A 51,369-nucleotide genomic window follows, 5' to 3' on the forward strand; every position below is an offset into this window, starting at 1 on the left:
TCATGCTAAAAGATTTCTTAATCGCTAAAAAAAATCCATTTTTTTTTAAAACTGTGTAATATTCACACTGTGATATCGTTGTGAATAAGTCCTCTCACTTTTGAATCGAAACAAGACAAAAAACTTCCTGATTTAAGAAAATTTTTATCTAAAAATACCCTGAATCAACCTTTATTCAAACTCACTTAAAGTGCCTAAAATAGGGGTTTTGAGCGAATTTATCCCCTTTAAATATTAATTAAGCAACTGTTATAAAAAGTTATTCACATTTGAGAAGATTTTTTTTTCAATTTAAAGCACGTAATCTGCCAGTAATCAAAATGTAATCCCTTTGAAATCCATATTGTTTACTCTTTCAAAAATAAGATACACAAATAAGTGTTTCTGTTAGAAAGGGTATAAACGATGGTTAGTGCAGAATATATTTTACGCAAAGAACATCCGAAAGTATTTCAATATCCTTCACTTGTCAATAAAACGATTGTTGGATTAACGCGGTTACTTCTCCATGAAAAATCGATCAATCGTTTTATGGAACAGCATGAAGAAAAAAGCGGATTGGAATTTATCGATGCCGTTTTGAAATATTTAAATGTTTCATATAAAACGGTTCATCGTCAAATTGAAAATATTCCTACTATGGGTAAAGTAATAATTGTTGCCAATCATCCTTTGGGAGCCTTAGATGCTCTTTGTTTGATTCAGATGGTGTGTTCGGTACGTCAAGACAAAAAAGTAAAGATTGTCGCTAATCGTATGCTAGGAGAAATAACACAGCTCAAAGAGTTCATGATAGGGGTAGATAATTTTAATGATAAACTCTCAAAACATGCTCTGCGTCAAATCGATAATGCTCTGCAAGCGGAAGAAGCGGTAATCTTTTTCCCCTCAGGAGAAGTTTCACGTGCTGGACTATTTGGAGTTAAAGAGGGTTTATGGAAAGGTGGATTTGTAAAATTCTCCAAACGCAATTCTGCCCCGATCCTTCCTATTCATATCAAAGGTAAAAACAGTCCGCTCTTTTATGCCGTCTCATGGATTTATAAACCGTTAGGGGCTCTGTTGCTCAGTCATGAGATATTTGCAGCACGAAATCATGTATTTGATTTTACGATCGGAGAGATGGTAAGTGAAAAAGTAATAGGGGATTTTAACCTGAGTGAAAAACGTCATGCGAGATTGTTCCGTAAACACCTTTTACGCATCGCAAAAGGGAAAAAGGGGATATATCCTACCGAATGCTCTATTGCACATCCTGTATCACGTCAGGAGCTTCGAAGCGAACTTCGTCGTGGAGAGTTATTAGGACATACCAGTGACAACAAAGAAATATATCTTATAGAGCATGAGAATGCTCCGAATATCATCAATGAAATCGGACGACTTCGTGAATACTCATTTCGCAAAGTCGGAGAAGGGAGCGGTCATGCTCGTGATATCGATGCGTATGACCGTTATTATCATCATTTAGTGCTTTGGGATGATGAAGCTTTGGAAATCGCTGGAGCTTATCGTATCGGCGAATGTGAATGGATTCTCTCGTGGTTGGGTAAAGAGGGATTGTATATGAGCGATTTGTGCGATATGAACGATCAATTCGACTCTGTATTGGAAGATGCGATTGAGCTTGGGCGAAGTTTCGTGCAGCCGAAATATTGGGGAAGCCGTGCATTGGATTATCTCTGGCAAGGGATCGGTGCCTATCTCAGCCATAATCCTCAGGTTAAATATATGATGGGACCGGTGAGTATATCGGGGAGTTTTCCAAAACATGCTAAAGAGGCATTGGTCTATTTCTATACCCTTTATTTCGGGTCAGACAATACAATGGTAAGAGCAAAGTCCCCTTATTTTCTTTCGGATTATGTACGCTCAGAATTTGAAGAATTATTTGATGGGAATAATTACATTGAGGATTTTAAACGTCTTAAAGATTATCTCAAAGCCCTTGACGTCTCTGTCCCTACACTTTATAAACAATACAGTGAATTGTGTGAAGAAGGGGGAGTTCAGTTCATGGATTTTGGTATCGATGCAGATTTTAATAACTGTATTGACGGCTATATTCTCGTTGATATCCGTAAAATAAAAGAGTCAAAACGTCAAAGATATATCAGAGCGGTGGAATAAGTTCCATCGCCTCAAAACACTCCGCTACAAAGTCTTTCTCCGAAACAATATGATAATGCTCTTCTTCGTATGTGAATTCAAGCGAATGGGCGTGAAGCAATAGACGTGTTGAACTCCCAATACGTAGACGCTCTTCTTCTGACAACTCTTTATTTATAAACCGAATGACGTCTTCTTCTGAAGGGCCGTATACCGGATCACCGATGATCGGATGTTTCACGTGGAACAAATGGACCCGAATTTGATGGGTACGACCAGTGAGAGGAGATGCTTCTACGAGGGTCATATCGTGTTCAGGAAAGTACCGTATAGGTTTAATAAGGGTATGGGCAGGTTTGCCTTTTGGATCAACTTTAACGACCATACTGATTAAAAGATTCGGATGATCGATTCTAAATAAGGGTTCTCGTATGTCAAGATCGTGTTCGATATGACCTTTAACCATAGCAAGATAACGCTTCGTAATGGCACGGCTAGAGAATAACTTCTTTAAAACAGTTTCACTTGTTTTATTGCGAGAAACTAAAACCAATCCGCTTGTTTCTTGATCGATACGGTGTGTCGCGTTAGCATGATCACCAAACTGATATTTTATCTCATCATTTAGTGTATAAGGTGAACGTCGGCTGTGTGGATGTACGCTCAAACCGCTGGGTTTGTCAAAAATGGCAAAGTCGTTAGTTACAAACATCGGTTTGAATCCACGCGATAACGCTTCAAAACAGATGAACTCAATATCGCCCTCTATGTATCCGAATTGATCGTCCATAACAATACTGTTTTGCGTTAGTCGACCTCTTGCTATGAGTCGTTGACACTCACTTCGTGACAAACCTAACTCACTCATCAAAAAAGAGATAGCCGTTTGACGTATAGGTGAATGGAGTTTTTTGGTGATAAAAGGCATCGTATTTATTTTGCTTTCATGGCATCAAAACATTGTGTTATGAAGTCTTCTCTGGAAACGATATGATAGGGATTGTCTCCATACCTAAATTCGAGTGAATGGGCATGGAGCAAAAGGCGTGATGCACCCGTGTTTCTAAAGCGTTCTTCTAGAGACATTTCTCTATCTAGAAAACGGACGGCATCATTTATATCTTGATTGTATATAGGATCCCCAACGATCGGATGTTTCACGTGGAACAAATGGACACGTATTTGATGCTGTCGTCCGGTATAGGGTGAGGCTTCGACCAATGTGGTATCCGTCTCAGGAAAATACTGAAGCGGTGTAATAAAAGTACGTGAGGGTTTACCTTCGGGATGGACTCGCACAATCATTCGTACGATAGAACTCTCATCTTCACGACGCAACAGAGGTTCTTGAATATCAAGAGGCTCTCTCAGGTGCCCTTTGACCATAGCGAGATAGCGCTTGGTGATTTCACGGTCTTCAAACATCATTTTCAAAACACGCTCAGAGATTTTATTGCGTGCCGCTAAAACGAGTCCGCTTGTCTCTTGGTCGATACGATGGGCGATGTTAGCATCATGACCGAAGCGGTGTTTGATCTCATCATTGAGACTATAGGGAGTATGGCGATTTTGAGGGTGAACGAGAAGACCGCTGGGTTTGTCATAGACAGCAAATTCTTCAGCAACAAATGTCGGCTCGAGTCCCATCGATACCGGCTCGAAGCAGACAAAATCGAAATCTCCTTCGATAAATCCGGCGTTGTTAGACATGGCAACACCGTTTTGGAAAAGTCTCCCTTTGGAAATAAGACGCTGCGCTTCACTTTGCGCAATTCCTAATTCATGCATCAAAAACAGGAATGCTTTTTGACGAGTTGGAGCATGGAGCTTTTTGATGACAAAGGGCAATTTAATTCCTTTTTAGGGAGGGTTGGATAAACTCTATTTACATAATAAGATGCGCATTTTAGCATAGTAAGGAAGCAGATATGGTAGATCGTTACGCCAGAGAAGAGATGAAATCCAAATGGAGTATTCAGGCAAAATATCAAGCATGGCTCGATGTTGAAAAAGCGGTAGTTGTTGCGTGGAATAAATTGGGTCTTATTCCTGATGAAGATGCAGAGAAAATTGTTAAAAATGCAGGTTTCAGTGTTGAGCGTATTGATGAGATCGAAGCGATCACTCGCCACGACTTGATCGCATTCACAACGTCCGTTTCAGAAACGCTCGGAGAAGAGAGCCGTTGGTTCCATTACGGTATGACATCATCCGATACGGTTGATACTGCTGTCGCTCTTCAGATGCGCGATTCATTGGTACTTATTATCGAAGATGTCAAAATGGTAATGGAATCGATCAAAAAACGTGCGGAAGAGCACAAGATGACATTAATGGTTGGACGTTCACACGGTATTCACGGTGAGCCGATTACGTTTGGTTTGGTGTTAGCCGTTTGGTATGATGAAATGGCACGACATCTTACAAACTTAGAACAAACGATGGAAGTGATTTGTGTCGGTCAAGTATCCGGAGCGATGGGTAATTTTGCTCACGCGCCGTTAGAACTGGAAGAGTATGCATGTGAAGCGTTAGGACTCAAGCCGGCTCCTGCATCGAATCAGGTTATTCAACGTGACCGCTATGCCCGTCTTGCTTCGGCGTTGGCATTGTTGGCAAGTTCGGTTGAGAAATTTGCCGTGCAAGTTCGTCACTGGCAGCGTACCGAAGTATATGAATGTGAAGAGTTCTTTGCAAAAGGGCAAAAAGGCTCATCCGCAATGCCTCATAAACGCAATCCGATTCTGACAGAGAATATCACAGGGTTAGCACGTATGGTTCGTGCCTATGTTATACCTGCGATGGAAAACGTCGCGTTATGGCATGAGCGAGATATCTCTCACAGCTCTACCGAGCGTTTCTGGTTGCCGGACAGTTTTATCACATCTGATTTTATGCTTCACCGTCTTAACAGTGTTATTGCCAATCTCGTCGTTTATCCTGAAAATATGATGCGCAATCTTAATCTCACCGGGGGACTGGTTTTCTCACAACGTGTTTTACTCGAACTTCCACTCAAAGGGGTAAGTCGTGAAGATGCATACCGTATCGTTCAACGCAATGCGATGAAAGTATGGGAAGGATTACAGCAAGGAAACAGTGCTGTAAATGAAAAAGGGGAAAGTCTTTATCTGCAGTATCTATTGGCCGATGAAGAACTAAGAGAAAGTTTGAGCGAAGAAGCGATCCGTGAATGTTTCAATTTTGATTACTACACCAAAAATGTTGATCGAATATTTGCGAGAGTGTTCAAATAATTATCATAAAAATAGTTTCTTTCGGTATAAGAAACAATACAATATTGAGTGATTATAATACACCATATTGTCTGGCTCATCTGAGACAAAACAGCCAAAGAGATTCTCTTTTTGGTATTCAAAATAGACGGATTATTAAGGGAGAGAGATGCTAACTATAGTTAAACGAAACGGCCGCCGTGAACCGTTGGATATTACAAAAATTCAAAAATATACTTCTGCTGCTGTCAAAGGGCTGATAAACGTATCACAAAGCGAACTGGAAGTCGATGCGCAGATCCAGTTCCGTGACGGAATCAACAGTAATGAGATTCAGCATACTCTGATTAAAACAGCCGTTGATAAGATCGACATTGATTCGCCTAACTGGACGTTTGTAGCATCCCGTCTCTTTTTATACGATCTTTATCACCGCGTAAACGGATTTACCGGTTACGGCACATTAGAGAGTTATTTTGAACGCGGTGAAGCTGAAGGACGTATTCTCCTAGGGCTCAGAGATAAATTTGATTTGGCGGATTTGGATGCGTATATCGTTCCTGAACGCGATTTGGAATTTAATTACCTCGGCGTCAAAACTTTGTACGACCGTTATTTGATCAAAGATCGTCAAGGCGATCCGATCGAGCTTCCTCAGCATATGTTTATGGCCGTTGCGATGTTCCTGGCACAAAACGAAACCGACCGTCAGGGTTGGGCGAAAAAGTTTTATGACATGATGTCTAAATTCGAAGTGATGATGGCGACCCCTACTCTCTCCAACGCCCGCACCAATCGTCATCAGCTCAGCTCATGTTATATCGGTTCTGCACCGGATAATATCGAAGGGATTTTCGATGCCTACAAAGAGATGGCATTGCTCTCCAAATTCGGCGGAGGAATCGGCTGGGATTGGACACAGGTTCGTGCCATGGGTTCGTTCATCGACGGACATAAAAATGCCGCAGGCGGAACCGTACCGTTTTTGAAAATCACCAACGATATCGCGATTGCAGTCGATCAGCTCGGAACCCGCAAGGGGGCTATCGCCGTTTATCTCGAGCCGTGGCACATGGACGTCAAAGATTTCCTCGATGTGAAGAAAAACTCAGGTGAAGAACGCCGACGTGCGCATGATTTGTTCCCTGCCCTATGGATCAACGATATGTTTATGAAACGTGTTGTCGAAGACGGTATTTGGACGATGTTCGACCCGTTCGATGTGAAAGAACTCAGCGAGCTTTACGGCGATGCATTTGAGAAACGTTATCTCGAACTCGAGCAAGATCCTAATATTGTAAAAGAACACACGAAAGCAAAAGATCTTTGGAAAAAGATTTTGACGAGTTATTTTGAGACAGGAAGTCCGTTCCTGTGTTTCAAAGACAGTGCAAATCGTGCCAATCCGAATGACCATTACGGAATTATCCGCAGTTCGAACCTTTGTACCGAGATTTTCCAAAATACACAGCCGAACCATTATCTGATCAAAATCAAATACGAAGACGGTTCATTCGTGACATTCGAAGAAGATGAGATCGTAAAAGTCGACAGCGGAATCGAAAAACCGGCTAACAAAGTTACGGCACTCGATTCTCTCGGAGGACGCCCAATCTATATCGTGGAAAAAGAGAAAGTAGACGGCGCAACGGCGGTATGTAATCTCGCATCGGTCAACCTCTCACGCGTTCATACGAAAGAGGATATCGACCGTATCGTTCCGGTTGCGATCCGTGCTCTCGATAACGTTATCGATCTCAACTTCTACCCGTTGGAAAAAGTCAAACGGACGAATATGCGCAGCCGTGCAATCGGTTTGGGTGTTATGGGTGAAGCTCAAATGCTTGCCGAAAACAAAATCGTTTGGGGAAGCCAAGAACATTTTGACAAAGTCGATGAAGTGATGGAATCGGTGAGCTATAACGCGATTCTCGCTTCGAGCAACCTCGCTGTCGAAAAAGGAAAATATGCTGAGTACGAAGGGTCAAAATGGAGCCGCGGAATCCTCCCTATGGATCATGCGACCGCAGAAGTCCAAAACCTCGTGGATCGCGGCGGATTGTTCGCTCCGAATTACGAATGGGACGAGCTTCGTGAAACAATCAAAAAACAAGGGATGCGCAACGGCTATCTGATGGCGATCGCACCGACCTCTTCGATCTCGATCCTCACAGGGACGACTCAGACGATTGAGCCGATCTACAAACGCAAGTGGTTTGAAGAGAACCTCTCGGGTCTTATTCCGGTCGTTGCACCGAAACTCAGCCCTGATACATGGGGATACTATACTCCGGCGTACGATTTGGATCAAACGATCCTCGTCAAAGCGGCGGCAATCCGTCAAAAATGGATCGATCAGGGGCAAAGTCTCAATATCTTTATCACCCTTGATCGTGCCAGCGGTAAATATCTAAACGATATCTACATGCTCGCATGGAAACTGGGTCTCAAATCGACCTACTATCTCCGCTCTCAATCACCGGAGCAAAAACAAGATACAGCAGACCGCTCGATGGAGTGTGAAGGGTGCCAGTAAAGCCCCTGAGTGCTTTGACGCTCAAAAACCTGCTTGACCGTATCGATTTCGCCCGTCAGGGTGAAATCCGCTCCCTCACTCCACTCTCCCCTACTTCCATCGAAATCCGTTTCAGTGTTCAGGATATTGCACGCGGTTATGACTGGATCGATATACTGTTTCGAGTAGAGGGCGTGAACGACGCCAAACTCGTTAGTGACAATGTTCTGCGTGCGTTGGATATGTCTGAGGGGGTAACGGTGGAACTAACACCAAAGAGCGCTGCGTTAGCGATCGGCAGTTATGCTGGACGCTGTGATGAAGCACCGTGTTACATCATCGGAACCTCACTCGGATACGAAGAACTCCCTTTTAGCGGGTAATCACTGACGTTCGTGGTGAGCTTGTCGAACCATGAACTTTTACCCTTCGACAGGCTCAGGGCGAACGGAGTCAAGTAATCCATTCACACAACTCTCGATCATCGAATAAACGTGCTCAAACCCTTCAAAACCGTCAAAAAAGTATGGATCGGGGACATCTGCCCCCGCATGCCCGTAATCTCCCAATTTAACTAAGTTTGTACATCCCATCGTCTTGAGATCGTTATAGTTGCTTTGATCCAATGCGACGATCAGATCAAAGCAGCTGAAATCGGCTTTGGTTACCTGACGGGCACGGAGAGTAGAAATATCGATGCGGTGATTACGGGCAACGGTGATTGAGTGTTTGCAGGGAGGCTCTCCGGCATGCCAGTGGCTCGTTCCGGCAGAGTCGACTGTGATGCTGTGGCCACCCTCTTCTATCAATACGCGTGCGACTCCTTCAGCAATCGGCGAACGGCAGATATTTCCTAAACAGACAAAGAGAACGGATTTCACTTTTTCTCCAGCAAACATAAAAAGAATCCGTCGATCGTATCGGTAGGTAAAATACGGACACCGTTTTGGATCCGTTCGTCGAAAATCTCTTTTCCCCACCGTTTTAAAGGCTTTTGAATGTTATCGAAGGGTAAGGTCAGGGGTAACGTATTTAAATGCTCTCCATGACGCTCTAAGAGGTGCTGAAGAGGGCTTTCGTTCTCTTCGGGAGAAAATGAACAGGTACAATAGAGCAATTTTCCACCGGGTTTGAGGGCATCGAATGCGGAGAGGAGCAATCGGCGCTGGAGTTTTGAGGTCTCTTTGACTTTGTGAATGGTCCAAAACGACATCGATTTGGGTTCATGCGTTTTAAATCGCGCTTCCGAGGAACACGGTGCATCCAGGAGGATGCGGTCGAACATCTCGGGGCATTTTTTACCCACACTCCGTCCGTCGGTCATGTAGGTGTGAGCATTGGTAACCCCCTGGCTCTCCAGATTGTCGCGGAGACGGAAAAAGCGTTCGCGTGAGAGTTCTACCGCTGAGAGCCATCCGGTGTTTTCCATCATCCCTGCGAGCATCAGTGTTTTTCCTCCGGGTGCGGCGGCGAGATCGAGAACCGTCTCTTCGGGCTTTGGGGCGAGGATGAGCGGAGCGATCATGGAGGCGAGGTTCTGGATATAGAGCCTGCCGCCGTAAAACGGATCGCTCTGGGTGAGGCGGAGTTTGTCTTCGGGAGCGATGCGGTAGACTCCCTCCAGCCACCCTACCCGTTCAAACGATATACCTGCGGCATGCAGCTCCGCTTCGAGGGCTTCCGGAGTCGATTTGAGCGTATTGACCCGAAAGGTGACCTGTTTGGGAGAATCAAAAGTGCGGATAATGGCGTCAAACTGATCACGTGGAACAATCTGGGAGAGGCGCTCGACAAAAGCTTCAGGAAGGGTTGTCATCGTTTGCGTACCGCCATACGGACGACGGAAGCGATTCCGATATGCCCTCTTCCCTCGTTGAGTTCCGTTTCGGTTTCGCAGAGTTCGAGTATGTCACAAGGTGTCTGCTCTAAAAGTGTGCGTAATTCATCGGCAGTATAGAGAAGCGTTTCATCTTTGGGGCCGCCGGTTGTGCGCGGAAGCTGGTGAATGGAGAAAAACTCCCCCGCAAAAATGGCACCTGGTTTGAGATGGTCAATGACTTTTGAAAACACGTCACTGCGGAGCGGTTCAGCAAGGTGGAGAAAAGAACATAAAATCGCATCATAGTGTTCACCCGGCTCCCAGTCTTCCAAATCGGTGTGAATAAGGCTCAGGCTAAATCCAAGCGAGTGTGCCAAAGCTTCCGCTTTTGCCAAACCGATATCACTGGCATCGAGTGCGGTGACGGTATGACCCTTTGTCAACGCATAGGCGGCATTGCGCCCTTCTCCTTCGCCCAAAAAGAGGATGCTTTGTCCCTTCTCCAACGTGTCGATATGGGAGGCGACGTATTGATTCGGCTCTTTACCGTAAAAATACCCCTCTTTGGCAAAGCGTTCGTTCCAAAATTCGCGTTGATCACTCATCGTACCACTCCGTCTAGTACCGGAACAAAATCGCATACTTCGAGGGGATCTTCATGGATGACACCGCCTCGTTTCGTAAATCGGGTGATGACCTGCTCACGTCCTCGCTCCATCGGTGCCAAGAGGATCCCCCCTTCTCGCAGCTGATCAAAGAGTTTTTGTGGGATGACGCGTGCCGAAGCGGAGAATAAGATACGATCAAACGGGGCATACTGCTCCCAGCCGTTTTGTCCATCATCGGTTCGGGTGTGAATATTTCCTAAATGGAGGGTGCGAAAACGCTCTTTGGCTTCCAGCAGCAGCGATTCGATCCGCTCTATCGTAAAAACGCGGCGGAAAACTTTGGACAGCACTGCCGCCTGATAGCCGCTGCCGCATCCGATTTCGAGTACGCTGTCACATCCCTCTGGAGACAGATACTGCGTCATTTTTGCGACCGTCAGCGGCGAGGAGATGTATTGCTGTGCACCGATCGGGAGTGCATCCAGACGATAGGCATTGTGCCGCATGGCAATCGGGACAAACATTTCACGATTGGTATGGACGATTGCCTCTTTGATATTGGCGCGAAGAGGAAATTTTTTAGCGATCTCTTCGGCCATCCGGGAGGTTTTAATTATGGTGATTTTATCGATGCTCATTCGATTCCTACATTGAGATATCGGCGCATTGAGAGGACGGTGCGCTCTTCAAAATGCGAAGTTAAAAGTTCGGCTCCGTTGTTACGGATCTCCCCGCCGAAGGGGGTGATGATACCGCTCATGGCACTGGTATCCTCGTTGGACGCATCGGAGGCGATAACGTAGCATTGGTTCATTATCGCAAGTGCGTTGGTTAAAGTGGTGAAATGATCTGCTCGGAGTTTTCCCCATTGAGCAGGGATCACGATGATATCGCACCCTTCCATCCGCTGCCATAGTGTTTTAAACCGTAGCTCGAAACAGATGAGGATACCGATTGTAATCCCCTCAAATACAAAAGGGGTTATTGCACCCTCTTCTCCCGAAGTAAAATGTTCATGTTCGGCACCCAATGCAAAGAGTTTCACTTTGGCTTGACGGTGAAGAATCGTATCATCGTGAAGTGCATAGGCGACGTTGTAAAACTCATTCCCCTCTTTGGTAATCGCAGTGAGGATCAAAAGACGATTGGCTATACATTTACGCAGTTTTTCCAGTGCCACAGCGGTAAATGCCGCAGCTTCGTCAAAACGGTCATACGCAAAGCCGCTGAGAGCAACTTCCGGAGCAACGATAATGGCATCTTCGGGAGATTGATCGATCAGTGAGATGAGACGGTCGAGATTTTTTTCAAAACTCTTATCGGTCTCAAAACAAAGCGATACGATGGAGCGATTTTTAGAAGTCGTCAAAGCTGAGGCTTCCTTTGGAATAGTTCGTCACGGTTCCCTCAAAGAAGTTCGTTTTTTGGTCGTTGAATTTCGAGAAATCATCCACCCATTTGATCGGATTGGCAACGTTGTAGAGCGGTTTTAGCCCGACTGCGCTAAGGCGGTTGTCGGCGAGATACTGGATGTATTGTTCCACGATTTCGTTGGTAAGACCCAAAATCTGCCCTTGGGTGATGTATTGACCCCATGCGACTTCCAATGCGACCGCTTTGCGGAACATATCGTAGACCTCTTCGATGAGTGCTTCGGTGAACAGATCCGGACGTTCACGGCGCAAGGTATTGATAATGTTTTGGAACAAGACGAGATGGGTTACTTCGTCACGCTGGATAAAACGGATCATTTGGGCACTTCCGAGCATTTTTCCCGAACGTGCCAAGGTGTAGATGTAGGTAAATCCGCTGTAAAAGTAGATCCCCTCTAAAATTTGGTTTGCAAAACAGGCTTTGACAAAAGCGCTCTCGCTAGGGTCATTTGCAAGCTCGGTATAGCGCGCTGCGATCGAGTCATTTTTGGTTTTGAGCATCATGTCACGGCGCCAGAGGTCGTAAATCTCTTCAGAGTTTTGACTGATCGAGTCAACCATTACCGCGTAACTTTGGGAGTGAAGCGCCTCTTCGAAGCTTTGGCGTACCAAGATGAGGTTGATCTCCGGTGCCGTCACATACGGGTTGACGTTATCCATCAGGTTGTTGGTTTGGAGGCTGTCCATAAAAATAAGTTGTGAGAGCGCTTTGTCGTACGCGGTCTTTTCCATCTCGGTGAGGTATTTGTAGTCGACTGCATCACGGGTCATATCGACCTCTTTAGGGAACCATGTGTTGTTGAGCATCATCTCCCAGAGGTTATAGGCCCATTGGTATTTGATGTTGTTGAGCTCGAAAATACCGGTCGGATTACCACCGAAAATCTGTCGATCGTTTACATGTTCATTAGAGGCTGGATTGTAAATTTGTTTTCGCTTCATTACGGCTATCCCTGTGTGCAGATAAAGTAGATGATTATGTCGAAATATAGATTTAAGTATGATAAAATGAAAAGAGTTTTTCTATAGGGGTGACGAGATGAATAAAGGGATAATCTTCAAATCGTTGGCAGCCAGTGTGGCGATTTACAGTGCGGCAGGTTTTTTCGGGGTTCCGTATCTTCTCAAAAACGTAGTTCCCCAAAAGGTGGATGAAGCGACTCAAGGGGGAAAACTCTCCATAGAATCGGCATCTTTCAACCCGTTTACGTTTCATTTGAAACTTAAAAAGCTCTCCTTCAAAACACCACAAAATAGCGACTTTTTTGCCCTTAAGGCTTTTTCGATCAATCTCGACCCCACGGATTATTTGTGGCGCGGAGGTGTGGTCGTCAAAGATATCCGATTGAGCGAGCCTAAAATTACGATTCGCCGTGCTCAGAACGGAGATTTTAATTTCAAATGGCTTACTGAATTGGGTGGAGATGATAATAAAACGCAAGAGAAACCTTCCGAGCCTTTAGCACTTATCATCAAACATTTTGCCTTGGATGAGGGAACGCTGGATTATAACGATTATTCGGACGGAAAAGCCTATAGTGTCGGATTGGGGCCGATTGGATTCAACCTCGATAACATCGATCTGCGTCACCTGTCAAAAGCAAATGGGAAAATACGTATTTATGCAACGATCAATGAGGGGGGCTTTCTTGAACTGAAAAGTAAAGTCAATTCCCTCTCTCCTCTGACATTGGATGGAAGTGTAGCGTTTGATTCGGGAAAACTTTATACCCCGTGGCGCTATTTCAAAGAGAAGTTTCCGATCGAAGTGGCAGACGGGACAGCAAGCTTCGGATTTGATTACCGCTTTAACAGCAATGATATCAACGCGACCGAACTCTCGAATCTCCATTTTGAAATGGACAAATTGCGTGTGATCCCAAAAGGGGAAGATCGCAATCTCCTCACCCTCGCTTCGCTCAAAGTGACACATGGAAATGTCCAGCCTCTGCGAAAGATTTTTAATGCTGAGTCTCTTAGTGTAGGGGGAATCAATCTGGCTGCGCAACGATCTCACGAGGGGAAAATTGACTGGATAGAATATGTTGATCAGATCCAAAAAGCATTCCCTGAAGATGAAAATGAGACTAAAGTGCCGTGGCATTTCGCGTTGGGAAGTGTGAACGTCGAGAATGTAGGGCTGCAGTGGAACGACCTTGCACCGCGTGAACCGTACACGGCGAGTGTGAATAACTTTTCGCTTCACACCGGAGCGCTCAGCAGTGATGAAAATACTCCGCTGACACTTTCTTTGGGGACGGATGCTATACACGTTACACGCAAAAGTGACAATGTTCAGGCTTTCGGTATCGAGGGTATCGGAGTGGAAGGGATAGAGGTCAATCGCTTCGCGCATAGGGCAACAGTGAAGAGCGTTTCGATTTCCAAACCGACAGCATCTTTAAAACGGCTCAAAGACGGTTCTATCGATGTGACGCACTATCTTTATTCATCGCCACAGAAAGCCGAGTCCGAGCCTTCTGCTCCTTGGGATTATCAACTGGATGAAATTAGTCTTCATGACGGAGCCCTTGGATTTATCGATGAGGTTCCTCACAAAAACGTAGCGTTGAATTTTGATCAGTTGAACGGGGGTATTCGATATTTTAGCAGCGATGCGAAGGCTAAAAATGATATTTCCCTTTCGACAAGGGTGAATGAAAAAGGATTGTTGGAACTCAAAGGGGATTTGGTTCGTGCACCGCTTCGCAGTAACGGAACATTTGCACTCAAAGGGATCGATTTATCGATTTTTGATCCGTATCTCGAGCCTGCCAGTTATGCATCTTTACGCAGAGGGATGTTGGCGGTTACAGGAAATTATGACTTTACCCCGGCAAAAACGGCGGTTAAAGGGAAAGTAGCGCTTAGCGATTGGGTTGTGAACGATACGAGAGACGATAGTGTGCTGTTGGGGTGGCAGAATATCGGTGCAACCCCGTTTGTGTATGCCTATCCCGACAACCGGCTTAAAATCAATCAGTTGGCGATTGACGGGTTTTATACGAATGCTTTGATTGATTCGAAAAAAGTTTTGAACTATTCTACGTTGAGTAAAAAAAGTGCAAGTGATTCCAACACAACAAAATCTTCCGGGAACCCTTTTGGTCTCGATATTGTCAAATTGGTATTACGCGACAGTAGTGCCAATTTCAGCGATATGTCTTTGCCTCTGCCGTTTAAAACCTACATCCATGATTTGGAAGGTTCGGTACTGGGAATTTCGACGACTAAAGACGTAACGACGTTTGTAAAACTTCGCGGGGGGGTCGATCAGTATGGACTGGCAAAAATCGACGGACAGATCAATACTGCCGCCCCTAAAAAATATACCGATATCAAAGTGGCATTCGACAATCTTGAACTCAAAAGCTATACCCCGTATTCCCTCGAATTTTTGGGATATAAAATTGACGGCGGTAAACTCTTTTTAAATCTTGGATACAAAATTGATCAGGGACAAATGAACGGCGATAACAAGGTAGTTATCAAACAGATTGAACTGGGTGCTGAGAAAGAGGGGGGATCACCGTGGCCGATGCGCCTGGTCGTAGCATTGCTTGAAGACAGCGAAGGGATCATTGATGTTAATCTTCCTGTCGAAGGGGATGTGAATAAGCCTGACTTCAAATACGGCAGCGTCGTTTGGCAGGTCATTAAAAATCTATTTACCAAAGCGGTAACATCGCCGTTTCGTTTGTTGAGTTCTATGCTGGGGATTGAAAACGATAAGCTCTCTTCGATCGATTTTGAAGGGGGGTCATCCGTTCTTCAGCCTCCTCAGATCGAAAAACTCGATCAGATCGCCGCGATGCTAGAAAAACGTCCTAAACTGTCATTGAATATCTATGGTGGCTGGGATGCAGTTTCCGACACACATGCGCTAAAAGCAAAAAAACTGGTTCAAGCAGCACTCAAACGGAATAAAGATTTAAAAATTGATACCCCTCAGGCAATGAGCCTAGATCTTCTCGAAGATATGGCGGATGATTCTTTGGATTCCAAAGAACTTAAAGCAATTAAGAACAATTTGGAAGAAAAATATCCGGAAGAGGCGGCATTTGTTCGTCATTACAGTGATGTATTGATCGAGAAACTTATTGCGATTCAAACACTTGCACCGGAAGAGACACAGCTATTGGCGCATCAGCGTTCCGAAGGGATACGGGCATATCTTCTGAAAAATGCAGGTCTCGAAAAACGGCTGATAGTTAAAGGGGAAGAAGCTGCCAAATCATCTGCGTCAGGAGAGATTCCGACTCGGCTTGAGATCGTTGTCCCATAACGGTTAATATTTAGTTCAATCGGGCTTATTTTTAAATTTGTCCGATTCATCCTATAATGTCATAAAATAAATTTTATAGGAGAAGCTATGCCGTTTTCACCCGCAAAGCGTAAAGGTACCCTCAGCGGTATCCTGTTTGTCGCTATCTTTGCCGCTGCCGCAACGATGATCGCCGACATCGGTATTATTAAAAATCTTGGAATTTCACCGTTAGTAGTGGGGATTGTATTGGGGATCTTTTTTGCCAATACCCTGCATAACCGTATCCCTTCCGTTTGGGAAGGGGGGATTACCTTTTCCGGTAAGAAGATTCTCCGTTTTGCAATCGTGTTTTACGGTTTTCGGATTACATTTCAGCAAATCGAGCAAGTGGGAATAGAGGGATTTATGGTCTCTTTGATCATGCTTTCTACCACATTTATTCTCGGAACTTTTTTATCTCAAAAGTTTTTTAAACTTGATCGCGACACGTCAATGCTGACTGCCGCCGGTGCATCGGTATGCGGCGCGGCAGCAGTCTTGGCAACCGAGCCGGTACTAAAAAGTGAAGAGCACAAGGCTGCAATCGCTGTATCCATGGTCGTTCTTTTTGGAACCATCTCCATGTTTTTGTATCCTGTACTGTATGCTGCTATCATCGTTCCTGCCACAGGCTTTTTACATATGGACCCTTCAACGTTTGGAATGTATGTAGGCGGTACAATCCATGAAGTAGCTCAAGTTGTAGCTGTACCTGCATCTATTCCGGGTGCCGATCAATCAATGGCAAATACAGCGGTTATTGTTAAAATGACGCGTGTTATTTTGATCGCTCCGATGTTGATTGTATTGGGAATCTATCTCTCATATGCAGCTAAGAAAAGCGGAACAACCGGAGGCGGTGTTAAACTGGTGATCCCTTGGTTCGCCGTTTATTTTATCGGTATGGCCGGCGTTAATTCACTTATCCTGAATTTTACAGATGCACATGCGGGTGAAGCGATTGCAACAACAATCAGTTCTGCGATCGCAAATATCAATATGGTCGATACGTTCTTGCTAACGATGGCAATGACGGCTCTTGGAATGGGAACACGGTTCTCAAAATTCAAAGGGTTGGGATTGGCTCCTATTTATGCGGCAGGTTCCATGTTTATCTGGTTGGTAGTGGGCGGTTTCGTTATTACCCAATGGGTTGTAGCAACGTTTTAATTTCTTCCTCGGGGGAACCCCCCCCGCTTCATTTCAGGCTTTTAAACTCTATGGCAAATATTTTAAAAGCATAGAGATACTTCACGATCAGTTCAATTTTTTCAAATTCAGATATGACAACAGCGCAATGAACAATTGTATAAATTTTACACTTGTCACAGTGTTCATCTATGAATGTTACCGATTACAATATCATGAAAAAAATGAGTCTCATGAAAAATATCTGTATCGTAAAAACAGGTTCGACTTTTTCTGCAACACGCGCTGATTTTAATGATTTTGAAGATTGGATTATCAGCCGATTGGATCTGACACAATCCAGCCCATTCACGGTGAATGTACAAGCAGGGGAGTCTTTGCCCGATCTGAGAGCGTGTGACGGTATCATCCTGACTGGGTCTCACTCGATGGTGACAGATGAAGACGTATGGAGTCAAAAAACTGCTCAGTGGCTTAGAGACGTAGTGCATCAAAAAATTCCACTCTTGGCAATATGTTACGGGCATCAACTGCTCGCTAAATCTTTAGGCGGCGTATCGGATTATCATCCTAACGGTATGGAGATCGGTACGGTAGAAATCAAGCTCACTGAAGATATTCAAGATGATCCGCTGTTCTGTGAACTTCCTGATCGTTTATTTGCCCATACGATTCACTCTCAGACGGTATTGGAACTCCCTTGCTGTGCTGTAAAGCTTGCCTATAATTCACATGATGAAAATCATGCGTTCAGGATTGGAAAATGTGCTTGGGGCGTTCAATTTCATCCGGAGTTTACTAGAGCTATTATGAACGCTTATATTGAAGAAGTTGCGAAAACAGAGAAGTTTGACGTAGAACAAAAACAGAAATTGCTTGAGCAATTGCAAGAAACAGAGGAGTCCAATGCGCTTTTGAAAAAATTTGAGAGCCTAGTTGGACAATATTAACCATTCTCAATGAGAGCATTTAGAATTTTGCGTCAGTGATTCCGATTTAGTTTAGATAAATTATCTTTTTCGATAACTCAATGCTTCTAATAAATGTCCTTTCCTAATCTCTTCAGAGTCTTCGATATCGGCGATCGTCCGAGCTACTTTAAGAACTCGGCTTACTGCCCGAAATGATAATCCGAATCTTCCTATCGCCTGATCGATTACCTGCTGAGCTTCTGAATTTAATGGACAGTATTGTGCTATCTCAGCATCGCTTAGCGCACCGTTGAGTCGTTCTTGCCCCCGTTGTTTTTGACGTAAAAAGGCCTGACGTACGATCGTATGAAGATCGTGTGAAGTGACACTGGATTTATCTTCGGAACTGACAGCATGCATTTGCACATACAGGTCGATGCGATCCAAAAAAGGGTCCGAGAGACGTGATTTATATCGATTGATTTCCAAATCACTGCATCGACAGGCTACGGAAGTACTGAAGAGATTTCCGCAAGGGCAGGGGTTCATCGCCGCAACAAATAAAAAATTGGCATCATAGGTCACTTTTGTATTGACACGTGAGATGCGGATATGGCGATCTTCCAATGGCTCGCGTAATGCCTCAAGAACACTTTTGGAAAAGTGGGGAAGTTCGTCAAAGAACAGTATTCCCCCATGTGCCAATCCTACTTCACCAATTTGTGCTTTATGTGTGCCGCCACCGAAGATACTTGCCCCAGTACTGGAGTGATGCGGTGAGCGAAAAGGGCGTGAAGGGGTAAAGGTCGGCTCTTTGCCTTCCAATATCTCAAGTTTGGCACATTCGAGCATTTCATCGTTATGAAGAGGAGGCATGATATGAACCAACCGTTTGGCAATCATCGATTTACCCGATCCAGGGGAACCTTCCAAGAGAAGATTATGCATTCCGCATGCCGCGATCAAAGCAGAGCGCTTGGCGTGTTCCTGTCCTTTGATTTCACTAAAATCAAGGGGGTAATGCTGATGAAAATAATAGGTTTGATCATTATGGATGACGTGATTAAAATCAAAAGAGGAAACATGTGACTGGGATTTTGGAAGTTCTTCGGCACGTAACAGATTGAGCGTATCGGTAAGGGAGTTAACTCCGAAAAATTCAATTCCCGGTATTTTAGAGAGTTTAGGCAAGCTTATGTTGGGGACAATAGCGCGTGTAATTGCCCCTTGATTCGCCAAAGAGAGAATGATAGGGTAGAGTAGGGTATTTTCGGTAACATTCCCATCCAGCCCCAGTTCTCCAAATACGTACCAATCTTCTATATTCCCGTCATAGTTTTCTAATGCAATGAGTGCCGCGATAGGAAGGTCGAAATGGGAGCCTTCTTTGCGCAAATCGCTAGGAGCCAGATTAACAGTGAGCCGTTTTGGTGGAAATGTGAAACCGTTGCTCAAAAGGGCAGATTTAACCCGCTCTTTGGACTCGGTGATTGCGGTATTGGCCATACCGACAATGGTAAAGGCCGGAAGCCCTTTCGTAGCGGTAAATTGAACCTCCACGGTTTTAGCGTCTATTCCTTCGAATGTTGCGCATTGCAATTGTTTCATCCCTACTCCATTGTTTGTTAGAGCAATAGGATAGTGGGAATAAACGTGTAGGCCAGTTGTTCAGTATCTGTCTTACCTCTGAGCAATACAAGTCGTATTAAGAGGATTTTGCTTACTCAACTGTACTAATTCGCCCTTTTTCCTATCGCAATTTTGTTTGGCTTTTTCGAGCGCTATGTCTGCACTTGTTTTTCCACCGCCTATATTTTTTAATACAGCTACGGTACTGAAAAACATAAAGAGGAAGCAGGCTGAAATAATAGCCCCAACCAGATAGATGCTGTAGTATTTTTTATTGAGCAGGAGTTTCATCGTACACCTCCAAAATGAATTGTCGGTATATTGTAATGCCCTTAAAATAAATACTATTACTGTTTTTCAGAACGGATAAAAAATTTAAGCTTCTAAATATAACTGCATTTAACTGATAAAGTTATATTAAACGAGGTAATTGTATCAAAAGTAGGGTAGGAAAAAATAAATATTGCATATTGCAATATTTATGAAAAGGTTATTTTTTCTCTTTTTGAGCTTTTTTATACTCTTTTTCAAATTTTTTCCGGCGATAATAGGAGAGTTTTTCGATGAAAAGTTTCCCTTCCAAATGATCGATTTCGTGCTGGATTGCGATGGAAAGAAGGTCTGTCGCATGGAGTACACAAGGTTCACCATGTCGATCTTGGTAGTGGAGGGTAAGTGATTCGTATCGCTCAACATCCTCGTAGAAACCTGGGACACTTAAACACCCTTCTTGATATAAGACATTTCCTCTTGGAGTATGGATAACTGGGTTGATAATTTCGATGAGATTCTCTTTGTGCTGTTTTCCGTCTTCATCAGGTATACAGAGGATAATGGCACGAATAGGGTTCGCAACCTGTATCGAGGCTAATCCGATTCCGTTTGAACTCATCATGGTTTCATACATATCATCTAAAAAACGGTGCAGCAAGCCATCAAAATTGGTTACCTCAAGGGAACGGGTTTTAAGTTGTTTGTCTGGATAAGTAATAATTGGGAGAATCATAGTGACCTTACGAATTGCAGACCATGTAGCGGAGGGTAGGTTCCTTGTCTGCCGCTTCCATAGCGTTTAATGTGCATACGAGAGTTTGCTCAACTCCGACGGATGAATTAAGCTCAGCGACGCCGATGGCGATACGCAGTTGAATTTCCTGCTCAGCTAGGAAAAAGTTACTGGAGGCGACAAGGTCAAATAGACGCTCTGAAGCTCGCTTTGCACTCTCCAAATCGGTATGTTTGAGTACCATAGCAAATATACCTTCCCCGTAGTGGGCAACAACATCACTGCGTCGTGATGTTTTGAGAAGCAATCGGGCAACCGTTCGTACCATCAGCTGCTGTGCTTTTTCGCTTTGAATCGCATTGGCATCTTTGGAGAGACGTACGGTAATCAGTGAGCTTTTATGCTTGAATTCATCGATAAGATGACACTCTTGTTCGAGTCTCATAATAAGATAGCGTTTGTTATAAACTCCAAATTGGTTGTCAAAGATCGTCTCGTTTTCAACTTGCTTGACGATGCTCGCAGTCTCATCATAAATAGTCTTCATATGGGTAACCTGTTTTTTCAGGATACCGCTTAGTTTGCCGACATCATTCCCCAATGAGGCAAGTAAATCGTTTGCTCCGCTCAAAGAAGGGATATTTTTGATCTCTTCTTTTCGTTTGTCCAAAATTTTCTCCATAAGGGAGATGTTTTTGTACAAGGTAGCGCTGAGTTGAAGAATACTTTTGACTGAGGAAAATCCGCGTTTGAGAGTTTTTTCCAGCTCAATGCTTTTTTCATCTTCATTATTTTCTTCAAGCTCTAAGATTGCACCGATTTGACGGCGAAGACTTTCACTTTTTTCTTCCAAAATACGGTCGAAATAGAGTGAAAAATTATTAGGAGTAGGGGGGAGATTATCCGAGATAAGGGCGGTGAGGACCTCTTTTGCGAATATTTCAAGATCGCTGGTAGGATCACCTAAAGAATTGGCACTGATAAATCCCTCTTCGCCGCTTTGGCGTTGTGAGCGTTTAGGATCAGCGATCGTCGCCATCTTTTAGCCTTTACTTCTCTTCTTTTTCTTTTTGAACAAGTACTTCGTCGATGATACCATAAGTCACCGCTTCAGCAGCTGACATGAAGTTATCACGATCGGTATCTTTTTCAAGTTTCTTAACGCTTTGCCCGCAGTTTTTAGCCAAAATCTCGTTGAGCTCTGCTTTCATACGTAAAATTTCTTTCGCTTGAATCTCGATATCGGTTGCCTGGCCTTGTGCACCGCCGAGAGGTTGATGGATCATGATACGTGCATGAGGCAGGGCATAACGTTTTCCTTTTGCACCTGAGCTGAGCAAGAATGCACCCATGGATGCCGCTTGACCGATACAAATAGTACAGACATCCGGACGGATGTAGTTCATCGTATCATAGATTGCCATTCCCGAGGTGATAACACCACCGGGAGAGTTGATATAAAAATAGATATCTTTTTGTGGATCTTCCGCTTCCAAAAAGAGCAATTGTGCCACAATAGAAGAGGCAACAGGGTCGTTTACCTCTCCGCTGAGCATGATAATACGGTCTTTGAGAAGACGTGAATAGATATCATATGAGCGCTCTCCGCGCCCCGTTTTTTCAATGACGTAAGGGATATAGCTCATTATGCCTCTTTGATTTTATCGTTAAGCAATTTACTCAACACACGATCTTCGATCATCGCCATTTGAATGGCAGGAAGATACCCGGATTCTTGGTAGTGTTTGTAAACCGCAGCAGGATCTTGACCCATTTGCATTGCTTCGTAATAGATTGTTTGCATCAATTCTTGCTCGTTAACGATGATGTTTTCAGCTTTTGCCAAAGCATCAACAATGAAGGTTGCTTTAACCGCGCGGCATGCATCGTCGCGGAACGTTTCACGCATTGCTTTTACTTGTTCAGCATCGTTGCGGAGTTCTTCGAGTTGCGCTTCGCTTAAGTCGCGTGCTTTTTTATTGAGTGCCATATCCATCTCTTGTTCTACGATGAACTCCGGAAGATCAATAGTGTATGCAGATACAAATGTTTCCATCAAATTAGGTTTGAGTTCATCGTTGTAGAGGCTACTCATTGCTTCACTTTGAAGTTGTTCTTTCACTTTTTCTTTGAGCATATCAACGCTTGCATCGTCAAATCCAGGAAGCATTTTTTTCGCCAATTCGTCATCGATGACTACCGCTTCTTTGGTTTGGATCGCATTGATTTTTACTTTAAATTGAGCCGGTTTTCCCGCTAGTTTTGCTCCGCCGTAGTTTTCAGGGAACGTGACGTCGATGGTTTTTTCTTCATCTTTTTTCATACCGATAACTTGATCTTCAAATCCCGGGATAAATTGGCCGCTTCCGAGACGAAGAGCGAAGTTTTCAGCTTTCCCCCCCTCGAATGCTTCGCCGTCAACGAACCCTTCAAAATCAAGAAGGGCTGTGTCGCCGCTTACAAGCGCACGGTCTTCATCGACATTGACCAAAGGTGCTTGCGCTGATGCGAGTTCTTCGATACGCGCAGTGATAGCAGCGTCGTCGATAGCAGGTTTGGTTACATCCGGAACCATCGCTGCGTAGTCACCGAGTTCGATTGAAGGGCGGGTAGCAACGATAACTTCAACATCAATACCGTTGTCGTTTTTTTCAAATTTAGAAATTTGAGGTTCACCGATTAATGTATCAGAAGCGATTTTCATCTCTTCGAGAGCTGCGCTCAAAAGGTCGCGTAACGCTTGCGCTTCGGCATCTTGAACCAAACGCTCACCGTATTGCTTTTTCACCGCACTGACGGGGACTTTTCCTTTGCGGAAACCGGCAATTTTTACATCTTTAGAGAGTTGATTGGCGATTTTTTCGATGTTGCTATCGATGGTACCGCGAGTGATAGCCGCATTGATTTTTGCGTTGGCTGAGTCGATTTTATTGGTTGTAATTTGCATTGAATCCCTTTTGCTGTTATGTCACTATGTGATCAAATGGGGGCAATAATATCCAAAAAGGGTTAATTGTACGCTGAATTAAAATAAAAGCAAAGACATGATACAGTCCTATTAATAATATTCAGCATGAGAGAATCGATGTCAAACCCAAAAGATCAACAAAATTTTGAAGAAGCGGTCAAAACCATGATGCGCTATGTCGGAGAAGACGTAAACCGTGAGGGGTTGGAAAAGACCCCCGGCCGTGTATTGAAAGCGTATGAGTTTATGTTCGGCGGCTATCAGGAAGATCCGCAGACTATTTTGAATTCTGCTATGTTTTCCAGCAGCAATGATGAAATGGTATTGATCAAAGATATCGAATTTTACTCAACTTGCGAGCATCATCTTCTTCCGATTATCGGTCGTGCGCATGTGGCGTATATCCCGGACGGAAAAGTAGTCGGGCTCTCCAAGATTCCACGCGTGGTGGACGTTTTTGCACGGCGGATGCAAATCCAAGAGCAGCTCACCGAACAAATAGCCGATGCGCTGATGGAAGCGGTCTCTCCAAAAGGGGTTGCGGTTGTTATTCAGGCACGCCACATGTGTATGGAGATGCGCGGGGTTCAAAAAATCAGTTCGACGACGACTTCGAGTGCATTGCGCGGATTGTTTAAACGTGATGAAAAAACGCGGATGGAATTTTTCAGCCTCATCAATTCCTCTAGCGGTAACCGCTACTAAATTATGCCGTTAAAAGCACTTCGCAGCCGTTTAGGGATTGAAAAGCTCACAACCGTATTCGGTACAGTGACGAAAATCAGTCCTACCGTCATTGTTGCGGAAGGGCTGCATGTCAGTATCGGTGATACCGTGCTGATGATCTCAGAAGTCAATGGTGCAGAGGCTATGGGGATGGTGAGCGAAGTAGAACGCAACCGTTTTTTCATAACACCGTTTCGATTTATCGAAGGATTTCGTGCCGGAGACAAAGTCTATCCGAATCAGACCGGAATGATGATCGAAGTCGGAGAGGCTCTGTTGGGACGGGTCGTTGATCCGTTTATGAACCCTATCGACGGAAAAGGGCCTATCGGAGGAACCCATCTCGAGTCGATCATTAAAGCCCCTATTGCGGCAATGAAGCGGGGAATGATCGATGAACCGTTCAGTGTCGGGGTGAAAACGATCGATGGATTGCTCACTTGCGGGAAAGGGCAAAAACTCGGGATTTTTGCAGGAAGCGGGGTTGGTAAATCGACGTTGATGGGGATGATTGTCCGTGGCGCCGATGCACCGATCAAAGTGGTAGCCTTGATCGGGGAGCGGGGACGTGAAGTCCCCGAATTTATCGAAAAATCGCTCGGCGGCAATCTCGAAAACACCGTTTTGGTCGTTGCGACGAGTGACGATTCACCGCTTATGCGGAAATACGGTGCGTTTAGTGCGATGAGTGTGGCGGAGTATTTTAAAGGCAAAGGGCATGATGTCCTTTTTATGATGGATTCGGTAACCCGTTTTGCAATGGCGCAGCGGGAGATCGGTCTGGCTCTCGGAGAACCTCCTACCTCGAAAGGGTATCCCCCATCATCTCTTACACTGTTGCCGCAATTGATGGAACGTGCAGGTAAAGAGGAAGGGAACGGTTCGATTACCGCTTTTTTCACGGTACTCGTCGAAGGAGATGATTTGAGTGATCCGATCGCCGATCAATCACGATCGATTTTGGATGGACACATTGTCCTCTCTCGCGAATTGACCGATTTCGGTATTTACCCTCCGATTCATATTCTGAATTCCGCTTCGAGGGTAATGAATGATATTATTACTCCGGAACATCTTGCTGCCGTTAGACGTTTCCGACGTCTCTATACACTGTTAAAAGAGAATGAGATGTTAATTCGGATCGGTGCATATGTACAGGGGACCGATAGGGAACTGGATGAAGCAATGGCTAAAAAAGCCAAAATGGAAGCGTTTCTTTCTCAAGAGTCTATGAGTATTTCCCACTTCCAAGAGACTATCGATCAGTTGATCGATTTGATGGGGAGTTGATTGATTCCTTAAAGCAGTCTAAGCATAAAAAACCCTTAAGGTGAATATAACATCGTTTGCACTATTATCCCAAAAGTTAAACAAGACTAATTTAGTCTTTTATTAGAAACCCCCTGAGGAGCATACAATGCAAGTCTATTTAGACAACAACGCGACAACGATGGTTGACCCTGCCGTCGTAGAGGCGATGATCCCGTACTTTAGTGAAGTCTATGGAAATCCCAACTCACTTCACCGTTTTGGTACCGCATCACATCCGGCAATCACCAAAGCGATCAATCAAATGTACAAAGCGATCAATGCGAGCGATAAGGATGATATCATCTTTACCTCTTGTGCGACAGAATCAAACAATTGGGTTCTTAAATCCGTATGGATAGACAAAATCCTCAACGGAGATAAAAATCATATCGTTACCACTGAGATTGAACACCCTTCGGTTCTCTCCACCTGTAAATTTCTCGAAGAGCAAGGGGTTAAAGTAACCTATCTTCCTGTAAATGATCAAGGGATTGTCGAAGCACATACACTTCGCAGTTTTATCACCGATAAAACGGCACTTGTTTCGGTTATGTGGGCAAATAACGAAACCGGAATGATTTTTCCGATCAAAGAGATCGGCGAAATTTGTAAAGAGAAAGGGGTTCTTTTCCACACGGATGGTGTTCAAGCCGTAGGTAAGATCCCTGTAAATATGCAAGATGTCCACGTTGACTTTATGTCTTTATCTGCCCATAAATTCCATGGACCTAAAGGGATCGGAGCACTTTATATTCGTAACTCTGAAGAACTTACCCCGCTATTGCACGGTGGTGAACATATGGGGGGACGCCGTTCGGGTACCTTGAATGTTCCATACATCATTGGAATGGGAAAAGCTATTGAACTCGCGACAGAGAATATCGAAGAAAAAATGGCAAGTATCCGTGCAAAACGTGATCGTCTTGAAGACGCACTCCTTGCAGGACTAAGCGATGTTATGGTTGTCGGAAATCGTGATAACCGTACCCCGAATACCATTCTTATTTCCATTCGCGGCGTTGAGGGCGAGGGAATGCTTTGGGATTTGAACAATGCCCTGATCGGTGCTTCTACGGGCTCTGCCTGTGCATCTGAGAGTTTGGAAGCGAATACTGTTATGCTCGCGATCGGTGCGGACAATGAGCTTGCGCATACGGGAATACGTCTCAGCCTCAGCCGTTTTACTACGGATGAAGAGATTGATTATGTCATTGAGCGATTTGAAAATGCGGTAAAACGCTTACGGGCAATTTCAAGTTCGTATGCAAAAGTACAACCGACTCCCGGCGGCGAAGCCGGAGAATGTCACATTCACCATTAAAAGGAACCACTATGGCAAAAAATGATCTATTGGGCGGATCTCTTTGGGATCAGTACTCAAATAAAGTAACTACGTTGATGAATAACCCTCATAATCAAGGTGAAATCAGCGAAGAAGAAGCTGCAGCGGAAGGACACAAACTGATCGTTGCCGATTTTGGAGCGGAGAGTTGCGGTGATGCCGTCCGTTTATACTGGGCGGTCGATCCTGCTACGGATACAATTGTAAAATCAAAATTCAAAAGTTTCGGGTGCGGTACGGCGATTGCAAGTTCAGATATGATGGCAGAGCTTTGTATCGGAAAAACGGTTCAAGAAGCGGTCAAAATTACGAATATCGATGTGGAAAAAGCACTTCGTGACGATCCGGAAACTCCAGCTGTTCCACCTCAAAAAATGCACTGTTCGGTTATGGCATATGATGTTATCAAAAAAGCAGCAGGGCTTTACCTCGGTGTGGATGAGAACAGTTTCGAAGATGAGATTATCGTGTGCGAATGTGCCCGTGTAAGTCTTGGAACGTTGCGTGAAGTCATTAAGCTCAATGATCTTAAAACGGTTGAGCAGGTAACCGATTATACGAAAGCTGGCGGCTTTTGTAAGTCTTGTATCAAACCGGGCGGACATGAAGCGCGTGAATACTATCTTGTTGACATTCTCGCTGATGTACGTGCTGAAATGGATCAAGAGAAAATGCGTTCCGCTGCAGATGCCGGAGCGATGGGTGACTTTGAATCAATGACACTGGTACAGAAAATCAAAGCGATTGACAGTGTTGTGGATGATTCCATCCGACAGTTCTTGGTCATGGACGGCGGTAATATGGAAGTTATCGATATTAAAGACTCTCCGGAATATATCGATGTCTATATCCGTTATTTGGGTGCATGTAATGGATGTGCGAGTTCAAGTACCGGAACATTGTATGCGATCGAAGCGACACTCAAAGAAAAACTTTCTCAGAAAATCCGCGTATTACCAATTTAATACGTTCTTCTTATTCCCGCTTATGCGGGAATTGATATTAAATCACCACGAAATCGGCATTGGTGAGGGTAGGGTGTGAACCGCTTCCGAGGATGGCAAACTGGACTGCGGCACCGCCACCTGATCCATCCGCATCGTAGCTCAGTGCCCCGGTCGTCATGTTGTAGACGATATAGTCGTCTGCGTCTTGTGCCAACCCATTAACGCTCGCTACAAAATTGGAAGCGTTTAGGGTACTGATCGATGTCAGTGCGCTGAAGATTGCGTTATCCAGTTGGATACTGTCGGTTCCGTTGGTGAAGTCGGTGATCGTGTCTTTGTTGGTGCCGGCATTGAGGGTTGTATCGAATACAAAGGTATCTGATCCTTCGCCCCCGGTCAAAGTATCGTTTCCACCTCCACCGTTGATCGTGTCGTCTCCGTTATATCCCCGAATGATATTATCCGAACCGTTACCGCTTAGAATATCGTTGTAGTTACTCCCATACAGTCTTTCAAAATTCAAAATCGTATCGTTTCCGTTCCCGATGGTATTCTGAACGCCAGTTATGTTTAATGAAACGGTAACTCCCGCACCCGAATCGTAATACGATACGGCATCGATTCCATTTCCCCCGTCTAAAATATCGTCTCCTGTTCCTTTGCCCGCGTAGATGATATCGTTTCCGTCCAGACCCAATATCGTATTGCCTAAAGCGTTTCCTCTCAATGTATCGTTATAGTTTGACCCAATGAGATTCTCGAAGTTCAAAACCGTATCCACTCCGGCCCCAACCGTGTTCTGTGCCGTAGTCGTTTTAATACTCACTCCGACTCCGGCACTAGCCGTAGCGTAACTCAAGGTATCGATTCCATCTCCCCCGTCTAGGGTATCGTCACCAACACCTCCGTCGATCGTGTCATGACCCAAACCACCATCGATTGTGTCGTTCCCTACCCCTCCGGAGATCGTGTTGTCTCCCGTATTTCCGGTTAATACATCGTCATATGAACTCCCGATGATATTCTCGATACTCATCAAGATATCTATCCCAGCACTTCCGGTGTTCTGTGCTGATGTATTCGATAATGCTACGCTCACTCCTCCGGCGGCCGTAGCATACGATACTGTATCCATGCCGTTTCCGCCGTCGATAGTATCGTTTCCACCTCCACCGTTGATCGTGTCGTCTCCGTTATATCCCCGAATGATATTATCCGAACCGTTACCGCTTAGAATATCGTTGTAGTTACTCCCATACAGTCTTTCAAAATTCAAAATCGTATCGTTTCCGTTCCCGATGGTATTCTGAACGCCAGTTATGTTTAATGAAACGGTAACTCCCGCACCCGAATCGTAATACGATACGGCATCGATTCCATTTCCCCCGTCTAAAATATCGTCTCCTGTTCCTTTGCCCGCGTAGATGATATCGTTTCCGTCCAGACCCAATATCGTATTGCCTAAAGCGTTTCCTCTCAATGTATCGTTATAGTTTGACCCAATGAGATTCTCGAAGTTCAAAACCGTATCCACTCCGGCCCCAACCGTGTTCTGTGCCGTAGTCGTTTTAATACTCACTCCGACTCCGGCACTAGCCGTAGCGTAACTCAAGGTATCGATTCCATCTCCCCCGTCTAAAATATCATTTCCATCTTTGCCTTCAATAGTGTCATTGCCTCCGAACCCGGAGATTGTGTCAAAGCTTCCGTTCTCGATTAAGTCACCCGAAAGAATATCATCGCCCGATGTTCCGTTTAATACCAGATCATCCCGTACGGAGATAATCTGCACCAGTGTGCTCCCTGTGGCGCTCAATGCTCCTCCAGTACCCTGATCGCTCACATTGCCGTCATTGAAGACCCAATCTATCTGTATGCTAGAAGGTGGCATATCACTAGTATTGCTGTAAGCGATGGCATGTACGGTTTGATCCACTAGCGTCTGGGTTGCATTAGCATTAAAAGAGATGACGAGTGTTCCATCCGCATAATAATAAGTACCGACTACAGTTCCGGATACACTTACGTCTCCCTCAGATGTTCCGGCTACGATTCCGGCTCCGGAAAACTGATCTTCGATGTTTGCATCACCGTGTCGTGCCAGAGTCAATGTCGATCCGTTGTAGTTATCGATTGTTTTGAGCTCGGTATCACGGATAGTGCCGCTGCTCCCCATGAGAGTGACCGGTGTCCCATTTTCGATATAGGTCAGGTCCTGAATCGCCGTTGTAACGATTCCATCACCATCAAAAGAGGTATCCAGCGAGCCGTCGATGTTATAACGGACCACAGTAAAATCTCTACTTCCGTCGATCGTAGCGGTTCCGACTACGACAATTTTTCCATCCGGCTGCAGGCTCATGCTATAACCGATATTAGAATCTGTACCAATGTCGGTCGATATTTTACCGCTGACACCGAAAGAGGTATCCAGCGAGCCGTCGATGTTATAACGGACAATTGCAAAGTCGGTAGTAGAGTTTGTAGCGTAACCACCCAACAGGATTTTTCCGTCAGATTGAATTACGACACTATAGGCAATATCCGCTGATGTTCCAACCGGAGTGATTATCATCCCGTCATCGCTGAAAGTGGTGTCGAGCGAACCGTCGGAATTGTACCGGACGACGGCGAAGTCGCTACTCGACCCGCTACCGCTGAAACCGGCGACGATTATTTTTCCGTTATCCAGAACAGTGACACTTTGGGCGGCTGAGTAATCGGATACGGCGGTCAATACAATGCCGTCACTGTCAAAGGACGTATCGAGTGAACCGTCGCTGTTATACCGTACAAGGGCGAAAACCTCGTTACTGAATCCGGCCACCAAAATTTTGCCGTCTGCTTGGAGAGTGATATCTTTGCCGGAATCAAAATTAGTTCCCAGATCGGTTGACACTTTTCCGTTAGTGCCGAAAGTGGTATCGAGTGAACCGTCACTGTTATAGCGGGCAAGGGCAATATCGTTTGTGTTATTTGTTGTACCGGCAGCCAGAATTTTCCCATCCGATTGTACAACAATGCTATTGATCGAGTCGTAGGAAAAAAAATTCGTAGTAACCATACCGTCGCCGTCGAAGGTTATATCAAGTGTACCGTCGCTGTTATAGCGGACGATAGCAAAATCATTATCATTGGATGCATTTCTACTTGAACCGGACAAAAGGATCTTCCCGTCATCCTGAACTATTACGGAGTCGGCAGAATCATAACTGGTGCCGACTGCCGTTATCACGATTCCGTTATCGCCAAGGGTAGTATCAAGACTGCCGTCACTGTTATAGCGGACAAGGACAAAATCGTATTTGCTGCCGTTGGCACGGTAGCCTCCCACCACAATTTTGCCGTCTGGCTGAATAAAGACGCTTTGTGCCGTATCAGCAAGATTATTTCCTGTAAAAAGAGTGGGTGGCGTGTTGATGGACATGCAAAAATCCTTATAAAAAGTTATCAAATGAATATAGTTTAACTATAATCATTAATCAAAAAAGTATTATACAATCTATATTAACAAACTAGAACAATAATTAGTTGAAAAATTCTCTATTTGTATTATGTGTGGATTTTAATACGTGAATATGGGAAGTATAGTAAAGAGTCCGAAAACTAAATAATAAGTGAAAGTCACATCAAGCAGTGGGAGATAGTTGTTATTTTATGAACAACCATCTCGGAATGGGGAAGTGAAAGTTAAAAATTCTTATCAAACCAATCCGCAACTTGACTTCTAATCGTATGGCGTAATTGAATCCCTGCGACAAAATTATTGTGCTGTGCTTTGTTCAGCAAGCTGACAAGGGCATTGCGTCGTTTGGAAAGGAACGGATGGTCAATTTGTCCCGGGTCACCCATAATGACGAGTCGTGTTTCATCCCCCATACGGGTTCCTATGAGCTTTAGGGTAGCATTGGTCATATTTTGAGCCTCATCGATAATGACGAATTTACGCGAGATTGTCGTTCCGCGCAGATGGGCGATGTCCATGACCTCGATATTGTATTTTTTCATAAATACTTCGGTAGCATTTTCCCGTTTAATAGAATTGGTGTTGCCCGTGTATTCGACCCGTGCGTCGATAGAGCGCTTGCTTTGATGCTCGATCGTAAAGTTGACCGCCGAGTAGAGGGGATACATAAAATAGCCGAGCTTTTGTTCTTCGTCCCCTTTACGAAATCCCAATTCTGCTTGCTGATCGTTGGAAGTAACGGTGTTACGGGCATAGACGATCCCCTCAACGATCCCTTCTTCGACCAATTCCAGTCCCGCTTGCAGTGCGACCAGCGTTTTTCCTGATCCGGTAGAACCTGCGACTACGGTGACGTAGTTTTGGGGATGGGTCATCATCGCATAATAGAATTTTTGTTCCAGATTGAGAGGACGAACCAATTCTTCGTTGAAATGTTCTCCAAAGCGTCGATCGAAATCGCACCATTCGATTTGGTTGTTAAAACAAAAAGCGTGGCGCTGTATTCCCGTCTCGTACATCTCTGAAGAGGTGCTGAGCGCTTTTTGGACAAATGTGATTTGATCAAAATTATGGTGCTCGACATCTGCGGGGAGAACGGGTGTCTCTTCATACTCATAGTTATAGGTAAAGTCGATTTGTTCCGGTGCTTCGACGCTGCTGTTGCGGATGCTTTGCGTTCGGATTCCTCGAATCTCGGCGGCAATTCGAAACGACATATCGTTGCTGAGAAGGGTAAGATCATAGTCATCAGCGATTTCGGCGATTTTCGCGTCATTTATCCCTTTGGGTTCGGAGAAGTTATGCGATACACGGTAGTTCTCCCGGTGAACGATAAAGAGATCGATAAGGTTGGCCTCGCCGCCATGGAGAGAGCGGTCAAAATTGAGTGCCAATCGGTAGTAGCGGTCATTTTTACACTCATCGACATCAACATGCTTACGAACGCATTCGGGGAGTTCTATAAAGCTGATCGGTTCACCCCATGCCGCATCGGCAAGACGAAAAAATTCACGTGCTTGGAAGCCTGCTTCGGAGCGCATATCGTCTTTTTTACTGTTAAGTTCGCCTAAAACGATATTAGTGATAACGATACCGTTTTGGTTCTCATCACTGATTCGTAAAATGTTGGTTGGATCATCTAAAATAACGGAGGTGTCGAGGAGATAGCAGTTTTGAGTTGGACTCATCACAAAGAACCCTTTTTATAGGAATTCTCTATGGTAGTGAAAGAAAGCTTAAAGATATTGAAATTAGAGGTAATACCCTTTGATTCCGTTCATAGTAGAACCCATGTTGAGTAGTATCATATCAGCAATAACAAGTGCCGCCATTGATTCGGCAACAACCGAACCGCGCACAGCGACACATGGATCGTGCCGCCCTTTTAGGGAAACACTGACGCTTTCATTGGAGGTGTTGGTACTCTCCTGATCGATAAAGATCGATGGGGTAGGTTTAAAATGGACGCGGAGGATAACATCGTCTCCATTACTCATTCCGCCCAAAATTCCCCCTGAATGGTTGGATTTAAACCCTTTGGGAGTAATCGGATCATTGTTTTGAGAAGCGAGTAATTCTGCACTGTGTATTCCCTCGCCAATCTCAACTGCTTTTACGGCATTGATCCCCATCATCGCTTCTGCGAGTATTGCATCAAGTTTATAATAAAGCCCCTCTCCCAATCCGACCGGAAGGTTCGAGATTTTCACCGTAGCGACGCCGCCGACTGAGTCATGAGCATTTTTTGCTTCCAAAATAGCCGCTTTTTGAGCTTCTTCAACGTTTTTATCGAGAGCATAGATAGGGCTGTTCTTTGGATAACTAAAGTCGAGGGCATGCGCTTCGATTCCGTGGATTGCACTGATACCGCTGGCAAATTCAATTCCCAAAGAACGGAGCATCAGTTTGGCCACCGCACCTCCTGCAACCCGCGCTGCTGTTTCACGTGCACTTGAGCGTCCGCCGCCGCGATAGTCGCGTAAGCCGTATTTGTGAAAATAGGTAAAATCGGCGTGTCCCGGTCGGAAGATATCTTTGACATTGGAGTAGTCACCGCTCTTTTGATCGGTGTTGTAGATCACTAATGTTATCGGGGTTCCGGTACTAAAGCCTTCGAAAACACCGCTGAGGATTTCAACTTTGTCGGCTTCTTTGCGAGCGGTTGCAAACTCGTTTTGTCCCGGTTTACGGCGGTCAAGCTCGCTTTGAATAAAGGCTTCATCGATCTCTAATCCGGCAGGAACACCGTCAAGAACACAGCCGATTGCTTTGCCATGCGACTCGCCGAAGGTGGTCATTGTGAAACGTTCCCCGAAGCGATTCATTTGAGTTCCTTTGATAGCATTTCAAGCGCTATTTGCGCCGCTTCCTGTTGGGCTTGTTTCTTGCTTTTTCCCTGTGCGGAAGCATATCGTTTTCCGTCGATGATGACGGCAACCTCAAACTCTTTTTTGTGGTCAGGTCCGTGCGCGGCGATCAGTTGATATTCGGGTGTTGTTCCGTAATGGGCTTGGGTTAGCTCTTGCAGAGAAGTTTTATAGTCTTTAAAGAGCGAATCAAGCGAAATATCGGGATGAACGTGTTCGAGAAGTTTGATCGTGATCTCTTGTACTTTGCCCAAACCGGTTTCAAGGTAGATGGCACCCATAAGGGCTTCGAAGGCATTTGAAAGCAATGAGCTTTTGGTTCGTCCACTGTTGTTCTCTTCGGCATTGGAGAGATAGATGTGTTCACCCAATTCCAAGTGGTTTGCCAAAGAGGTAAATCCCCCTTCGTTGACGAGTGAAGCGCGCATTTTAGAGAGTTTCCCCTCATCAAAATCACGAAACTTTGTATAGAGATATTCTCCGACGATCAAATCGAGTACCGCGTCGCCTAAAAACTCGAGGCGCTCATTATTGTAGGGCTGTTTGTAGCTTTTATGCGTCAGCGCTTCAATAAGGAGCTCTTTCTTTTTAAAGGTGTACCCTAAGCGTTCTTGCAGGGTTTCTAAATTATTCATTACCGTGTTAATCCTTGTTTAAATTTTTCCGCCTCTTCTCGGGCGATTTGGTCGCATTGTTCATTTTCGGGATGACCGTTATGCCCCCGAACCCAGACGCCGTTTATACGATGTCCGGCAGAGACGGCAATGTATTCGTGCCATAGATCGGGATTTTTGACCTTGGCAAAATTGCGTTTTACCCACCCCTCCAGCCACTCGTTAATCCCTCGGATTACGTAGCTCGAATCGGAGATGATGGTGACATCACAAGGCTCTTTTAGTGCGCGAAGTCCTTCGATTACCCCAAGCAGCTCCATACGATTGTTGGTCGTATGGGCTTCCCCGCCGCGGACGATGCGCTCTTTGTCTCCGTAACGCAAAATGGCTCCATACCCGCCCGGTCCCGGATTACCCAGCGCCGAACCGTCACTGAAGAGAGTTATTTTCTTCAAACCGTTCCTTTGTGAGGTTCATAATACCGTGGACTGAATCAATCGCATGGCAATGCGGGCAGCGGTGAAACGGCAAAAATGAGATTGCATTACATTCATCACACGTGTATTCAAACTGCAGCGTCGCTTTTTGCATGCCGCATCGGTGCAGAGCAATGAGGGTGTCGAGTTCGAATATGGAACTCCCCTCTGCCAGATTAACCGATCCTTTTGCCGTGAAAAGCTCGCGTAAATACGTGTTACTTGCAATTATATCCAAATCAAGATTTTCATCCCCAATCCGCCATAAAATATCGCTCAAACGGGTGCTTAGAGATTGGTCATAATGTTTCCATCCTAGCAGCGGGCGGAAAGTAAAGAGCCATTCAAAAACCATATATCCGAGTTTATGGTGGCTTTCATAGAGATCGATAAGTTTTTGGGCTTTCTCGTCTATGTTGATTCGGTGGTCGCCGATGAGGATGCGGCATTCGAGATACAGTTTTTCACTTACCGTATCGGGAGAGAGCTCGAGGAGCGATTCCATCACCTCTAACGCTTTATCGTATTGTTGGAGTTGTTCATAAATTAATATGAGAAAGTGCAGGGCTGAGGGTGTTCGTGGATGATTTTGGAGGACTTGGAGGAATGTCTGACGGGAACGTTCCAGAAATCCGGCCTTGAAAAAACTTTTTCCCAGAAGCAGCAGGGCATCTTTTTGAAAAATAGGGTCACGGTTTTTGGAAAGAAGTGCATGATAGATTTCAACACTTTTCTCATAATTTCCCTGATGCTCAAAACTTTGAGCCAATAACAGCCACGATTCACTGGAAAGAGAGTTTTGTTGAACCTGCTCTGTTAGTTTAGCTCCTTCTCCTATCGATTCGAATTTGCCCAAAAATGATTCGAGATCACGGAGCTCTTTAGCGGCTTTATGCCGACCCCACCAATAGCTTAGGAAGGAGAGGATAAAGAGGAGGATAAAAAAAACGACAACACCGAAAAGGGGATCGCGAAATTCAATAAAAAATGTGTCCATTCCGTATTATATCCGTGAAAAGGTTATTTCGCGAACGGTTTGTCCGTCCGGATCCAGCGCATAGTGAACGGAAGGCTCATTCGCATAACTACACGTATCATTTTTGCAGACCAAGTCGGCTCGGGGTGTTAAGATGTCACCGATCCCTTGATGATATTTGTTTTTGATCAAAGGGGATACGATGTGAATGGATGAGATTTTTTTTCCTGAGGGATCAGAACTGATTTGGGCTATCACGTTTTTACCCCTCTTAATCTGGTAGATCGATTCAGGGTGCTCAGGTGAAATCTGGGTGAATTTATCAAAGCTAAAACCGTTTAGACGGGTATTGACTTCCTCAAACGGGACGTTTGGATGGATAGAACCCAATCCCTCTTCGCTAATTACGAGCGGATAGGGGAACTCGTCACTTTGGGTTGAACATCCTGCAAAGATCACTATTGCGACGAGTGCGAGCAGAAGCTTCAAAATACCCGCTCCACCATGAGCTGGATCGAAACACGGCCATTCCACTCATTTTTATTGACGGTATAGCTGCACGACATCTTTTTGTCCTCAGGACATGCCAATGTTCGTCGAAAGGCGATGAGTTCGAGGGTTTTGGAGCTCACTCGGGATGGGCGCAGTTCCAGACGGCTGTGGGACTGGTCGCTGCCGAAGAGTTTGACCGTTACCACTTCCGCATCGCGAATCAGAAAACGGGGACGTGGATTTCCCTCACCATAAGGCTCAAAGCGCTCCAGAATTTCCAATAGCTGAAAGTTTATCGCCTCATGCTCCAACTCTCCGATGATCTCATTGTGCGGAATAAAATCGGTCGGATTGACGTTTTTCGAGGCCACGTTGATCCCTCGTCGAAATGCGTCCACATTCTCAGCACTCATGGATAATCCTGCGGCCATCTTATGGCCGCCAAATTTAGCGAGCAGGTGCTCTTGGGATTTGATTAGGGTGTAAAGATCGACATTCCCGATACTGCGGCCGGAACCTTTGGCAATACCGTTATGGATGCTTAGAACAATGGCGGGTTTTTGAAAATGGTTCACTAGGCGGGAAGCGACAATTCCGACGACTCCCTCGTTCCAGTGCTCACCGGCAACGACAATGATAGAGCTGTTTGGATCGACATGCTGCATTGCTTCGGCTGTGGTCTGGGCTTCCGTCTCTTTTCGCAGAGTATTGAGTGCGCTGAGGAGCTCAAATTGATGATACGCTTTCTCTGTCGTATCGGCCAGTAAAAAGTCGAGGGCGATTTTTGCATCTTCGAGCCGTCCCGCAGAGTTAATACGAGGAGCGATCTGAAAAGCGATATCTTCCGAAGATACGGTAGAACGGTTAAGAAAATCACGAATCATGGCAAAAGGGGAGAGGGTAGAATTCTGCATCATCTCCAACCCCGTTTTGACAATGGAGCGATTGATCCCGATAAGCGGCATCACATCGGCGATAATGGCAAGGGCCAAAAACGGGAAAAACTGCCGCATGTTAATGGTGAGTTCCAACTCTTGTTTGAGCAGACCCATCAGCAGCCATCCTACTTGCGCACCGCAGATATCCTTGAACGGATAGGGACAATCGATTTGTTTCGGGTTGATAATCGCATACGCATCCGGCAGGGTATCAGAGGGAGTATGATGGTCGGTAATAATCAGGTCTATCCCTCTCGATTGACACACCTCTGCCGCTTCGATTGCGTTGATCCCGTTGTCAACGGTAAAAATAACATCGGCATCGAGCCGTTCCAATACATTTTTCGAGACTCCGTATCCATCGGTAAAACGGTTCGGTATCGTAGTGATCAGAGGGTAGGGGATGAGGTCAAAAAACCGCTTAACGATTGCGGTAGAAGTAACCCCGTCGACATCATAATCGCCGACGAGTGCGATACGTTCATTGTTTCGGATAGCGCGGGCGAGCCGCTCGGCACCTTTCTGGGCATCTTTGAGCTGGCTTGGGTGAGGAATGTCGGAGAGTTTTTCGCTTTGTGCCTCAAAACGGCGTGCTAAAAAACTCCCGAGTGTTGTATGATCGAGAAGGGGTACCTCAGGCAGGATTGGCATGTGCAAAGGTTGCTTTCACAAATCCGAGGATTGAGGCGTTAGGACTTTGAAGACGTGAGGTGAATTCAGGGTGGAACTGTACCCCTAAAAACCATGGATGGGCCGGAATTTCGACTGCTTCGATCAAACCGTGGGATTCTCCTGTTACGACCATTCCTGCTTTTTCAAGTGCTTCACGGTACGTCGGATTGGCTTCGTATCGATGACGGTGACGTTCAAAGATAAGCGGTTCATTGTTGTAGGCGGAACGGAGGTTGGAACCTTCTTTAGTCTCACACGGATATTCGCCCAAACGGAGTGTTCCCCCCATTGGCGAATGGTGTGTACGCAATTGTGTTTCCCCTGATTGGTCGATGAAGTTGTCGATAAGATAGATCATCGGATGCGTCGTATCCGGGCTAAATTCGATAGAGTTGGCATCTTCATAGCCGAGGACATTACGGGCATACTCCACGATAGAGAGCTGCATCCCAAGACAGATTCCCAAATAAGGGATTTTATTTTCACGGGCATACCGGATAGCTTGAATTTTTCCTTCGACACCGCGATTTCCGAATCCGCCGGCAACCAGAACCGAATCACAGTCGCTGAGAAGTGCTTCAGCCCCTTGGGTTTCGATTTTTTCACTGTCGACCCAGTGGATGGCAACGCGGGTATCGAGATGGGCACCGGAATGGATGAGTGCTTCGATCAACGATTTATACGACTCTTTGAGTTCCAAATATTTGCCTACAAAGCCGATGGTGACATGATATTTAGGGGAAACGATTTTTTTGACCAACGAATCCCATTGTTCCATATCGGGTTTGAGTTCGCCTAAGCCCAACTCTTTACTGATAGGAGCGAGGATATTTTGTTGGAGAAAACTGAGCGGTACGGCATAAATCGTTAGTTCATCCATTGCTTCGATGATACTGTCGCTGCTGACGTCACACGCGAGAGCGAGTTTCTTTTTAAAGGTTCTTGGGAGTTTTTCTTCGCTTCGGGCAATAATCATCTGTGGAGTGATACCGATACGGCGAAGTTCTTGAACCGAGTGCTGTGTCGGTTTGCTTTTGTGCTCACCTGCGGCTTTGATGAAAGGGATGAGAGTGACGTGGATAAAAAAGGTCCCTTCAACTTCATCATCGTGTTTCATGGTTCGAATCGCTTCCATAAACGGAAGACCTTCGATATCTCCGACGGTTCCGCCGAGTTCTACTACGAGAATATCGTGCCCTTCACCCGCTTTTTTGATTCGATCGACGATTTCTCCGACGATATGGGGAACAACTTGGATCGTTTGTCCGAGATAGCCACCCGTACGCTCGCGCTCGATAACACTGCTGTAGACTTGTCCCGTCGTAAAATTGCTGGTACGTAAAAATGATGCGTCGAGGAAGCGCTCATAATTTCCGATATCCAGATCGGTTTCGGCACCGTCTTTGGTGACGAATACTTCCCCATGCTCCAGCGGACTCATCGTGCCGGGATCGACATTGATATATGGATCGATTTTGAGCATCCCGACCTCTTTGCCTGAGTGCTTGAGGAGTGCTCCGATGCTGGCAGCCGTGATCCCTTTTCCGAGTGAACTGAGTACACCGCCGGTTACAAAAATATATTTAGTCATTGAGTCATTCCTTAGCGCTTTAGTGTTTTTACGATGGGGTTAAATGGGTCGTGATGATCCAAAACGTCGACAAACTGCCGCTCTTCTTAAGGAACGTATTATATACTTTTAAGACTTATAAATAGCTACTTGAAAAATAAAAAGTGCATAATTCTGCACGGACGCTATAATGAATAGAAGCAAGTGAAAATGTAGCCAATCGGGAAAGATTTCGTTGGCGTAAGGAAATCAGTGGAATCGGCACTCTATTACGTTACAACGGCTCTTGGAATATCCATTGTCGTCAACTTGATATTAAAACGGCTGGGGATTTCACAAATCATCGGATATATTATGACCGGTGTGGTGGTCGCGTATGCATTTGATTTGCGTCATATGGACAATTCGCATGCGCTGGAATCGATTGCCGAGTTCGGAATTGTTTTTTTGATGTTTACGATCGGTTTGGAGATGTCGTTGCAGCGTCTCGCAAGGATGAAAATCGATGTCTTTTTTAACGGCTTCTTGCAAACCACGATTACAGCATCTATCTTTTTTGCATTGACTTACGGTGTTTTTCATTTGAACCTGGCGACATCATTGATTGTTTCCATGTCGCTTGCCCTCTCCTCAACAGCAGTAGTCCTGAGTTATCTTAAGTCAACCAAAGAGATCACACGTCCGTATGGACAAAGATCGATGGGGATTCTCATCTATCAAGACATTGCCGTTATCCCTATTCTTTTATTGATCGGTTTTTTGGGGACAGGCGGGGATATTGCTTCGGTTTTGATTCAAACGGCTCTGAGTGCTATTGTGATTGTAGGATTGTTGTTTGTTGTCGGGAAAAAGGTGATGGCATGGTTGCTCCATTTCTCCTCATCGAGCAATGTCGAAGAACTTTTTATGGGATCGGTTCTCCTTATTGTCGTCGGAGCTTCTTTGGCAGTTCATGCTTTCGGCTTTACCTATTCGTTGGGAGCGTTTATCGCAGGGATGATCATCGCGGAGACGCGTTATCATCACAAAGTCGAATCGGACATCGCCCCGTTTAAAGATCTCTTGTTGGGGACGTTTTTTGTAACCGTCGGGATGAAAATCGATTTGGCATTTTTTGCGTTGCATGCACTTGAAGTAATGGGATTATTGATTGCCATTATGCTGATAAAAGCGGTCGTTATTTTCGGAGTCGTCAACATCTATTCAAAGTCCAAAACAGCGTTTAAAGCCTCTATCGCAATGGCGCAGGTCGGAGAATTTTCATTTGCGGTTTTTGCTTTGGCGAGCAATCATAAACTTCTGGATGGGGCCTTGTCTCAAATGTTGGTATTAGCGGTCGTATTGTCGTTACTGATTACCCCTTTTATCCTCTCCAATATTTCAAAAATCAGCGCTTTTTTCTTTCGTGAACCGGGGGTTGTCGAAGATTTCAGTATGCTAAGTACGGAAAAAAATCATATTTTAGTGTGCGGATACGGGATTGTCGGACGTTTTGTAGTTAAAGCTCTTCGTGCTGAGGGGGTTAGTTACATTATTATTGACAACAGTTACAAGCATGTTCAAGAAGCGATAGCTCATGGAGAAAAAGCGTATTACGGAGATATGTCAAAAACTGCTATTTTGGATAAAGTACATGCCGCAGATGCCGCGAGCGTCATTGTGACATTGGATAATTTAGAGAAAAAGCGATTGGTTTGTGAAGCAGTTCTTGATTATGCACCCAAAGCAAAAGTAGTGGTTAAAGTTGTCAGTCTGGAGGAGAAGCGAACCTTACGCGATCTTCCGATCAGCGTAACGGTGGATGGGAAACGTGAAGTCGCAGCCCGCCTTGTGAGCGAAGCGCTTTATTGCGATATATGATTTATTTTGGCGGTTGTTCTGTAACGAGCCATTGAAGATAGCGGATGGACCAGTCTAAATCTTCGATTGCAATATCAATCGCTTCGAGTGGCTGATCCAAATTGACTTTTAACTCTTTAAGACGTTGTTTTAAATACTGAGCCATAGAGTAATAGGTATTAAGCGAAGTATCATCTTGCGCTTTGATGATCAGATCTTCGAGTGTCTCAACGAGGGCTTTTTCATTCGGGAAAATATTTCCCGCTTTGCGAAGGGTTCGCTGCACCTTTTGCAGATGCGGCATATCAACTTTGAATTTTTCAGGATTTGCGGACATTAATTACCTCGTGATCCCGGTTTGATTGCTTCAGAACCATCAGCGCACAACGGACAAGCATCCGGTGCGTACATTTCAAAATCGAAATCAGCGAGTGCAAACAGCGGTTTATCAGCCGGTAAGGCACAGTTGGATTTTCGCTCCAAAGCACTCCCGTCACGTTTGCAAAAACCACGGTTGGCAAGAGCCGCGAATCCGACGACGACACCGCCGAGGGCTTCGATCGCCTTTGCTGCTTCCATGGCTGAGCCGCCGGTTGTGATAATGTCTTCACAAATGAGGACTTTTTCACCTGCGCTGATTTCAAATCCACGGCGGATTTGCATCTCACCGTTTACCCGTTCCGCAAAAATTGAGCGTTTGTCGAGTGCGGTTGCAAGGGCAAAGCCTGCGATCAAACCGCCAAGAGCCGGAGCGCATACGGTATCAATTTCGATTCCGTTGGCTTGAATGTTTGCAGCCAGTGCATCGGCGAGAAGCTTCGCCGTGCGAGGTTGTTCCAAGACTTTCGCCGATTGAAGATAATAAGCAGAATGATTGCCCGAGCTGAGTTTAAAATGCCCTTCGAGCATCGCGCTCGCATCGAGATAGATTTGTTTGATATCCATTAGGGTTATACCGTCAAGATATCTTGCTCTTTATTTTTGAGCAATTCTTCGATTTTAGCAATAAATTTATCGGTGATTTTTTGGACTTTATCTTGAGCACTTTTGGACTCATCGACGGTTACCAATTTGTCTTTTTCGAGTACTTTGATTTTGTCATTTGCTTTTTTACGGTCATTACGTACCGCAACTTTTGCATCTTCCGCCATACCGCGTGCTTTTTTCGCAGTATCTTGACGTTGATCTACTGTCATCGGAGGAAAGAAAAGTTTGATTTCGGTTCCGTTGTTATTTGGATTGACACCGATATCGGCTTTCATGATCGCTTTTTCGATGACTGAGAGCATCGATTTGTCCCACGGAGAGATGGTGATGGTAGTTGCATCGGTTGCGAGTACGCTTGCCGCTTGATCGATCGGGGTCATTGAACCGTAGTTATCGATACGAACATTATCCAAAATTTTTGTTGTGACTCTCCCTGTTCGGAGTGTACGGAAATTACTCAATAGGTGATCACAACTTCCTTGCATTTTTTCTTCACAAAATTGATAGACTTCGTTTAGCATGAAATTCCCTTCGTCTTATTTGGTGGTTTTGTTGATATCGTTTACGACATTGATCGTCGGTGCTGCAACGTTATTGTTCTCTACCATTGCATCTACAACGGAAGCACTTTTTTGCTCAGCGTAAAAATAGCCCAATGCGATTGTATTGACAACGAAAACAAATCCGAGGAAAAAGGTAACTTTTGCTAAAAAAGTTCCCGGTCCTTTAGCTCCAAATACCGATTCATTTGAGCCGCTGTAAGCCCCTAAACCGATGCTAGAACTTTTTTGTAAGAGTACAGCGATGGTGATCATAACAACCAAAACGATCTGCACGATGAGCAGTATACCTGTCATGTTTATCCTTGATTTTTTAAAAAGTTCGCGATTATAGCATAGTGTTGATGAACCCCTTATGAAAGTAAGTCAGCAATCATGGTGAGGGTTTAAACTGTTTGTGACTAAAATTCCTTATCTAATATGAGGTGAGTATGTATGGATACCAAACGACTGATCGTTTTTGGCGGTATTATTGCCGCAATTGTTATTGGAATGAGTTTTTTTTCTCCTAAGCTTCAAATGAAACAAGAATCAATAAAACTTCCGGTTGTTTCGGTGAGCACTTTTTCATTATATGAAGTTGCTCATGCGGTTGCAGGGGAATCGTTGGAGATACATCCGATTATACCGCTGGGAACGGATGCTCACATGTTCTCTCCGAATCCTAAACAGGTGGCCGGCATTACCGAATCGGCATTGTTTATCTACAACGGTGCGGGATTTGAGACGTGGGCGGAAAATTTGAAACAAACCTTGCCTAAAACGACGCAGGTTATCGATATGAGTCAGCATGTTGCATTGATCAAAAGCGAAGGGCATGGGGATCATGATCAAGGAGAAGAACATCATCATGAGGGTATGTACGACCCTCACTATTGGCTTGATATCGACAATATGATCAAAATGACACAGATGCTCGATCGTGAGTTTTCTAAACTCTCTCCGGTAAATGCAGAGCTGTATCACGGGAATGCCGCTGCTTATATCGGAAAACTCCAGAAACTAAAATCTGAATATGCTGCCGGATTGGCCGAATGCAAGAATCGCACCCTGATTACCAACCATGATGCATTCGGGTACTTGGCAAAAGCGAATCATCTTGAAAATGTGTCGGTCATCGGCCTCTCCTCGGATGAACAGCCGAGTGCAAAAAATATTGCCGATATTATTAGTTTAGTAAAAGAACACGGGGTAAAAACTATTTTCTTCGAAGAGTTTATAAACGACAACGTCTCCCAAACGATCGCACGCGAGACGGGAGCAAAGGCCCAAAGCCTCCAACCGTTAGAGAATATTAGTGAAGATGAGTTAAAATCGCATCAAACGTATCTCACGATTATGGATGAGAACTTGAAAAAACTACGTGAAGCGATGGAGTGCCGTTGAAATTTTCCCCGAGTCTTTTCGATGTGAACAGCCTCAACTTTGAACGACAGGGAAATCTTGTCCTCAAAGGGGCGACATTTCGTATTTTACCGGGGGAGTATTGTGCCATTATCGGACCAAACGGCGGAGGGAAGACAACCCTTATCCGTCTTTTGCTGGGGCTTGAAAAACCGACATCGGGTGAGATTAAACTGTTCGGTACTCCGCAAAACCGCTTCCGTGATTGGAACCGTATCGGATATGTCCCTCAGCGCTCCGCTCTCGTAGATAGCACATTTCCCGCAACAGTGCGTGAAGTGGTAGGGATGGGACGATATGCCAGACGGGGAATTTTAGGATTTGAATCCGCCGAAGACAAAGCTGCTATCGCAGAGGCGATGGAGCTGATGGGAGTTAGTGATTTGTCAGACCGCCTCATCGGCAATCTTTCCGGCGGTCAGCGTCAGAGGGTAATGATTGCCCGTGCACTGGCCTCTAAGCCTGATGTGTTGATTGTGGATGAACCCAACACCGGGGTTGATGTTGAATCGCAGCACCGCTTTTACGAACTGCTTCGAACTCTAAACCGTACCAGAAAAATGTCCATCCTTTTTATTACTCACGATATCGGTGTGATTGCCGAGGATATTAGTCGTGTTTTATTTGTCAACCAAACGTTGCTGGTTTCTCAAAGTCCGGCTGAAATGATCCGGTGTGACGAGATGAGCCGGCTTTACGGAGTACCTGCCCATGTCGTTTGTCATAATCATTAGGATGCGATCATGATGGAAATGTTAAATTATCCCTTTATGCAGCGTGCTTTTGTCGCAGGGCTGATGATCGCCGTTTTGGCATCATTGAGCGGATCTTTTATCGTTTTACGCCGCTACTCGCTGCTCAGTGAAACTCTGGCGCATGTCTCTTTAGTCGGGGTCTCTGTGGGACTCTTATTTGGCATGAGTCCGCTTTGGATGGCGGTTTTGGCCTCTTTGGTTGCCTCGTGGATGATTGAGTATCTGCGAAGCGTTCATGGGATGTATTCGGATTCGGTTCTGGCGATTTTCTTATCGGGTTCATTGGCTTTAGCGATCGTGATCGTCTCACTGGCAGGATCGTTTAATGCCTCACTGTTCAGTTATTTGTTTGGTTCGATTCTTTCGGTCAGCGTAGAGGATTTATGGGTAATGGGGATTTTCGGATCACTGGCGATGGGATTGCTGCTCGTCTTTTTCAAAGAGCTCTATTTTATAGCTTTTGATGAGGATGTCGCTCGTGCCGGGGGAATCCGGGTCACAATGTTGAACTTTATGCTCGTCAGTGTGATTGCTATCATTATCGCTCTCTCTATCCGAGTGGTCGGAACATTACTCATCGGGGCATTGATGGTGATTCCTGCCGTTGCCGCGATCCGATTCGGGATGGGTTTCTATCCTACTACGCTGCTAGCGATAGGATTAGCCCTTATCTCCGTAGTCATCGGGCTCAGTGCTTCGTACTTTTTCTCCCTCCCAAGCGGTGCGGCGATCGTCTTATGTTTGTTAGTTATTTTTATCGTCGCATTGGTCGTTAATCGCCGATGAGCAGTGCCTGTCATGAGTTTTCCCGCTACGCCGCCGAGTACGGCAGCCGCAATGTTATTCAGCGTCTTGTTGCCCAAAAACTGATTTCTTCCACCCCTGATCAGCCTAAATGTATTTTGGATTTGGGATGCGGAAACGGTACCCTTTATTCACTCATCGATTGGGAGTGTGATCATTTCGTCGGCGTTGATTTTTCTGAGCAGATGCTCGAACATCACCCTAAGCTAGAAAATGTCGAGTTGATTTTGGGCAATTTTAATAATCCGGAATTATTTGAGAGGCTAAGTGATAAAACATATGATCGTATCTATTCCGCTTCGGCATTGCAGTGGTCGGATGATTTGGAAAGTGTCTTCAAATCTTTATCCTCACTTAACACACCGATGTCACTCGCAATCTTTTCATCAGGCACTTTTAAAACATTGCATGAATGTGCGGGAGTCACTCCATTGCTTCGAAGCAGTGAGGAAGTAATCTCAATCGCAGAAAAATATTTCAATGCACAGTTTGAAGTTTTACACACTACTTTGGAGTTTGATTCCGTCCGAGAGATGTTTCGCTACATCAAGCGCAGTGGTGTTAGCGGCGGCCGAAGAGTGCTAGACTTTTCACAAACAAAACGGCTTATGGAAACTTATCCTCTCAATTATCTCGAATTTGAGATCGTGTTTATTACTTCTATAGTGTAATTTCTAATAACAAAGGCCTCTTTGTATCCTTTTTTATATTGTTGTTTACTGTTTGTTTAAAAAGTATTTCATTTTTATTTACTTTCCGGATTTATCATTTTCTTATCTTTAGTTGATAGGAGAAAATCATGAAAACGCAAATACTCGTTTCAGCGGCTTTGGCCGCATTACTTCTTGGTACAACTGTTCTTCAAGCCGAAGTGGGGGATTACGGATTTGACAGCGAGGGTGGGTTCAATCATCCGACAGCAAGGATAAAACATACTGACAGTTTTGGAGATACGTATTATTCTTTGAAAGCGAAAAATGCCAAAGCGTGTGTCGATAAAGAAACACATGCCCAACATCAAAAGCTAAAAAATACTCCTTCAGAGGTGCTTCAAGCCTTAAATAAAACGTTTGAGGCGATAAAAGCTCTTGATAAAGGGGAAGTGAATTTGGCGAAAAATAGCTTGAGTTCTGCAACAGATCTATTTGATACGGCACTCAAGGCCAATCCAAAATTAAAACGGGTTCCTGTTTCGGTGGATGTAGAGGTGAATGAACTTGATCTTTCACCAAATGAGATTAAAACGCTCCTCAAAATGGCAGACAATGCGCTCACTCAAAAACGGACACAGGATGCACGTGATCTGCTGATACCGCTGAGAGATGAAATGACAACAACAACACAGTACCTTCCGATGGAGCTCTATCCCAAAACAACGAAAGCTGCCCTCGACGCTCTGAATAAAGGGGACAAAAATAAAGCGCTTCAGACGCTGAAAGAGGGATTGAGTACGATTGTAACCGAGTCCGTCATAGAACCTATCCCGTTACTTGAAGCTCAAGAGAATATTACAGAGGCTTTACATCTAGACAAAAGCAAGAAAAAAGAGGCAATACAGCGGCTTGATATTGCAAAAATGGAGTTAAACAAAGCGGTCTTACTTGGCTATATGGATGAGAACTCACAAGAGTATAAACATTTGAAAACACAGATAGAAAAAATTCAAAAAGGGGATGGTACGGAATCCCGTTTAGAAACATTCTATGATGATATCAAAGATTCTTTTTCAAGTTTGATCAAAAAAGCACAAAGTGAATCGCATAAACTTCTATCCAGTATAAAAACGTCGTGATAAGGTAGAGCCTAAATTTAAACTCTTATTTATAATGATAGGTTAAATCAAAATAGATACACTTTTTTGATGTAAAGCGTTATACTATTCCTACAATATAGAATTCTCATAAGGAGAACATTATGCGAGGAATTGAAAAATACGATAACCTCAAAGAGGTTATCCCCAATCTTATGCCAGTACTTCGAGATGCGGTTCAGTCAGAGTTTTTAGAAATCAAAAAAATTGATAAAGAATGTGAAAAATTTATTGCGACCTGTGAACAATTTCCTGAGCTTAAAAAGGCAGAATACGTTATCTTCTCGCAACATATTAAAAAAAATGAGCACAAGTATGAGATGTTTGTCTTTATTGACGGAGCGGGAAATACGGTTCGTCATATCACGGGGGCAGAAATGGAGCTTTATGGATTGCTTGGATCATGTGCCGATCTTCATGTTTCTGAAGAATATATTGAAAAAGAACTCCATTGTGTCGGCGATGAGTGTCGCCATTGATTCAATATCTTATTATAATCTGAGTGTTTTCAAAACGCCGTTCGCTGCAAATACTCCGCTGGCAAAAGAAGCGGTCAATAAATAACCCCCTGTCGGCGCATCCCAATCGAGCATTTCACCTGCGCAAAACACATTAGGCAGAACCTTGAGCATTAGATCTTCTGTAAGCGCTTCACGCTTCACGCCACCTGCGGTGCTGATAGCTTCATCGATGGGCTGCATTTCTGTGATGGTGATAGGAAAACGTTTAATACATGCTGCAACAGCGATGGGATCAGACCACTGATTTTTTGGTAATAATTCACGGATTAGTGCCCCTTTAACCGTTTCTAATCCCGCTTTACGCCAGATATTATCGGTAGATTGTTTAGAGGATGAGGTGAGACGTGATATCAATTCGACTTCTGCAATATAGGGTAAAAGGTCTAAATAGAGGATTGCCGTCCCATGTGCCATAACTTCCTCACGAAGCGGACGCGACAGTGCGTAGACTAATCCCCCTTCGATACCATAGGTTGTTAAAACGGCTTCGGAGGAGCTGACACTCTCTTCTCGGTTGCCGACCCATCCCGATATATTTTTTAACGGCTTGCCTAGATGAGATTTTATAAATTCAGACCAAGCCGCTTTAAACCCGCAGTTTGAGGGTAGCAAAGGATTTATTTCTACACCTTTGGATGCTAACATATTTATCCACGCGCCATCTGAACCCAAACTAGCCCAGCTTCCACCACCCAAAGCTAAAATGGTTGCATCAGCGCTCACGACTACTTCTCCATCGGAACTGGCAAATCGTGAAGAGCCTTCGTCGGTAATTCCCTGCAAGTAATGACGACAATGGACACGGACACCCCGTTTTTTTAATGAAGAGAGCCAGCGTCGTAACAGCGGAGCGGCTTTCATTTCGGTGGGGAAAACCCGTCCCGATGTTCCGACGAACGAATCTACTCCCAAACTCTTCATCCACGCTCGGATTCTAGTAGCATCAAATGAATCGATCATAGGCTTTAACCATGCTTGTTGATCGTAACGGAGGATGAAGTCATCTATTGGTTCATTATGGGTGATGTTAAGTCCCCCTTTGCCTGCCATGAGGAACTTTCTCCCCACCGAGGGTTTCGATTCATAAATATCGACACTCATCCCCGCTGCAGATAAAATATCCGCTGCCATTAACCCTGCCGGTCCCGCTCCGATGATAACGATGTGCTTCTGATTCAACGACTCTCGTTACCGAGGTCCAAAAGGTTTTTCTTTTCTAAGGTATAGAGTTCGTAGCGGATATGTTTGAACTGTTCACTCAAAGCAGGTTCTACTATCTTATAGAGTTCTTCCAAAACGCGAGAAGATTCTTGTCCACGTTTGTAGTTGGCTATGAGTATAGATCGCAGATCGGTGCGGTTCATCTCCGTTTGCATAGTAGGTCGTAATACATCATTTGCACTGTCCCGTGAGGCGAGGAGTACTTCGAGAGGTTCGATGCGGCATTGATGTCGGAGGGATTTGAGTTGTGAGGCGAGTTCCTTGTCATTGTGAACATAGCGCGCTATATCCTCAATCACACGGATTCCCTCTTTGAGTCGGTTGAGATTGGCATCCACCACCCGGAGAAGCTCCGGAGGAAGGATGTTACTCGTCGCTGCTGCCACCGAAGATTCCGAAGAGTTGGAGCAAAGTGATAAATAGGTTAAAGAAATCCAGATACAGTGCAATCGCACCGTCCATAGGTGTTTCGTATGCACCGCGGATAACGTTTTGGGTATCAATCAAAACCATTACACTGATGACGAGCAAGAAAATAGCCTGAATCGCAACATAGATCATTGGACTTTTCAGGAAAAAGATGTTGATCAATGAAACAGCCAAAATAATAAAGAAAGCGATCATGATCGGCTTCGTCCACGATGTAAAGTCTTTAGAGCTTTTAATCGCAAAGAAACTTAGACCGCCGAACAGTGCTGCCGTCATAAAAAACGCATTTCCTACTAACGTCGCTCCACCTGACATGTGTAAAACATGACTGAGCAGAGGGGTAATGATAACGCCGCTTAAAAATGTAAAGGTAAATAATCCGATCATATTAACGCCGGGTTTGTTTTTGATCATTTGTAGACCAAACATACCAAACAGCATCCATGGAATAGCAATCCACCAATAATTCGCCGCGACGATTCCCGCAAACGGCATACCGACATAAGCACCTACACCGCCTGCCAACATGGATGCGGCAAACAATTTATAGGTATCTTTAACAAACGAAACGATCTGCGCTTCACTTTTGTAAGCGCTCTCGTAACCAAAAGCACCTTCTCGTGCGTATTCGCGATCATATAAAGCCATAGCTTTTTCCTTATAAGGGTTTTTACAAAAGGGATTATACAGTAGTTCTATTAACCGTTGATTTGAAAATGGGGATAAAAAAAGATTTTCAGAGTGCAAAACCGGGTAATAATGTTACATATTTACAAAGGTAAAATAAAAAGTAAATTTATTTTGACATATTTTAAATATTTAGCGAAAAACCTCTTGACATCTTTTACATTTTCCCCTATAATTCCCGTCCACAAACGCTGATAGGCCTTGAGTTAAGGTACTGAGTTTGAGTTTGAGATCATTGAAAACTAAGTAGGTCAAACGGTTCGAGA

At 44.8% G+C, this 51,369-nt stretch carries 48 protein-coding genes; 18 read left to right on the forward strand and 30 right to left on the reverse strand.

Features of this window, described 5'->3' with window-relative positions; all coding sequences use genetic code 11:
- Window positions 1-405 precede the first annotated feature (405 nt).
- Complete coding sequence (locus tag PHP90_RS01075) at window positions 406-2,130, forward strand: lysophospholipid acyltransferase family protein (protein ID WP_299923943.1); 1,725 nt, start codon at window positions 406-408, stop codon at window positions 2,128-2,130.
- On the opposite strand, the gene PHP90_RS01080 is transcribed toward PHP90_RS01075, so the two are convergent.
- Together PHP90_RS01080 and PHP90_RS01085 are read right to left on the reverse strand one after the other, a co-directional pair.
- Window positions 2,114-3,037 (reverse strand): RluA family pseudouridine synthase, encoded by a 924-nt coding sequence (locus PHP90_RS01080; RefSeq protein WP_299923946.1) that lies wholly within the window; start codon window positions 3,035-3,037, stop codon window positions 2,114-2,116. The genes PHP90_RS01075 and PHP90_RS01080 overlap by 17 nt on opposite strands.
- Before the next feature lie 5 nt (window positions 3,038-3,042).
- Complete coding sequence (locus tag PHP90_RS01085) at window positions 3,043-3,957, reverse strand: RluA family pseudouridine synthase (RefSeq protein WP_299923949.1); 915 nt, start codon at window positions 3,955-3,957, stop codon at window positions 3,043-3,045.
- 80 nt (window positions 3,958-4,037) lie between these two features.
- Between PHP90_RS01085 and purB the strand changes: the two genes are divergently transcribed.
- From purB to PHP90_RS01100, 3 genes are all read left to right on the forward strand, one after another.
- Window positions 4,038-5,366 carry an adenylosuccinate lyase gene (purB, locus tag PHP90_RS01090; RefSeq protein WP_299923952.1) on the forward strand — a complete coding sequence of 443 codons (1,329 nt, stop codon included), beginning with the start codon at window positions 4,038-4,040 and terminating at the stop codon, window positions 5,364-5,366.
- A 148-nt stretch (window positions 5,367-5,514) separates the two neighbouring features.
- Window positions 5,515-7,881 carry a ribonucleoside-diphosphate reductase subunit alpha gene (locus PHP90_RS01095; RefSeq protein WP_299923955.1) on the forward strand — a complete coding sequence of 789 codons (2,367 nt, stop codon included), beginning with the start codon at window positions 5,515-5,517 and terminating at the stop codon, window positions 7,879-7,881.
- The gene (locus PHP90_RS01100) at window positions 7,872-8,243 is read left to right on the forward strand and encodes a hypothetical protein (protein ID WP_299923958.1); all 372 of its coding nucleotides are present in this window, start codon (window positions 7,872-7,874) and stop codon (window positions 8,241-8,243) included. Before PHP90_RS01095 ends, PHP90_RS01100 begins: the two co-directional genes overlap by 10 nt.
- A gap of 39 nt (window positions 8,244-8,282) precedes the next feature.
- Here PHP90_RS01100 and PHP90_RS01105 read toward each other — a convergent pair whose 3' ends face one another.
- From PHP90_RS01105 to PHP90_RS01130, 6 genes are read right to left on the reverse strand one after another with little or no spacing between them, the layout of a single operon-like run.
- Window positions 8,283-8,741 carry a low molecular weight protein-tyrosine-phosphatase gene (locus PHP90_RS01105; protein WP_299923961.1) on the reverse strand — a complete coding sequence of 153 codons (459 nt, stop codon included), beginning with the start codon at window positions 8,739-8,741 and terminating at the stop codon, window positions 8,283-8,285.
- A complete protein-coding gene (locus PHP90_RS01110) occupies window positions 8,738-9,676 on the reverse strand; it encodes an RsmB/NOP family class I SAM-dependent RNA methyltransferase (protein ID WP_299923964.1) in 939 nt (312 codons plus the stop codon). Before PHP90_RS01110 ends, PHP90_RS01105 begins: the two co-directional genes overlap by 4 nt.
- On the reverse strand, window positions 9,673-10,284 hold the full coding sequence (locus PHP90_RS01115) for a class I SAM-dependent methyltransferase (protein WP_299923967.1): 612 nt from the start codon (window positions 10,282-10,284) through the stop codon (window positions 9,673-9,675). The genes PHP90_RS01110 and PHP90_RS01115 overlap by 4 nt, the downstream gene beginning before the upstream one ends.
- Window positions 10,281-10,925: a protein-L-isoaspartate(D-aspartate) O-methyltransferase gene (locus PHP90_RS01120; protein ID WP_299923970.1), complete on the reverse strand. Its 645-nt coding sequence runs from the start codon at window positions 10,923-10,925 to the stop codon at window positions 10,281-10,283. The genes PHP90_RS01115 and PHP90_RS01120 overlap by 4 nt, the downstream gene beginning before the upstream one ends.
- Entirely contained in the window at window positions 10,922-11,656 is a 735-nt protein-coding gene (locus PHP90_RS01125; RefSeq protein WP_299923973.1) for a carbon-nitrogen hydrolase family protein, read from the reverse strand. Before PHP90_RS01125 ends, PHP90_RS01120 begins: the two co-directional genes overlap by 4 nt.
- Entirely contained in the window at window positions 11,643-12,662 is a 1,020-nt protein-coding gene (locus PHP90_RS01130) for a ribonucleotide-diphosphate reductase subunit beta (RefSeq protein ID WP_299923975.1), read from the reverse strand. The genes PHP90_RS01125 and PHP90_RS01130 overlap by 14 nt, the downstream gene beginning before the upstream one ends.
- Before the next feature lie 97 nt (window positions 12,663-12,759).
- Between PHP90_RS01130 and PHP90_RS01135 the strand changes: the two genes are divergently transcribed.
- The 3 genes from PHP90_RS01135 to PHP90_RS01145 all read left to right on the forward strand — a co-directional run bounded on the left by PHP90_RS01135 (window position 12,760) and on the right by PHP90_RS01145 (window position 18,125).
- On the forward strand, window positions 12,760-16,005 hold the full coding sequence (locus tag PHP90_RS01135; protein WP_299923977.1) for a DUF748 domain-containing protein: 3,246 nt from the start codon (window positions 12,760-12,762) through the stop codon (window positions 16,003-16,005).
- 87 nt (window positions 16,006-16,092) lie between these two features.
- Window positions 16,093-17,196 (forward strand): YeiH family protein, encoded by a 1,104-nt coding sequence (locus PHP90_RS01140; RefSeq protein WP_299923980.1) that lies wholly within the window; start codon window positions 16,093-16,095, stop codon window positions 17,194-17,196.
- Between the two features lie 170 nt (window positions 17,197-17,366).
- Window positions 17,367-18,125 carry a glutamine amidotransferase gene (locus tag PHP90_RS01145; protein ID WP_299923983.1) on the forward strand — a complete coding sequence of 253 codons (759 nt, stop codon included), beginning with the start codon at window positions 17,367-17,369 and terminating at the stop codon, window positions 18,123-18,125.
- A gap of 60 nt (window positions 18,126-18,185) precedes the next feature.
- Here the strand turns inward: PHP90_RS01145 and PHP90_RS01150 are convergent, their stop codons facing one another.
- From PHP90_RS01150 to tig, 6 genes are all read right to left on the reverse strand, one after another.
- On the reverse strand, window positions 18,186-19,694 hold the full coding sequence (locus PHP90_RS01150; RefSeq protein WP_299923986.1) for a YifB family Mg chelatase-like AAA ATPase: 1,509 nt from the start codon (window positions 19,692-19,694) through the stop codon (window positions 18,186-18,188).
- A 72-nt stretch (window positions 19,695-19,766) separates the two neighbouring features.
- Window positions 19,767-20,006: a hypothetical protein gene (locus tag PHP90_RS01155; protein ID WP_299923989.1), complete on the reverse strand. Its 240-nt coding sequence runs from the start codon at window positions 20,004-20,006 to the stop codon at window positions 19,767-19,769.
- Between the two features lie 199 nt (window positions 20,007-20,205).
- Window positions 20,206-20,721: a peptide deformylase gene (def, locus tag PHP90_RS01160; RefSeq protein ID WP_299923992.1), complete on the reverse strand. Its 516-nt coding sequence runs from the start codon at window positions 20,719-20,721 to the stop codon at window positions 20,206-20,208.
- A gap of 7 nt (window positions 20,722-20,728) precedes the next feature.
- Window positions 20,729-21,760, reverse strand: coding sequence for a diguanylate cyclase (locus PHP90_RS01165; protein ID WP_299923995.1), 1,032 nt, complete (start codon window positions 21,758-21,760; stop codon window positions 20,729-20,731).
- A 10-nt stretch (window positions 21,761-21,770) separates the two neighbouring features.
- Window positions 21,771-22,367 (reverse strand): ATP-dependent Clp endopeptidase proteolytic subunit ClpP, encoded by a 597-nt coding sequence (gene clpP, locus PHP90_RS01170; RefSeq protein WP_299923998.1) that lies wholly within the window; start codon window positions 22,365-22,367, stop codon window positions 21,771-21,773.
- Window positions 22,367-23,668, reverse strand: a complete 1,302-nt coding sequence (tig, locus tag PHP90_RS01175; protein ID WP_299924001.1) for a trigger factor — start codon at window positions 23,666-23,668, stop codon at window positions 22,367-22,369. The genes clpP and tig overlap by 1 nt, the downstream gene beginning before the upstream one ends.
- Window positions 23,669-23,794: 126 nt before the next feature.
- Between tig and folE the strand changes: the two genes are divergently transcribed.
- The 4 genes from folE to PHP90_RS01195 all read left to right on the forward strand — a co-directional run bounded on the left by folE (window position 23,795) and on the right by PHP90_RS01195 (window position 28,033).
- Window positions 23,795-24,394, forward strand: a complete 600-nt coding sequence (gene folE, locus PHP90_RS01180; RefSeq protein WP_299924004.1) for a GTP cyclohydrolase I FolE — start codon at window positions 23,795-23,797, stop codon at window positions 24,392-24,394.
- Window positions 24,395-24,397: 3 nt separating this feature from the next.
- Complete coding sequence (fliI, locus tag PHP90_RS01185; RefSeq protein ID WP_299924007.1) at window positions 24,398-25,705, forward strand: flagellar protein export ATPase FliI; 1,308 nt, start codon at window positions 24,398-24,400, stop codon at window positions 25,703-25,705.
- 127 nt (window positions 25,706-25,832) lie between these two features.
- Window positions 25,833-27,047, forward strand: a complete 1,215-nt coding sequence (locus PHP90_RS01190; protein ID WP_299924010.1) for a NifS family cysteine desulfurase — start codon at window positions 25,833-25,835, stop codon at window positions 27,045-27,047.
- 11 nt (window positions 27,048-27,058) lie between these two features.
- Entirely contained in the window at window positions 27,059-28,033 is a 975-nt protein-coding gene (locus tag PHP90_RS01195; RefSeq protein ID WP_299924013.1) for an iron-sulfur cluster assembly scaffold protein, read from the forward strand.
- A gap of 37 nt (window positions 28,034-28,070) precedes the next feature.
- Here the strand turns inward: PHP90_RS01195 and PHP90_RS01200 are convergent, their stop codons facing one another.
- The 9 genes from PHP90_RS01200 to PHP90_RS01240 all read right to left on the reverse strand — a co-directional run bounded on the left by PHP90_RS01200 (window position 28,071) and on the right by PHP90_RS01240 (window position 40,107).
- Window positions 28,071-31,442 (reverse strand): hypothetical protein, encoded by a 3,372-nt coding sequence (locus PHP90_RS01200; protein WP_299924016.1) that lies wholly within the window; start codon window positions 31,440-31,442, stop codon window positions 28,071-28,073.
- Between the two features lie 263 nt (window positions 31,443-31,705).
- Window positions 31,706-33,169 (reverse strand): PhoH family protein, encoded by a 1,464-nt coding sequence (locus PHP90_RS01205; protein WP_299924078.1) that lies wholly within the window; start codon window positions 33,167-33,169, stop codon window positions 31,706-31,708.
- 63 nt (window positions 33,170-33,232) lie between these two features.
- Window positions 33,233-34,306, reverse strand: coding sequence for a chorismate synthase (gene aroC / locus PHP90_RS01210; protein WP_299924019.1), 1,074 nt, complete (start codon window positions 34,304-34,306; stop codon window positions 33,233-33,235).
- A complete protein-coding gene (gene rnc, locus PHP90_RS01215) occupies window positions 34,303-34,983 on the reverse strand; it encodes a ribonuclease III (protein ID WP_299924022.1) in 681 nt (226 codons plus the stop codon). Before rnc ends, aroC begins: the two co-directional genes overlap by 4 nt.
- Window positions 34,983-35,417, reverse strand: coding sequence for a ribonuclease HI (gene rnhA / locus PHP90_RS01220; protein ID WP_299924025.1), 435 nt, complete (start codon window positions 35,415-35,417; stop codon window positions 34,983-34,985). The genes rnc and rnhA overlap by 1 nt, the downstream gene beginning before the upstream one ends.
- Window positions 35,392-36,435 (reverse strand): tetratricopeptide repeat protein, encoded by a 1,044-nt coding sequence (locus PHP90_RS01225; protein WP_299924028.1) that lies wholly within the window; start codon window positions 36,433-36,435, stop codon window positions 35,392-35,394. Before PHP90_RS01225 ends, rnhA begins: the two co-directional genes overlap by 26 nt.
- Before the next feature lie 6 nt (window positions 36,436-36,441).
- Window positions 36,442-36,903, reverse strand: coding sequence for a hypothetical protein (locus tag PHP90_RS01230; protein ID WP_299924031.1), 462 nt, complete (start codon window positions 36,901-36,903; stop codon window positions 36,442-36,444).
- Complete coding sequence (gene recJ, locus PHP90_RS01235) at window positions 36,900-38,495, reverse strand: single-stranded-DNA-specific exonuclease RecJ (RefSeq protein ID WP_299924034.1); 1,596 nt, start codon at window positions 38,493-38,495, stop codon at window positions 36,900-36,902. The genes PHP90_RS01230 and recJ overlap by 4 nt, the downstream gene beginning before the upstream one ends.
- The gene (locus PHP90_RS01240; RefSeq protein ID WP_299924037.1) at window positions 38,479-40,107 is read right to left on the reverse strand and encodes a CTP synthase; all 1,629 of its coding nucleotides are present in this window, start codon (window positions 40,105-40,107) and stop codon (window positions 38,479-38,481) included. Before PHP90_RS01240 ends, recJ begins: the two co-directional genes overlap by 17 nt.
- A gap of 231 nt (window positions 40,108-40,338) precedes the next feature.
- Here PHP90_RS01240 and PHP90_RS01245 point away from each other — a divergent pair, with 231 nt between their 5' ends.
- The gene (locus PHP90_RS01245) at window positions 40,339-41,946 is read left to right on the forward strand and encodes a cation:proton antiporter (RefSeq protein ID WP_299924040.1); all 1,608 of its coding nucleotides are present in this window, start codon (window positions 40,339-40,341) and stop codon (window positions 41,944-41,946) included.
- 1 nt (window position 41,947) lies between these two features.
- Here the strand turns inward: PHP90_RS01245 and PHP90_RS01250 are convergent, their stop codons facing one another.
- From PHP90_RS01250 to secG, 4 genes are read right to left on the reverse strand one after another with little or no spacing between them, the layout of a single operon-like run.
- Window positions 41,948-42,262, reverse strand: coding sequence for a hypothetical protein (locus PHP90_RS01250; RefSeq protein ID WP_299924043.1), 315 nt, complete (start codon window positions 42,260-42,262; stop codon window positions 41,948-41,950).
- Window positions 42,262-42,870, reverse strand: a complete 609-nt coding sequence (gene pyrE, locus PHP90_RS01255) for an orotate phosphoribosyltransferase (RefSeq protein ID WP_299924046.1) — start codon at window positions 42,868-42,870, stop codon at window positions 42,262-42,264. Before pyrE ends, PHP90_RS01250 begins: the two co-directional genes overlap by 1 nt.
- A 5-nt stretch (window positions 42,871-42,875) precedes the next feature.
- On the reverse strand, window positions 42,876-43,433 hold the full coding sequence (gene frr, locus PHP90_RS01260) for a ribosome recycling factor (RefSeq protein ID WP_299924049.1): 558 nt from the start codon (window positions 43,431-43,433) through the stop codon (window positions 42,876-42,878).
- 15 nt (window positions 43,434-43,448) lie between these two features.
- Complete coding sequence (gene secG, locus PHP90_RS01265) at window positions 43,449-43,769, reverse strand: preprotein translocase subunit SecG (protein WP_299924051.1); 321 nt, start codon at window positions 43,767-43,769, stop codon at window positions 43,449-43,451.
- 138 nt (window positions 43,770-43,907) lie between these two features.
- Between secG and PHP90_RS01270 the strand changes: the two genes are divergently transcribed.
- From PHP90_RS01270 to PHP90_RS01295, 6 genes are all read left to right on the forward strand, one after another.
- The gene (locus tag PHP90_RS01270) at window positions 43,908-44,858 is read left to right on the forward strand and encodes a zinc ABC transporter substrate-binding protein (RefSeq protein ID WP_299924053.1); all 951 of its coding nucleotides are present in this window, start codon (window positions 43,908-43,910) and stop codon (window positions 44,856-44,858) included.
- On the forward strand, window positions 44,849-45,610 hold the full coding sequence (locus PHP90_RS01275; protein ID WP_299924055.1) for a metal ABC transporter ATP-binding protein: 762 nt from the start codon (window positions 44,849-44,851) through the stop codon (window positions 45,608-45,610). Before PHP90_RS01270 ends, PHP90_RS01275 begins: the two co-directional genes overlap by 10 nt.
- 9 nt (window positions 45,611-45,619) lie before the next feature.
- Entirely contained in the window at window positions 45,620-46,417 is a 798-nt protein-coding gene (locus tag PHP90_RS01280) for a metal ABC transporter permease (RefSeq protein WP_299924057.1), read from the forward strand.
- Complete coding sequence (locus tag PHP90_RS01285; RefSeq protein ID WP_299924059.1) at window positions 46,414-47,106, forward strand: methyltransferase domain-containing protein; 693 nt, start codon at window positions 46,414-46,416, stop codon at window positions 47,104-47,106. The genes PHP90_RS01280 and PHP90_RS01285 overlap by 4 nt, the downstream gene beginning before the upstream one ends.
- Before the next feature lie 128 nt (window positions 47,107-47,234).
- Complete coding sequence (locus PHP90_RS01290) at window positions 47,235-48,227, forward strand: YfdX family protein (protein WP_299924062.1); 993 nt, start codon at window positions 47,235-47,237, stop codon at window positions 48,225-48,227.
- 122 nt (window positions 48,228-48,349) lie between these two features.
- Window positions 48,350-48,724, forward strand: a complete 375-nt coding sequence (locus PHP90_RS01295; protein ID WP_299924066.1) for a hypothetical protein — start codon at window positions 48,350-48,352, stop codon at window positions 48,722-48,724.
- Between the two features lie 12 nt (window positions 48,725-48,736).
- Here PHP90_RS01295 and PHP90_RS01300 read toward each other — a convergent pair whose 3' ends face one another.
- From PHP90_RS01300 to PHP90_RS01310, 3 genes are read right to left on the reverse strand one after another with little or no spacing between them, the layout of a single operon-like run.
- Window positions 48,737-49,945 carry a TIGR03862 family flavoprotein gene (locus PHP90_RS01300; RefSeq protein WP_299924069.1) on the reverse strand — a complete coding sequence of 403 codons (1,209 nt, stop codon included), beginning with the start codon at window positions 49,943-49,945 and terminating at the stop codon, window positions 48,737-48,739.
- Window positions 49,942-50,373 (reverse strand): thiamine-phosphate pyrophosphorylase, encoded by a 432-nt coding sequence (locus PHP90_RS01305; protein ID WP_299924072.1) that lies wholly within the window; start codon window positions 50,371-50,373, stop codon window positions 49,942-49,944. The genes PHP90_RS01300 and PHP90_RS01305 overlap by 4 nt, the downstream gene beginning before the upstream one ends.
- Window positions 50,354-51,064: a Bax inhibitor-1/YccA family protein gene (locus PHP90_RS01310; protein ID WP_299924075.1), complete on the reverse strand. Its 711-nt coding sequence runs from the start codon at window positions 51,062-51,064 to the stop codon at window positions 50,354-50,356. The genes PHP90_RS01305 and PHP90_RS01310 overlap by 20 nt, the downstream gene beginning before the upstream one ends.
- Window positions 51,065-51,369 lie beyond the last annotated feature (305 nt).

Source organism: Sulfuricurvum sp., assembly GCF_028712165.1.
Taxonomy (GTDB): domain Bacteria; phylum Campylobacterota; class Campylobacteria; order Campylobacterales; family Sulfurimonadaceae; genus Sulfuricurvum.

What these genes read in the sequence shown, in the direction of transcription:
- PHP90_RS01250 (WP_299924043.1), bottom strand. Translation starts at nt 42,262, where the DNA reads ATGTCCGCAAATCCTGAAAAATTCAAAGTTGATATGCCGCATCTGCAA.
- PHP90_RS01290 (WP_299924062.1), top strand. Translation starts at nt 47,235, where the DNA reads ATGAAAACGCAAATACTCGTTTCAGCGGCTTTGGCCGCATTACTTCTT.
- PHP90_RS01130 (WP_299923975.1), bottom strand. Translation starts at nt 12,662, where the DNA reads ATGAAGCGAAAACAAATTTACAATCCAGCCTCTAATGAACATGTAAAC.
- PHP90_RS01150 (WP_299923986.1), bottom strand. Translation starts at nt 19,694, where the DNA reads ATGAAACAATTGCAATGCGCAACATTCGAAGGAATAGACGCTAAAACC.
- PHP90_RS01135 (WP_299923977.1), top strand. Translation starts at nt 12,760, where the DNA reads ATGAATAAAGGGATAATCTTCAAATCGTTGGCAGCCAGTGTGGCGATT.
- PHP90_RS01280 (WP_299924057.1), top strand. Translation starts at nt 45,620, where the DNA reads ATGATGGAAATGTTAAATTATCCCTTTATGCAGCGTGCTTTTGTCGCA.
- PHP90_RS01240 (WP_299924037.1), bottom strand. Translation starts at nt 40,107, where the DNA reads ATGACTAAATATATTTTTGTAACCGGCGGTGTACTCAGTTCACTCGGA.
- tig (WP_299924001.1), bottom strand. Translation starts at nt 23,668, where the DNA reads ATGCAAATTACAACCAATAAAATCGACTCAGCCAACGCAAAAATCAAT.
- PHP90_RS01270 (WP_299924053.1), top strand. Translation starts at nt 43,908, where the DNA reads ATGGATACCAAACGACTGATCGTTTTTGGCGGTATTATTGCCGCAATT.
- PHP90_RS01165 (WP_299923995.1), bottom strand. Translation starts at nt 21,760, where the DNA reads ATGGCGACGATCGCTGATCCTAAACGCTCACAACGCCAAAGCGGCGAA.
- frr (WP_299924049.1), bottom strand. Translation starts at nt 43,433, where the DNA reads ATGCTAAACGAAGTCTATCAATTTTGTGAAGAAAAAATGCAAGGAAGT.
- PHP90_RS01140 (WP_299923980.1), top strand. Translation starts at nt 16,093, where the DNA reads ATGCCGTTTTCACCCGCAAAGCGTAAAGGTACCCTCAGCGGTATCCTG.
- PHP90_RS01120 (WP_299923970.1), bottom strand. Translation starts at nt 10,925, where the DNA reads ATGAGCATCGATAAAATCACCATAATTAAAACCTCCCGGATGGCCGAA.
- PHP90_RS01190 (WP_299924010.1), top strand. Translation starts at nt 25,833, where the DNA reads ATGCAAGTCTATTTAGACAACAACGCGACAACGATGGTTGACCCTGCC.
- PHP90_RS01095 (WP_299923955.1), top strand. Translation starts at nt 5,515, where the DNA reads ATGCTAACTATAGTTAAACGAAACGGCCGCCGTGAACCGTTGGATATT.
- PHP90_RS01225 (WP_299924028.1), bottom strand. Translation starts at nt 36,435, where the DNA reads ATGGACACATTTTTTATTGAATTTCGCGATCCCCTTTTCGGTGTTGTC.
- PHP90_RS01145 (WP_299923983.1), top strand. Translation starts at nt 17,367, where the DNA reads ATGAATGTTACCGATTACAATATCATGAAAAAAATGAGTCTCATGAAA.
- PHP90_RS01205 (WP_299924078.1), bottom strand. Translation starts at nt 33,169, where the DNA reads ATGAGTCCAACTCAAAACTGCTATCTCCTCGACACCTCCGTTATTTTA.
- PHP90_RS01115 (WP_299923967.1), bottom strand. Translation starts at nt 10,284, where the DNA reads ATGAGTGATCAACGCGAATTTTGGAACGAACGCTTTGCCAAAGAGGGG.
- PHP90_RS01080 (WP_299923946.1), bottom strand. Translation starts at nt 3,037, where the DNA reads ATGCCTTTTATCACCAAAAAACTCCATTCACCTATACGTCAAACGGCT.
- PHP90_RS01110 (WP_299923964.1), bottom strand. Translation starts at nt 9,676, where the DNA reads ATGACAACCCTTCCTGAAGCTTTTGTCGAGCGCCTCTCCCAGATTGTT.
- aroC (WP_299924019.1), bottom strand. Translation starts at nt 34,306, where the DNA reads ATGAATCGCTTCGGGGAACGTTTCACAATGACCACCTTCGGCGAGTCG.
- folE (WP_299924004.1), top strand. Translation starts at nt 23,795, where the DNA reads ATGAGAGAATCGATGTCAAACCCAAAAGATCAACAAAATTTTGAAGAA.
- clpP (WP_299923998.1), bottom strand. Translation starts at nt 22,367, where the DNA reads ATGAGCTATATCCCTTACGTCATTGAAAAAACGGGGCGCGGAGAGCGC.
- def (WP_299923992.1), bottom strand. Translation starts at nt 20,721, where the DNA reads ATGATTCTCCCAATTATTACTTATCCAGACAAACAACTTAAAACCCGT.
- PHP90_RS01310 (WP_299924075.1), bottom strand. Translation starts at nt 51,064, where the DNA reads ATGGCTTTATATGATCGCGAATACGCACGAGAAGGTGCTTTTGGTTAC.
- PHP90_RS01200 (WP_299924016.1), bottom strand. Translation starts at nt 31,442, where the DNA reads ATGTCCATCAACACGCCACCCACTCTTTTTACAGGAAATAATCTTGCT.
- PHP90_RS01155 (WP_299923989.1), bottom strand. Translation starts at nt 20,006, where the DNA reads ATGAAACTCCTGCTCAATAAAAAATACTACAGCATCTATCTGGTTGGG.
- purB (WP_299923952.1), top strand. Translation starts at nt 4,038, where the DNA reads ATGGTAGATCGTTACGCCAGAGAAGAGATGAAATCCAAATGGAGTATT.
- rnc (WP_299924022.1), bottom strand. Translation starts at nt 34,983, where the DNA reads ATGAATAATTTAGAAACCCTGCAAGAACGCTTAGGGTACACCTTTAAA.
- PHP90_RS01195 (WP_299924013.1), top strand. Translation starts at nt 27,059, where the DNA reads ATGGCAAAAAATGATCTATTGGGCGGATCTCTTTGGGATCAGTACTCA.
- pyrE (WP_299924046.1), bottom strand. Translation starts at nt 42,870, where the DNA reads ATGGATATCAAACAAATCTATCTCGATGCGAGCGCGATGCTCGAAGGG.
- PHP90_RS01285 (WP_299924059.1), top strand. Translation starts at nt 46,414, where the DNA reads ATGAGCAGTGCCTGTCATGAGTTTTCCCGCTACGCCGCCGAGTACGGC.
- fliI (WP_299924007.1), top strand. Translation starts at nt 24,398, where the DNA reads ATGCCGTTAAAAGCACTTCGCAGCCGTTTAGGGATTGAAAAGCTCACA.
- secG (WP_299924051.1), bottom strand. Translation starts at nt 43,769, where the DNA reads ATGACAGGTATACTGCTCATCGTGCAGATCGTTTTGGTTGTTATGATC.
- PHP90_RS01295 (WP_299924066.1), top strand. Translation starts at nt 48,350, where the DNA reads ATGCGAGGAATTGAAAAATACGATAACCTCAAAGAGGTTATCCCCAAT.
- recJ (WP_299924034.1), bottom strand. Translation starts at nt 38,495, where the DNA reads ATGCCAATCCTGCCTGAGGTACCCCTTCTCGATCATACAACACTCGGG.
- PHP90_RS01075 (WP_299923943.1), top strand. Translation starts at nt 406, where the DNA reads ATGGTTAGTGCAGAATATATTTTACGCAAAGAACATCCGAAAGTATTT.